The organism is Larsenimonas salina (assembly GCF_023736155.1).
Lineage (GTDB): Bacteria > Pseudomonadota > Gammaproteobacteria > Pseudomonadales > Halomonadaceae > Larsenimonas > Larsenimonas salina.
Genome location: NZ_JAMLJJ010000001.1, coordinates 57,672 through 115,342, shown reverse-complemented (window position 1 = coordinate 115,342; position 57,671 = coordinate 57,672). Strand labels below are relative to the sequence as shown.

Sequence of the window (57,671 nt, the reverse complement as noted above, 5' to 3'; positions counted from 1 at the left end):
ACCGAATTCGTCAAGCACTACCCGAACGTTGACCTGCAAAAGCTTCGCCAGCTGGTACGCAACGCGCAACGCGAGCGGGACAACGGCAAGCCACCCACCAGCGCCCGCAAGCTGTTTGCACTGCTTCGCGACGCCTGAACCGGTTAAGACTTCGTGCCACCCACGGTGATCTCATCGAGCTTCAGCGTGGGTTGGCCGACGCCAACCGGCACCGATTGACCTTCCTTGCCACACACACCGATGCCCTTGTCGAGCGCCATGTCGTTGCCGATCATCGAGATGCGCTGCATGCTCTCGGGGCCGTTGCCGATCAGGGTCGCGCCCTTGATCGGGTAGCTCACACGGCCGTCTTCGATCATGTACGCCTCGCTTGCCGCAAACACGAACTTGCCGGACGTAATGTCGACCTGACCACCGCTAAAGCTTACGGCGTAAACCCCATGCTTGACGCTTTCGATGATCTCCTCCGGCGCATGACCGCCGTCGAGCATGTAGGTGTTGGTCATCCGGGGCATCGGCAGGTGCGCGTAGGATTCGCGCCGCCCGTTACCGGTCGGGGTCATCCCCATCAGGCGCGCATTGAGCTTGTCCTGCATATAGCCGGTGAGGATGCCATCCTCGATCAAGGGCGTGTACGCGCCGGGCGTCCCCTCATCGTCGACAGACAGCGACCCTCTGAGATTGGAAAGCGTGGCGTCATCCACCACGGTCACGCCAGGCGCCGCCACTCGCTCACCGATCTTGCCCGAAAAGGCGGAGCTGCCCTTGCGATTGAAATCACCCTCAAGGCCATGCCCTACCGCCTCATGCAGCAGCACGCCCGGCCACCCGGGCCCCAGCACGACCGGAAGCTGGCCGGCCGGTGCATCTTCTGCATCAAGATTGACCAGCACCTGACGCACTGCGTCACGGGCGTAGCGCTCGGCCACGTCGTCGCGTACGAATTCCGACAGGCTGAAACGGCCGCCGCCGCCGGCACTGCCACGTTCGCGCCGGCCGCCTCGGCTGGCAATCACGGACACATTGAAGCGCACCAACGGACGAAGATCGGCGGCGAGTGTGCCATCGCTTGCCCGCACCATGACCACGTCATACACCGCCGAAAGCGATACCGTCACCTGCTTGACGGCAGGATCGCAGGCTCGTGCGATTTTATCGGCGCGCTGAAGCATGGCCACTTTCTCATCGGGGCCCATCCCCTCAAGCGGGTTGGCCGGGCCATAAAAGGCCGTGGCCTGTACCGGTCGAGAAGTCGCCACTTGCGCTGACTGACCGCTGCGTGAGATTCGGCTGGCCGTACGCCCGGTATCCATGAAGGCGTCTTTACTGATCTGGTCGGAGTAGGCAAAACCGGTCTTTTCACCACTTTGGGCACGAATCCCCATGCCGCCGTCAATGTTGAAACCGGCCTCCTTGACCTCGCCGTCCTCGAGCGTCCATGACTCTCGCCAGCTGCGCTGCAGAAAGACGTCGGCGAAATCGACGCCGGCGCCCATCGCATGGCCGAGCCCCTCGTCAAGCGTCTCACGCGACAGGCCATAGGGCGTCAGCAAGATATCGGTGGCCTGACTGAGTGAATCCTGCGTCATCGCATTCATTCGGCACTTTCCAAACTAAGGTGCGGCGCGCCGAACGGCCCGCGCACACGGTAATGAATTTGAGAGACGTCATTGAGCCATCCCTCGAAGAGTTCATGAAATAACCATAGCACGCCACCCACCTGAGGCGCGCCGATGGCAAACGCCGCCAGCGGCAGGTTCTGCGTGACCGGCACGGTCACGCCAAGCCGGGCATCGATGGTCTGCTGGATAAAGCTGAGTTGGCCATCGACGGTAAACGACGTCGCTGTACCATCTATAACCACCGGGGAATCGGTCACAAGCCGGCCGTTCAAGAGACTGGCGGCACCATGAATGCGCTTGAATGCCACCCCCTTTTGCGTCAGATCCGAGAAATTGAGCGCCAGACGGCGCATCAGATTGTCGAGATTAACGGCACCCAGCACCTTCGCAAACGTCGAGTTGACCGCCGTCAAGCGGCCAGGCCCGGTGTCCAGACGCAGGTGACCACTCATCTGGCCGAGCTCGACCTGCCAGGGCGCGCCAGGCCACGCCACGCGCGCGTTGAACGTGGCTGAATCGGTATGAAGCGCCGGCTTTTGAGTAAAAAGGGCCACCGTATCGGCAAGATCCTTGCTGGTAATGCGCCCCTCCATTCGCGTAAGGCTGCGTTCACCGACATCGGCCCAGGTCAGCGCGCCATTGAATGTCGAGCCCGGCAGAACCACCTCGAGTGGGTCGAGCCGCAACTCCGAGGCGTCACTTTGCCACCGTGTGGTCAACGGTCCGGCCTTGTGCCCGTTGTAGATCAGGGTATCGACAAAAAGCTGGCCGGCCGGAACGCTCGCCATCGCCTTGGAATACGGCAGCGCCTCGGTAGTTGAACCGGTATCCGCGCTGCCATCGGGGTCCAAAAGCGAGTACACGCGCTGCGGCGAATGCGGTGCAAAGTCGTTGTCGGCGGCGTCGGTGCCAATATCGAGCACTCGGTCCACGTTCAGTACGTCAAGGCGGGCATCCACCGGCGTTGGAAACCCGCTGGGCGACCAGCGCACGGTACCGGTGGCAAGCTCGGAGCGCAGCTTGGTGACCCAGGTTGCCCCCTCCGGTACCGCCATCAAGGCCAGAGGCCCACGGCACTCACCCTTGATTTCAAGGCACCCGGCGTTGAGGCGCACAGCGCCCAGAAGCTCGTTGAACGGGCGCACGCTGCTGCCGAACGCATCGTCGCCGGCCTCGGAAGACGCTGCGGCGCGGGGTGTCAGTGAAATCTGGGACAGCGGCTCCACCCAGGCACCCGGCGACAGCGCATCGGCGTCCCAGCTCACGTACCAGTGATCCGACGATGGCCACTGCGGGTCACTCGGCCAATGCTCGAGCCACACCTGGCCCTGGGCATCGCTGTGACGCCAGCGCGCATGCACACGGTCTTCGAACGTCAGTTCGCCACTGCCGTTGCCGAAATCCATCTGCATATCAAGTGGCGCCGGGCGGTCGACCAGCTTGGCAAAGGGCGGCGGCAGGTCGACGACAAGCCCGGTCATCGGCGAGCTCAATGTCAGCACCGGGCCACTGTCTTTCAGGTGCAACGCGGCGCGGTAGTTGAAGGCACCATCGATGCTCTTGGTCAACCCATCGAGCCCAAGCCAGCCTGCCACCCCATTGGCATGAGCGCGCCCGTCAAACGTGACCAGGTTATGAGCCAGGTCCACCTTTACCTTGACCTGATCCTCGAACACCTGCCCCGTGAATGTGCCGAGCAGTTCGTCAACGTTATCGTGGTGGTGATACTTGAACGACCCGGCGATGTCGGTGGTGGTGATGTCCGCGGGCAGAAACAGAGACCGCCCTCGTGCGATGGCGCCCTTGACCTGAATGTCGGCGGTGCCCTCCTCGCTCATCGGCACGCGTACCGTGATGTCGCCCTGAATGGGGCCGGAGGTGCGCCACTGCGCAAGGCTCTGGGACAGTGACGCCTCGAGCGGCGCCTGCTGCAGAAACGAAAGCGCGTTCGAGGCGTTGCCGGAAACGCGAGCGCTGGCCGTCAACACGTTGTCGCGGTAGTGGGCCTCACCGCTCGTCGTTTCAAGCCCATTTTGATTGGCGTGCGCAATCGTTGCGTCGAACTGATCGTTGTCGAGCACAACGTGGCCATCCACCTCGGTCAACGCCGGCCAGCCCTTGACGTAGGCAAACCGCGCATTCCTGATGTCCATATCCAGATGGATCTGATCACGGTCCTTTTTATCGTCGTTAAACGTCAGCGCCATCGAGAGCGCGGCCCGTGGGATCTCACCATACTTGAGATTCTCCCTGAACCAGGTCGAAACGCCTGGGTCCAGCGCGTTGAGCGGCAGCCACTGTGTTGGCGTTTTGGCCACGATGTCTCGGGCATTGAGCGACAGCGCAAGCGTTTGCGGCCCGCGCTCCGGAACGGTTGCCGTGAGCGTGCCGGTCACGTCCGCGCCCTGTCGACGCGCCTTGAAGCGCGTGCTTTGAAAGCGCCAGCGATGATCGGCGTTCGTCCAGTCGATCGCCCCGCGCACCTCATTGAGCGTCATCGCCTGCTCGAATACGCTCGGGAGCATCATTTGCCCCTTGTCCATCGCAAACTCGACGGTCCCGGCGTCCAGACGCCCCGCCACCCACAGATCGAGCGGACCGCCACCCGGCCCGCCCTGCCAGGGGTCCAGGTGCACATCGCGTGCGCCGGCCTTGATGTGCCAGGTGTTATCGTAATGAAGCTCGAGTCCGGTGACCTGCCCCCGCGGCGCCATGGTGGTCAGTGCCTGACGAAGCGTTCCTTCCGGCAGAATCGGCCAGAGCGTGTTCAGGCCATCCAGCGCAAACCCGGGCAGCCGGAGCGTGAGATCGTCGAAGCCCTCGGAGGCGCTCAGCGCGACCCGCGACGGCAGCACAGCCGCCTCCTTGCCGGCCAGGTGGCCGGAAAGATCGAACAGCGCCCCCTGCCAGTGGTTCGCCTCGCGCGTGAAGGCCCACTTGGCTTCAAGGGCGTTTACATCGAACACACCCTGATCGTTATCGAGTGAGAGCCGCGGCACATCGAGTACGCCCTGAACGCCGACCAGCTCGCCCTTGGCCCACTGCGCCCAAAGCGTCATGTTGCCCCGGCCGTCGGTCGGCGTGACCGGGCTTGCGGGAAAGAGGGTATTCAATAACGGGAGGGCCTGCTCGGCCTGAACCGTCAGTTGAAGCTTGCCGTCGAGCTGACGCCCGGTGTCCGGCAGGCGGGCCACAAGCCGTACGCCGTCACTCGTCGCATCGCCCACATGACCAAGCGCTTCGAGCTGATAGTCATTACCGGCGCGATGCAGCGCCACGGTCGGCAGCGTCAGCTCCGTGGTTGCGGTCGGGGCATGAAAATGCACATGGGCGTTATCGATATTGAAACGCTGACGGGACAAGAGCGTGGCCCAGGCATTGAGGCGCTCGATCGAAAACCCGCTGGTCGAGGATGTCGCGCTGGAGCGCTGCCAGGGCCAACGGCCCTGACTATCCTGGTAGAAATGCACCGAGGGTGAGGCAATATCGAGCCGCCCGAGTACCGGCGCGCCTTCATGCAAGGAGGCCATCGAATCGATGCGCGCGGTGAAGCTGTCGATCGTCAACAGCGGGCGGGCCGGATGCGTCTTGGTGGCAGGCTGTGCAAGCTTCAGATCATCGAACACCAGCCGAGGGTCAAAGCCCACGAACCGAAAGGAGATGTCCTTCGCGCTTAAATAGGTGTCGTCGGGTACGCCAAGGGTCTTGAGCACCATCGGCTGAATCACCGGCAGGCCCAGGACACCGAGGCGAAGCGCGGAGATACCGATCGCACAGATCACCAGCACCGCCGCCGTCAACCCGCCGAGAATCCGAACCAGGGTCTGAATCGCTCCCATAAACTACATCAGCACGATGTCGTACTGCTCCTGGCTGTAATGATGCTCGACCTGAAACCGAATGGGTTTATTGATAAACGCCTCAAGATCCGCGACGGCGGTGGATTCCTCGTCAAGCAGGCGATCCACCACGCCCTGGGAGGCCAGCACCATGTAGGTGTCCGGCCCATAGGCGCGTTCTTCGCGAAGAATTTCACGAAAGATTTCATAGCACACGGTTTCCGGCGTCTTGAGCGAGCCACGGCCCTGACAGATCGGGCAGGGTTCGCACAGCACCTGCTCGAGGCTTTCGCGCGTGCGTTTTCGCGTGAGCTGTATAAGCCCGAGTTCGGTCACGCCCGTGAGCTTGGTCTTGGCCCGGTCACGCTCAAGGGCTTTTTCAAGCACCCGCTGCACCTGACGCCGATGCTCGACGTCTTCCATGTCGATGAAATCGATGATGATGATGCCACCAAGATTTCGAAGACGCAGCTGTCGGGCAATGGCCGTCGCTGCCTCGAGGTTGGTCTTGAACAGGGTTTCTTCGAGGTTGCGGTGGCCGACAAACGCACCGGTATTGACGTCGACCGTGGTCATTGCCTCGGTTTGATCGATGATCAGATAGCCGCCGGACTTGAGCTGAACCTTGCGCTCAAGCGCCTTTTGCAGCTCGTCCTCGACCGAAAACAGATCGAAGATCGGCCGTTCACCGGGGTAATACTCGATCTTTTGAACCAGATCCGGCATGAACTCCTCGGCGAATTCCATCAGGCGCAGATGGTTTTCACGGGAGTCGATGCGAACACGCTCGATGTCATCGCGCATCACGTCACGAAGGGTGCGCATGAACAGCGGCAGATCGCCATAGATCACACCGCCGCCGTCTTTCGAGCCACGGTGACGACGTTCATCGAGCTTGGCCCAGAGGCGTTTCAAAAAGAGGATGTCGTTTCGAAGCTCATCGGCACTGGCCCCCTCGGCGGCGGTTCGAATAATGAACCCGCCAAAAGCCGAGGCATCGTCTTCACGGTGAACCTGATCGACGATCGCCTTCAGCCGGTCCCGCTCCTCGGTATCCTCGATGCGCTGAGACACGCCAACGTGAGGCGAATCCGGCATGTAGACCAGGTACCGCGATGGAATCGACAGGTGGGTAGTCAGCCGTGCGCCCTTGGTGCCAATCGGGTCCTTGTTGACTTGAACAACCAGCGGCTGGCCCTCGTGGAGCAGTTGGCTGATCGATTGCTGCTTATCGCTTGGCGTATTGGGCGGCATGACATCGTGGGCGTGAATGAACGCCGCGCGCTCAAGACCAATGTCGATGAACGCCGCCTGCATGCCTGGAAGCACCCGCACCACGGTGCCCTTGTAGATATTGCCCACGATTCCGAGGCGGCGACTGCGTTCGACAAACGCCTCCTGGAGCACGCCGTTTTCAACCACGGCAACCCGTGTTTCCATCGGGGTCAGGTTGATCAGGACTTCACCGCTCATACCAAACTCCGTTGGCTCACTCATCGACGCCCTGCCAGACAGGCACACCCTGCTGGGCCAGAAGCGCTGCCGTTTCACAAAGCGGTAGCCCGACCACCGAGGAATAGCTGCCTTCGATGCGCGAGACGAACACGGCGCCAAACCCCTGAATTGCATAGCCGCCAGCCTTGTCGACCGGCTCGCCGGTGTCCCAGTAGGCCTGGCACTCCTCGTCGGTCAGGCTGCGAAAAAAGACCTCGGTACTGACCACGTCGCATAAAAGTCCTGCGGGCCCGATGACAGCAACCCCGGTCATCACCGTATGACGACGCCCGGACAGACGGTTGAGCATGGCAAGCCCATCGGCGCGGTCGCAAGGCTTGCCGAGAATCTCGCCATCAAGTGTGATCGCGGTGTCCGACCCTAAAACGATCCGGTCGGGGTGGCGATCATAGGCCACTGACGCCTTCTGCGCGGCCAATCGGCTCACGTAGGCGCAGCCGCCTTCGGCCTCAAGCGGAGTTTCGTCGATGTCGACGCCCTCCCCCTCACATTGCACGCCGATATCGGCAAGCAACGCCTTGCGGCGCGGCGACCCTGAAGCCAGCCAGAGTGGCATCGTTGTCATGACGGTTACCCCACGGTAAATCGGCGTTGAATCAGATGAATCAGCGTATACCACCACGGCCAGAGTACGCCGCCGATGATGGCCGAGTAAACGAATTCGATATGAAGAACCTGCGCCCCGAACACCAGCCGCAGCCACTGATCAAGCAGTTGAATAAGCCCGAGTACGACCACGAGCATGCCAGCGCGCTGCCAGACGGAATAGATACGAAGCCGCTGATACAGAAGCAGCACCAGATAAGCCAAAAGCGACAGCAGAAAGGCGTTATGACCAAAGGTGGTGCCTTCAAGCAGATCAAGCAAAAGCCCGAATACAAAGCCGTGGAAGACCCCCACCCGAGAAGGCTTGGTCAAACACCAGTAGGCCAGCATCAGCCCAAGCCAACTCGGCCGCCAGATAAGCCAGGGATCGGGCAGCGGCATGACCTGAAGCCCAAGGGCCAGCAGCATGGAAATCCAGATAAAGAGATTAAGGCGCATCGATGTCCTCGGCCTCGTTTCCAAGCACCTCTAGCCCGCTGATCCGCCGCGCAGTATCGATCAACGCATCCGGAATGACGGTCTGGGCTTTAAGCGCTTCGCGAGCGAACAGCATCAAGAAATGCCGACTGCGATTGAGCTGCGCGACCGGTGCGGCCTCGACCGTTGCAAACGGCCCGCCGTCGTTGAGCTCGACTCGGCTCACCCGTGCAACCGGATACCCTTCGGGAAACCTTGACGCCAGCCCGGACGTTACCAGCAGGTCGCCGACCTTGATGTCTGCGTTATTGGGTACGTGCTGGAGGTTGAGCCACTCATCCTGGCCATTGCCCTGGATGATGAAGCGAAGCCCGTTGCGGTTGTCCTGCACGGGCACGGCGCTGTTGGCATCGGTCACCAGCAACACCCGGCTGGTAAAGCGGGACACCGAAATAACCTGACCGGCAAGACCGGAGGCGTCCACCACGGGCTGGCCGGCATAGATGCCATCATCCTGACCGCGGTCAACGATCATCTGCTGCACGAACGGGTCGTTGTCGAGCATCATGAGCTCGGCCGTCACGTAGCTTATGTTGCTGCGGGGCGTTGCGTTGAGCAGCGCGCGCAGGCGCGTATTTTCCTCGACCAGGCTGTTGGTTCGCTGATTGCGTTGGGAAAGGATCAACAGCTTGTTGCGAAGCGCCTGATTTTCATTGATCAGGGCATCCTTGCTGCTGAGCACCGTCGAAAGCCATGTAAGCCCCTGTGCGGGCTGGCTGACCACCCACTGAATGGGAGACACAAGCGTGGCCGTTTCCTGGCGAACCTGGCTCATCCACTCGAATCGATGATCTGCAAACATAAGCGCCAGTGAGAGCACCGCACACAACAGCATGCGATACCCAGGCACTGGCCCTTCCAGAAACAGCGGCTTAATAGCCCCATCCTCCCGTTATCAGGCAGCCTCGGCTGCCGGTCATGCTCAGTCGGAGGCCAGTAGCTCGAAGGCGTGCTGATCGATCATTTCAAGCGCCTTGCCACCACCGCGCGCCACACAGGTCAGGGGGTCTTCGGCGATGATGACCGGCAGGCCGCTCTCTTCAGCCAGTAGCTTGTCGATGTCACGCAAGAGCGCGCCACCACCAGTCAAGACAAGGCCGCGGTCGGCAATGTCGGAGGCAAGCTCGGGCGGCGACTGCTCGAGTGCGCTCTTGACGGCGGCAACAATCGAGGTCAGAGGCTCTTGAAGCGCATCGAGAATCTCGTGAGAGTTCAGCGTGAAGCTTCTCGGTACGCCCTCGGCCAGATTGCGGCCGCGCACGTCGATCTCGAGCACTTCACTGCCAGGATAGGCCGTACCGATCTCTTCCTTGATCCGCTCGGCGGTTGCCTCACCGATCAGGCTGCCGTAGTGGCGTCGCACGTAGGACGTGATGGCCTCGTCGAAGCGGTCGCCGCCGACGCGCACCGACTCGGAATAGACCACCCCGGACAGTGATATGATCGCGATCTCGGTAGTCCCGCCGCCGATATCGACCACCATCGAGCCCTGGGCTTCCTCGACCGGAAGTCCGGCACCGATCGCAGCGGCCATGGGCTCCTCGATCAGAAAGACTTCGCGGGCGCCCGCGCCTTCGGCGGATTCCTTGATCGCACGGCGTTCAACCTGAGTCGACATGCACGGCACACATACTAAAACCCGAGGGCTAGGTGTTAGAAACGTGCTTTGGTGCACCTTTCGTATGAAATACTGAAGCATTTGTTCGGTCACGGTGAAATCCGCGATCACACCATCTTTCATGGGTCGAATGGCTGTGATGTTTCCCGGGGTACGCCCCAGCATGCGCTTGGCGTCGAGCCCGACGGCCGCCACGCTTCGCATGTTGCCGGACTGGCGGATCGCAACGACAGAGGGCTCGTCCAGCACGATACCGCGACCGCGCACGTAAATCAGTGTGTTGGCTGTTCCCAAGTCGATGGAAAGATCGCTCGAAAACATTCCCCGTAAACGTTTAAACATGTAAGTCTTTCACCTAGTCCAGACCGTAACCTATGCAGATGCGAACGGTATCATCGCCACCCCGATGCGGCAAGCAAGCACGCCTGCCATCTCTCGCCAGTTATGGTACCTTTTTCAACCGTTCACGTTTATCGACTTAGACTATTTCAGAGTTTTCATCCTTGCTAGAACCATTCAGGAGTCCTCATGGCGATCGAACATGCTGATGTTTTGCGCGCGGCGCATCTGGCCCGGCTCGGCATCGACGATGCGGATGCCACGCGCTACGTTGGCGACCTGTCCCGCATTCTCGAGATGGTCGACGCACTGCAAGGCGTCGACACCGAGGGCGTTGCCCCGCTCGCTCACCCGCTGGATGCCACTCAGCCGCTTCGCGCCGACGAGGCGATCGAGCCTGATCGCCGCGAGGCGTTCCAGGCGTGCGCCCCGAGCGTGTCACAGGGCTATTACCTCGTGCCGCGTGTGGTCGAGTAATCACGGCCTCACTCGTACAACTTTCATTTCACTGCCGTTTTGCCAAGGAGTTCGCTCCCCTCATGCACGACCTGACGCTTGCCAAGATCGCCCAAGGGCTTGCCAAGGGTGAGTTTTCAAGCCGCGAATTGACGCAGCACTTTCTCGAGCGCATCGAGAAATATGACTCACGCTTCAACAGTTTCATAACCGTCACCGGCGAACGCGCGCTCACCCGGGCCGATGCCGCCGACACCCAGCGCGCCGCCGGCCAGGCCGGTATCCTCTCGGGGGTGCCGCTGGCCTACAAGGACATCTTCTGCACCGAAGACATCCGCACCAGCTGCGGCTCGAAGATGCTCGACAATTTCAAGGCGCCCTACAACGCAACTGTCGTTGAAAAGCTCGAACTTGCCGGCACCGTCAACCTCGGCAAGACCAACATGGATGAGTTCGCGATGGGCTCCTCCAATGAAACCAGCTTCTATGGCCCGGTCAGAAACCCCTGGAACACCGATCTGGTGCCCGGTGGTTCTTCCGGCGGCTCGGCAGCCGCTGTCGCGGCTGGCCTTGCTCCAGCGGCGCTCGGCACCGATACCGGCGGCTCCATCCGCCAGCCCGCGGCGTTTTGTGGCATTACTGGCCTCAAACCGACGTACGGGCGCGTTTCGCGCTACGGCATGATCGCCTACGCCTCAAGCCTCGATCAGGGCGGGCCGATGGCTCGAAGCGCAGAAGACTGCGCGCTCCTCTTGAACGCCATGGCCGGCCACGATCCCCGAGACTCCACCAGCGTTTCACGGGCGGTTCCCGACTACACCCAATCGCTTGACGCACCGCTCAAGGGCTTGAAGATCGGCCTTCCCCGTGAGTATTTCGGTGACGGGCTTGATGCAGGCGTCGAGCGCGCCGTGCGCGAGGCGATCAAGGTCTATGAATCTCTCGGCGCCAGTGTGATCGATGTAAGCCTTCCGCACACGCAACACGCGGTACCTGCCTACTACGTCATCGCGCCGGCCGAGGCCTCCTCGAACCTGTCTCGCTATGACGGTGTCCGCTTCGGTCACCGCTGTGACGACCCCCAGGATCTGATGGATCTTTACAAACGCTCCCGCAATGAAGCGTTCGGTGAAGAGGTCAAGCGCCGCATCCTGATCGGCACGCACACGTTGTCCGAAGGCTTTTTCGATGCCTACTACAAAAAGGCCCAGCAGGTCCGCCGTCTGATTCGACAGGACTTCCTGGACGCGTTCGAGAAGGTCGATGTGCTGATGGGCCCGGCCGCGCCCACTACCGCGTTCACGCTCGGCAACACGGTCGACCCGGTACAGATGTATTTGCAGGACATCTACACCATCGCCATCAACCTGGCCGGTATTCCAGGCATCAGCGTGCCGGCAGGCTTTCATGAAGGAAGCCCAGTCGGGCTTCAGATTCTCGGCCCTCACTTCGGCGAGGCGCACCTTTTGAACGTGGCGCACCAATACCAGCAAGCGACCGACTGGCACATCCGCCAGCCCGACCTGCCCTGAGCGAAGGAGAGCATCATCAATGCAATGGGAAACCGTAATCGGGCTTGAAGTCCACGTACAGCTGGCCACTCAGTCCAAGATCTTTTCAGGTGCCTCGACCGCCTATGGCGCCGAGCCAAACACTCAGGCCTGCGCCGTCGACCTGGGCCTGCCGGGCGTGCTGCCGGTACTCAACGAAAATGCCGTTGCCATGGCCGTGCGTTTCGGGCTTGCCATCGACGCCGAGATTCCTGAAATTTCGGTGTTTGATCGCAAGAACTACTTCTACCCGGATCTGCCGAAAGGCTATCAGACAAGCCAGATGGGCCAGCCCATCGTTGGCGCCGGCGAAGTCGAGATCACCCTCGAGGACAGCAGCACGCACACCGTGCGTATTCACCACGCCCACCTCGAGGAAGACGCCGGCAAATCGGTGCATGAAAACTTTCATAGCCAGACCGGCATCGACCTGAACCGGGCCGGCACACCGCTTCTGGAAATCGTTTCCGAGCCCGACATGCGCTCGCCCAAGGAAGCTTCTGCCTATGTGCGCGCCCTGCACACGCTGGTGACCTACCTGGGCATTTCCGACGGCAACATGAACGAAGGCTCGATGCGCTGCGACGTCAACGTCTCGGTTCGCCCGAAGGGTCAGGAAAGTTTCGGCACCCGCGCCGAGGTCAAGAACGTCAACTCGTTCCGCTTTATCGAGCGCGCGATCGAGGTCGAGGTCGAGCGCCAGATCGATCTGCTCGAAGACGGCGGCACCGTGGTTCAGGAAACCCGTCTTTTCGACCCCGACCGTGACGAAACCCGCAGCATGCGCACCAAGGAAGAAGCCAACGACTATCGCTACTTCCCCTGCCCGGATCTGCTGCCGCTGATGCTCGATCAGGCCTACGTCGATCATCAGCGAACGCTTTTGCCGGAGCTGCCAGCGGAAAAGCGCCAGCGTTTCATAGACGTCCTCGGGCTTTCAAGCTATGACGCAGCGGTACTGACCGCGACCCGCGCCATGGCGGAATACTTCGAGCAGGTTCACACGCGCTGTAGCGATGCCAAACTTGCCGCCAACTGGGTTCAGGGCGAGCTGTCGGGCCGGCTCAACAAGGAAAACCTCGACATCACCCAAAGCCCGGTGTCGGCCGAACAGCTGGGCGATCTGCTTTTGCGGCTCAAGGACGACACCATCAACGGCAAGGCCGCCAAACAGGTCTTTGCCGAACTGTGGTCGCGCACCTTTGAGACCGCCGATGAAGTGATCGAGGCCAAGGGACTCAAGCAGGTCACCGACACTGCAGCCATCGAGGCCGTGGTTGATCAGGTCATCGCCGACAACCCGATTCAGGTCACCCAGTACAAGGACGCCGAACCGGACAAGCGCGGCAAGATGATCGGCTTTTTCGTCGGTCAGGCCATGAAAGCCTCCAAGGGCACCGCCAACCCCCAGCAGGTCAACCAACTTCTCAAACAGAAGCTGGACGCACTGCTCTAGGCACCGCCCCCTGGAAACTGGCCCTGCCGGCCCCTCGGTCCGGCAGGGCCATCGTTTGGTGTCTATACTGCTGCGTCGACAATAACACTACCGCAGGATGGGACCGTTTCGTTCATGATTTCTCCGCCGCATCATGCGTCGATGTCCGCCGAGCCATCACCGTCGAGTGACTTGCTGTCTCGCGCCATGCGTGAGCAACTGCTGGGCGAGCGCGCACGCGACTCCGTGGTCGACCGCGCCTGCACGCATCACCTGAGCGCTCTCGGCGGCATGATGCGCGCCCGGCTCGGGTTCGAAAGTGCACGCCAGCTCGGCTTTTCACAGGAACAGGCCACCACGCTTGCGCTGGTTCCGGAGCTATTGCACAACGCCTCGCTGATCCATGACGACGTGCAGGACCGCGACCGCGAGCGTCGCGGCCAATCAAGCCTTTGGTACGCCTTCTCACCGGACGTCGCTTTGTGTGTGGGAGACCTGCACATTTCAGCCGCCTATGGCTGCCTCGAGCGGCTGGCCGACCACGCCCCTCGCCTGCCTCGGTTGATCGCGATGATCCATCAATGCGTGCGCGCCACCATTCGCGGGCAGGCCGCAGAATTCAGTGCGCCGAGCGACGACGACTTTGAAAGCTATCGCGCCATTGCCATCGGAAAGACTGCGCCGTTGATCGAACTCGCCCTTACGGCCCCGCTGCTGTTGAGCGGTCACGACCGAGCCCTCGCAGCTGCCCGACAGGCCGCCGACCATTTCGCCCTGGCCTATCAGATCGCCGACGACCTGGAAGACGATCAGAGCGACCTTGAACACGGCTACAGCGATAATCTGGTGCATCGTCTGCGCCGAGCAAACGATCAGAGTCCCCACCACTCGACCCTCATGTTCGCGCTCGACGCTCTTGAGACCGCTCGGACCACCACCGACACATTGCCCTTTGGCGCCGAACACCCCTTGCACCGTGAAATTGAGCGCCTTCACACCCGCCTGACCGTCTGGGAGAACGTCACGTCATGACACACACGCTGGTTATCGGCGGCGGCTTCGGCGGCATGGCCGCTGCGCTCAGAGCCCGAAAGCTCGGCCACGACGTCACGCTTCTAGAGCGTGGCAATGCTCTTGGCGGGCGTGCTCAGGTGTTTGAAGACAAGGGCTACCGGTTCGACGCCGGCCCGACCGTGATCACGGCCGCCTTCATGTTCGAGGAACTGTTTGAGCTCTTCGGCAAGCGCTTGAGCGACTACGTCGAGATGATCGACCTGGACACCTGGTACGAGTTCTACTTCCAGGACGGTCGTCGCTTTCGATACGGGGCGGATCTCGACGACACGCTCGAGCAGATCGCCCACTTCAATCCGCGTGATGTCGACGGCTACACGCGCCTGCTCGAGCACTCGAAGGCCATTTTCGACGTCGGCTTCACCGAGCTTGCCGACAAGCCCTTCCACCGATTCAGCACCATGGTGCGCCAGATTCCGGCGCTGGTGCGGCTCAAGAGCCACCGCTCCGTATGGGGCATGGTGAGCCATTACCTCGAAGACCCCTCACTTCGAAAGGCCTTTTCAATTCCGCCGCTGCTGGTGGGCGGTAACCCGTTCAAGACCACCAGCATCTATGCGCTGATTCCGTACCTTGAACGCAAATGGGGCGTTCAGTTTCCCCGGGGCGGCACCGGCGCACTCGTCGGCGCGCTCGAACAGCTCATGCGCGAGGAAGGCATCCACATCGAAACCGGAGTAAGCGTAGGTCGGCTTCAAGCGCAAGGACGACGGGTCACCGGGGTCGTACTCGAGGACGGCAGCACTCGTCCGGCCGATCGGGTCATCGCCAACGCAGACGCGGCGTATCTGTACAAGCACATGACGCCGAACCTGCCGGCGCTGCCCAAACTGAAGCTCAAGGCAGCCAAGTATTCCATGGGCCTGTTCGTATTGTATCTGGGGGTCGATGCACGCTATTCGGACGTGGCTCACCACACCATCTGGTTCGGGGAGCAGTACAAGACGCTGCTGGCTGACATCTTCGATCATCATGTATTGAACGAGGACGTCTCGCTTTACGTTCATCGCCCGACCGCCACCGATGAAAGTTTCGCCCCCCCTGGCTGCGACTCGTTCTACATTCTCGCGCCGGTGCCGAACCTGCAGGGCGACATCGACTGGGCCGAGGAAGGCCCCCGATTGGCCGAGCGGATCATCGCCTCACTTTCCAAAACGCTGCTGCCGGGCCTTGAACACCACATTGCCACCCAGTTTCACATGACCCCTGCCGATTTCGGCACTCGCTATCTGAGCGAGCACGGCAGCGGTTTCTCGATCGCACCGCTTTTCAGGCAATCGGCCTGGTTTCGCTTTCACAACAAGAGCGAGGCCCTCGACAGGCTCTATCTGGTTGGCGCCGGCACCCACCCGGGTGCGGGCCTGCCCGGCGTGGTGTCCAGCGCCAAGGTCGTCGAGCGTCTGATGGTCGAGGAGTCCCCCGATGGATGACGCGAAGGCGCTTCTGGCCAAGCACGGCAAGTCGTTCTGGTTTGCAAGCCATCTGCTTCGAAAGGAAGACGCACGCGACGCCGCCAGCCTCTATGCGGCCTGTCGCATCCTTGATGATCTGGCCGATGAAGACATGCCGACGGCCAGGGAAAACGAGCAGGCCCGCGACCGGTTGCGCCACATTCAAAGCCGGCTACTGCACGACTCCCTGAAAGAGGACCCGGACCCGGTGGTACGCATTTTCAAGGACCTTGCCCACCGCCGGGGGCTCAACCTGAATGCAGCCAGTGCCCTGATCGACACGCTCACCCAGGACGCCGACCTGACGCTTCGCTTGCAGGATGAGGCCGAGCTTCTGCGCTACTGCTATGGCGCAGCCGGCACGGTCGGGGTGATGATGGCGCCGCTGATCGGCGCGCCAAGTTCGGCCTGGCCTCACGCGATCGATCTGGGCATCGCGATGCAGCTGACCAACATCGCTCGCGACATTTCGGAAGACGGCACGCTCAAGCGGCGCTACGTACCGGGCGCCTGGGTGGCCGACGCAACGCCAAAGGCGCTGATCAGCCCCGATGAGGCCCTTGCACCCACGGCCGCCCGCGCCGATCTGGCGCTTCTGGATCTGGCCGAGCGCTACTATCAAAGCGGCGCCGATGGGTTTACCGAGATTCCGAAACGCAACCGCCGCGCGATTCAGGTCGCCGCCGAAGTCTATCGCGGCATCGGCACTCGGCTTCGCGCGCGTGACGGCCAGTACTGGCATGCCCGGGCGTACGTGCCACTGCGCGGCAAATTCGCTCTGGCGTTCAAGAGCCTGACCGGCAGCGGCGGCGTCACGCCGGCTCACCGCCCGGTGCATGACCGCGAGCTGCATCGCCACCTGACGGGGCTTCCCGGCACCAATCCGCCATGCTAGAGCTTATCATCCTGGGCGGCGGCTGCGCCGGGCTGAGCCTTGCCTATCAGTTGGCCACCCGCGCTGCCGACCCGCCCTCGACGCTGATCATCGAGGCGCGACCGACCTACCAGGAGGACCGTACCTGGTGCGGCTGGCCGCTGGAGCCCCACGCCTTCGATGACTGTGTGATCGCCCGCTGGTCAAGGTGGGGGCTTGAAAACGGCGAGCATCGCGCGAACGTGCGCTCATCCATAGCCTACGAAATGATCGATGCCGGACGGTTCTACGACACCTGCCTCGGGGCCATCGCCACCCATGAACGCCTAACGCTCAGAACCGGCACCCGGGTTGATGCCCTTGTCGAATACGATGACCACGTCGCGATCACACTCGATAGCGGCGAGACGCTCTCGGCGCGTCAGGTCATTACCACCCTGCCCACGCCCAAGCGGCTGAATGCCCCCTGGCGGTGGCAGGATTTTGCCGGCTGGGTGATCGACACCCCAAAGATAGGCGCCCTCGCGCAGGCGGAGCTGATGAATTTCAGCGTCACGCCCGCACCGACCAGTGACACTCTGGCGTTCGTCTATACCCTGCCCATCGATGAGCGTCATGCGCTGGTCGAATGGACCTCGTTTGCACGCGCGCCCGTGCCGCTCGACCAGCTGGAACAGGCGCTCGCCCAGCACGTTGCCGAACGGTTCGGCGAGGTTGACGTACTCCGACGCGAATGCGGGAGCCTTCCGATGGCCCCGGCCTGGCAGCGCGGCAGCGCACGCATTCACCCGGCCGGCACCGCCGGCGGCGCCATGCGCCCGGCCACTGGCTACGCCTTTCACGCCATCCAGCGCTGGGCCCGCGAGTGCCGAGAAGCACTGGAGGCCGGACAGCCGCCGAGCCCTCCTGCGCGCTCGAAAGGCCTTGAGTGGCTCGACCGCACCTTCATGACGGCGCTCTCGCGTCACGCAGCGCTCGGGCCGGACTGCTACGTCCGCCTTTTTGATCGCCTGCCCGCAGAACGGGTGATCCGCTTTTTGGCAGGCCAGCCGACGGCGCTCGACGTCGCCCGCGTGATGACCGCTCTCCCGCTCGCGCCGTTTCTTGAAAGCGCGGCGCGGACGCTCACGGCCCCCCCTCAGCCCTGAGCGTCAACGGGACGTTGACTCAGCGCGCGCGAAGCTCGGTCCAGAGCTGCTGTACGAACTGAAGGGTGTCGGCGTCAAGCGAGGCCGTGTACTTGAGCCGCTCACGCACGGCCGCGTCCGGCATCACCGGCGCCGAGCGAAGAATCGGCTTGAGGGCGTCGAGCGCGTCCTTGTTGGGCGAGGAATAAAACGTCCAGTTGGAGATCTGGGCGGCCACGCCCGGTTCACTTAAAAAATTGATGAACTGATGGGCCAGTTCCGGGTTGGGTGCGTGTTTCGGGATGACCATCGTATCCACCCAGCGCTGGCTGCCCTCACTGGGTACAAAAAACGCGATGTTCTTGAACGCCTCGGGGGATTCGGCCTTCTTGCGGGCATAATCGCCGTTATAGACCACGCCCACGTCGATCACACCGCGGCTCAACTGATCGAGCGCGGCAAGCGCATCGACAAACCCGACGTAGTTGGGCCGTTTCATGGTGGGCTGCACCACCTTAGCCGCATCGATCCACGCCTGCCGCGTCGGGCAATCGAACCCGTTACCCAGATAGGCGCATGCCGATGACAGGGTGAACTGGCCGTCGCCCTTTAAAAGGCCAAACGGTCGGTCCGGGTTGGCATCGGCATCAAAGAGCGCTCCCCAACTGTGCGGCAATTCAGGCAGCGCACTGGCGTCGTAGGCAATGCCGGTCACGCCCCATTGATACGGCATGCTGTAGCGTCCGCTCGGGTCGTAGCTTGGGTCCTTGAACTCCTCGAGCAGGTGCGTGCGGTTCTGTAGTTTCGAAGCGTCGAGAGGCTGAACCAGGTCGGCCTGCTTCAGCCGGTCCACGAAATAGCCGGATGGAAACACCACGTCGTACTGACGGTCGCCGCCAGCCTGCAGCTTTGCAAACATTTCGGCGTTGGAGTTGTAGTAGTTCTGGACGACACGCACATCGAAGCGCTGTTCGAATTCATCGAGCACCGTCGGCGGCAGGTAATCTGTCCAGTTGAACAGGGTCAATGTCTTGGACGCCGCCATTGACGGCAGAGACATCGTAAGTGCTGCGCACATAAGTACGCCCTTGAATCGAACTGACGCCATGACTCGTTCCTCATTGTTGTCGTTATCGTCGGTTAAGGTTCAGACCCGAAGCAGCAAATGCTCGCGCTCCCAGGAACTAATCACTCGGTAGTAGGCCTGATGCTCGGCCCGCTTCACCGCAAGATAATTTTTCATGAAGCGCTCACCCAGCACCTCGGTCAGCTCACTGCTGCGCTCCAGACGCTCAAGCGCCGGACCTACATCGTTGGGCAGCACCGAGCTTTCGCTGTCGAGCGCCGACCCGCTCAAGGGCGCACGCGGCTCGAGCTTCTCGACCATGCCCAGATACCCGCAGGCCAGAGATACCGCCATCGCCAGATACGGATTGGCGTCGGCGCCGGGCAAGCGGTTTTCGACCCGCATGCTCTGAGCCGAGCCGACCGGCACCCGAAGGCCCGCGGTACGGTTGTCAAACCCCCACTCGACGTTGGTCGGCGCCGAGCCACTGAAGCCGCTGGGCATGAACCGGCGGTAGGAGTTGATATTGGGGGCAAGAAGCGGCAGCGCATCGGGCAGATAGCGCTGAAGCCCCGCCACATGATTCAAGAACAGCGCACTCGGCTCACCCTTGTCATCGGCAAACAGGTTGCGCGTGCCACTCAAGTCCCAAAGGCTTTGGTGCAGATGCAGCGCACTGCCCGGCTCGTTGGCCATGGGCTTGGCCATGAAGGTTGCGTACATGCCGTGGCGCAGCGCGGTCTCTCGCAGGGTGCGCTTGAAGATCACCACCTGATCGGCAAGCATCAACGGGTCGCCGTGCTGGAAGTTGACTTCCATCTGCCCGGCGCCCTCCTCATGAATCAGCGTGTCGATGTCGAGTCCTTCGGCCTCACAGAAGTCGTACATGTCCTCGAACAGCGGGTCGAACTCATTGACTGCATCGATGCTGTAGGACTGACGCCCGCTTTCCTGGCGTCCGGAGCGCCCGATCGGCGGCTCCAGCGGATAATCGGCGTCGGTATTACTCTTGACCAGATAGAACTCGACCTCGGGCGCCACAACAGGCTTCCAGCCCTTGGCCGCATAAAGCTCAAGCACGCGCTTTAATACATAGCGCGGCGCGATCTCCACCGGCGAGCCATCGAGGTAGTAACAGTCGTGAATGATCTGGGCGACGGGGTCGGCTGCCCACGGCACCAGATAGACCGCAGACGGGTCTGCAACCAGTTGCATGTCGAGCTCGGCCGGGTTCCAGAACCTGAGTGCGTCGTCGTCCGGGTAGCCGCCGGTCACGGTCTGGATGAAAATCGAATCCGGAAGCCTAGGGCGCCCGGCATTCAGGTATTTGCCTGCAGGCATGATCTTGCCCTTGAGTACACCGGTCATGTCACTGACCAGGCATTCCACTTCGGTAATGCCGTGCTGCTCGAACCAGGCCTTCAAATCAGTGGTGTGTTTTAACGTCATAACCCCGCCCATCCGACCAAAAAAACGGGGCCAAAACGGCCCCTTCGACGACTCAACGCGACTGCACTTCGCTCCAGATCTGCTGGAAGGTTTGAAGCGCCTCGCCGTCCAGGCTCGGTGTGAAATAGAGCTTCGCCATCTGCTCGTCGGTCGGCATCGCCGGCGGCACCTGAAGCTCGGGGTCCAGGTGTGGCACAGCGGCCTTGTTCGGCGTCGAATAGTAGTTGTAGTTCGAGAGCTGCGCGCCGACCTTCGCGTCCAGAATGAAATTGATGAACGCGTTGGCAAGCTCCGGGTGCGGCGCGCGCTTGGGAATCATCATGACATCGACCCAAAGCTCACTGCCTTCTTCAGGCAGTACGTACTCGAGGTGCTTGAACCCCTTGGGGTTTTCGGCCTTGTCGAGCAGATAATCGCCGTTGAAGGTAAGCGCGGCCTGAGTCACGCCGCGGGCCATCTGCGGAAGCGCCGGCGTGCCATCGACAAAGCCTGTGAAGTTATCGCGATGCTTGGTCTTTAAAAGCAGCTTGGCGGCCTCGGTCCAGCTCTTGCGATCGGTGCACTCATAGCCCTTGCCGAGATAGGCGCACGCCGCGCCGAACATGACCTGACCATCGGTCATCATCGAAAACGGCTGACCGCTCGTCTGCTCGGGATCAAAGATCAACGACCAGCTTGCCGGTGCATCGGGGTAGGTCTTGGTGTTGTAGACGATGCCGGTCGTGCCCCACTGATACGGCGCGGAATACGCCTGCCCCGGGTCATAGCTTGGGTGCTGGAACTTGTCCATCACGTTGGCCATGTTCGGAACCTTGTCGAGCTCGAGCGGTTGCACGAGCCCGGCCTTGATCAGGCGCGGCACGAAGTAGTTCGAGGGCACGATAACGTCGTACTGAGCGTAGCCCCCGGCCTGAAGCTTGGCGTACATTTCGGCAAGCGAGCCAAAATGACTTTCGACCACATCAACGTCGTACTTCGACTCGAACGCCTTGATGATGTCCGGGTCCATGTACTCGGTCCAGTTGAACAGATAAAGCTTCTGCGTCGCCCCGAAGGCGGAGCCGCAAAACAAGAGCCCGCCGGCGAGGAATGCGGGCCAGGACATGCGTCGGTTCATCGAAATGCTCCCTGTATCGAATACTTTGATTGTTATGTTAAGTGCCTCACCGGGAGGCGTCTGAGCCTTTTGAGCGCGTGAAGGCAAGGCTGATGACCGCCGCGACCGCGACCGCTGCGATCATTAATGATGCAATGGCGTTGATCTCAGGCGTCACCCCTTTTCGAATCGCGCCCCAAATGTAGATCGGAAGCGTCGAGCTTTCAGGACCTGCCGTAAAGAAGCTGATCACAAAATCGTCGATTGAAAGCGTGAACGACAGGAAAAAGGCCGACACCAGCGCCGGCTTGATCGAGGGCACGATAAAATGGCGCGCCCGATCAAACGGCGAGGCGTAAAGGTCTTTGGCGGCATCGAACAGCGTGGCATCAAGCCCCAAAAAGCGTGAGTAGGCGATCAGCGCCACGAAGGGAATCTGAAACGTTACATGCGACAGCACCATGGTACCAAGCCCCGGCGACAGCCAGCCGGTAAGACTGCTCAGGCGCACGAAAAAGGTCATGTTCGAAATACCGAACACTATGTCCGGCATCACGATCGGCAGATAGATCAAAACGATCAGCCAACCCAACCGGCGCGCCCGATAGCGATAGAGCCCGTAGCCCATCAGCGTGCCGATAACGACCGCGATGACCGACGAGATGATCGCAAGCACCAGGCTATGGCCGAGCGAGGCCATGATCTGCTCGTTGCCCCAGAGCCGCTCGTACCAGCGCAGCGAAAACGACTCGAACAGCGCCGAGCTATTGATCGAGTTGAAGGAAAACAGCACCACCACCGCAAGCGGCAGGTACAAAAACGCCATCAACACCCACCAGAGACAGGCCAGACTGCGCTTCAGTGAGGGCGACGTCATATGACCACCTCCTCACCGCCACCTGCGCGCCGGCCAAGCCGCCTCAGCAGAAATATTCCCAAAAGCGTTGCCACCAGCATCAGGAGCGAGGCCGCCGCCCCGTAGGGCCAGTTGGAGCCCCCGGCGAACTGCGAGGCCACCAGGTTGCCGATCATCAGTGAGCGCCCGCCGCCCAAAAGCTCAGGCACCACGTACATGCCAAACGCCGGCACCGCCACCAGCACGATGCCGGCCAGAAGGCCGGGCAGCGTCTGGGGGAAGACCGCCACCCAGAACGCCTTGAGCGGTGAGGCGTAGAGGTCGCGGGCGGCCTCGACCAGGGTGGTGTCGAGCTTCTCGAACGCGGCGTACAGCGGCAGCACCATGAACGGCAGGAAGTTATAGATCAGACCGAGGGTGACGGCAAAGCTCGACGGAAAGAGCCCCATGTGCGGGGCAATCAGACCAAGCGACTGCGCAAGGTTTGAAAGCGGCGTATCCGGTGCCAACAGGTTCATCCATCCAAAGGCCCGGATGACCTGATTGGTCCAGGACGGCACGACAACCAGAAGCAGCATGATCGGCCGAAGAGATTGCCGACACAGGGTGATGTAATAGGCGATCGGATAGGCGATCACGACCACAAGCGCGGTCGCGACCACTGTCTGCCAGAGAGAGCGCAGCAGCGTGTAAAGATTGCCCGGGCTCCAGCCCAGAAACCCGAAGCCTGCCAGCTGGCGAAAGGCATCGAAGGTCAACGGCAGGCTCGGCTGGCCGTAGGTGCCGTTGGTCAGAAACGCCATGCTCACCAGATAAAGGCTCGGCAGCACCAGAAAGAGCACGATCCAGAACGCGCCCGGCAGCGTGGTCAGTAAAAGATGGCGCGTTTCACGAAAGCGCAGCTGGCGAACCGAGCGCTCAAAGGGCCGTTTGCTCATCGTCAGCCGCCCTCACCGCGTACGGTCATCAGATCCGAAGGCGAGATGCTGATCGGCACGCGATCATCGGCTGCAAAGAGCTTCTGGCCCTGATTGCTGCTGAACGCCGTCAGCGCCACATCCTCGACCTGAAGCCGGTATTCGAAGTGGCTGCCGCGGTAAAAACTCTCGACCACAGTGGCGTCGAATCGATTGGGCTGGCCGAGCGCATCGTCACCGAGTTCGATGGTTTCCGGGCGAATCAGAACCAGATCGCCGTCGTTCATGTGCTCGCCCTCGGCCGGAAGCGTAAGCGGCCCGATCGCGGTATCGAGCCGGTCGGCGCCGCGGCGCTTGATCTCGAGCAGGTTCGAATGCCCCATGAAACGAGCAACGAACGCATTGGCCGGGCGCTCGAACACGGCTCTGGGCGTATCGAGCTGCTGAATCTTGCCGTCGTTGAGTACCGCGATGCGATCGGACATCACCATCGCTTCCTGCTGATCGTGGGTCACGAACACGAACGTCATGCCAAGACGTCGTTGAATGCGTTGAAGCTCGACCTGAAGCTCACCGCGAAGCCCGGCGTCCAGCGCCGACAGCGGCTCGTCAAGCAAGAGCACATCCGGCTCGCACACCAGTGCACGGGCAAGCGCAATGCGCTGACGCTGGCCGCCGGAAAGCTGGTGAATGCGCCGAGAGAGCAGCGGGCTCAGCTTGATGAATTCGGCCATTTCCCGCACCCGGCGGGTGCGCTCGGCCTTGTCGACGCCCTGCATCTTGAGTCCGAAGCCGATGTTGTCCTCGACGCTCAAGTGGGGGAAGAGCGCGTAGGACTGAAAGACCGTATTGACGCTTCGCTTGTGCGGCGGCACCGCGGTCACATCGACCCCACCGATCGACACCACCCCGGCGTTGGGCGTATCGAGCCCGGCCAGAATGCGTAGCAGCGTGGTCTTGCCGCAGCCGGAGGGGCCGAGCAGCGTAAAGAACTCGCCGGCCTTGATGGTCAGGTCGACCCCGTCGAGCGCGATCGCATCCCGACTGAAGGATTTTTCGACCCCTTCAAGCGTGATGGACGACGCTTTTCGGGCGGTTGATTCGTTGGCCAATGTCTCAGTTATACCTCGTTTCAAAACAGATCGTCCGGCATCGTCGTACCGAATCGCTACAGTCGATCCTTCAGCTTGTAAAACGACGTTGCCAGCACCAGTAGCGGCGTACGCAGACGGCGCCCCCCGGGGAAATCGCGATGGGTCAGGCGCGCAAACGCCTCGAACCGCTCGGGGTGGCCCTCGATGGCCTCGGCCAGAAGCTTGCCGGCAAGCCCTGCAAGCGCCATGCCATGCCCGGAATAGCCGTGGGCAAAATAAAGCGTCTGGTCGATCACACCGAAATGCGGTGCCCGGTTTCGGGTGATCGCCACATCGCCGCCCCACCGATAATCGATGGCAACGCCCTTGAGCACCGGAAAAAGCTCAGCCATCTTGGCCTGCATCCGGGGCAGCAACTGCCTCGGTTCACGTCCGTCGTAGCTGACCTGCCCGCCATAAAGAAGACGCCGGTCGCCCGAGAGCCGGTAGTAATCCAGCACGAAATTGGCATCGGACACCGCATCGTTTTGCGGCAGAACGTTTGCCACCTGCGCCTCGCTCAAGGGTTCGGTCGCGATGATGTAGTTGGCAACCGGCATGATCTTTGATGCCACTTCCGGCACCAGCCCCACATGATAGGCGTTCACGGTCAGTACCATACGCTGGGCGCGGATAGTGCCTGAAGGGGTATGCACACGGCAAGGCTCACCGCGCTCGATTCGCTCGGCCGGAGCGTATTCGAACACCTGAACCCCGGCCGCCTTCGCCGCCCGCGCAAGGCCAAGCGTATAGTTGAGCGGATGCAGGTGCCCCGCCTCCGGCTCGAACAGCCCCCCGGTATACGCCTCGGTCACGACCCGCTCTTGAAGCGCCGCCTTATCGAGCCACTCAAGCCCCTCGTAGCCATACCGCTCGGCAAGCGTTGCCTGCCACTGCTTGAGCGCACGCTCGTGACGCGGTTTCAACGCAGTGTGCACGTAGCCGCGGCGATAATCACAGTCGATGCCGTGGGTGTCGATCAAGGACTCGGTCAGCGCAAGTGCCTCACGGCTGAGCGCCCAGAGCCTGCGCGCGTCGTCAAGACCGACCTGCGCCTCGATCACACTCATGTCCGTACCAAAGCCTGGAAGGATCTGGCCGCCGCTGCGTCCGGAGGCGCCATGGCCGATTCGAAAGGCCTCGATCAACGCCACGCGGAAGCCGGCACGCGCCAGATGAAGCGCCGCCGAACAGCCACTGACGCCGCCGCCCACCACACAGACATCGACCTCGAGCTCGCCCGAAAACGCAGGCGTTGGTTCGAACGGCACACGCACGCTATCTGCGTAGTAGGAATCGAGTGCAACAGACATGATGGCAGACCACTCCTGCAGCGGGCGCGATGAGCGCAAGCGCGAAAATGTCGTTTACATCAGGGCCGTCAGCGCCCCGATCAGGCAGGTCGGTGCGCGGCGCACACCGGGCATTCAGGGTCACGCTGGACGTCGAACTGACGCCACTCGCCGGTCAGGCCATCGAAACTTGAAAGCCCTTTTGCCGATGTGCCAGCGCCGGCAAGAAGCTTCACCGCCTCGAGGGCCTGAAAGGTGCCGATCACGCCGACCAGTGGCGAGATCACCCCGCTTTCCGCGCAACTAAGCGCCTCATCGCTGCCATCGTCCCCGTAAAGGCAGGCGTAACAGTGCGTCTCGCGGGTGCGAAAATCAAACACCGCAAGCTGGCCCGAAAAGCGAATGGCCGCACCAGACACCAACGGCGTGTCAGTCTCGAGGCAGGCACGATTGATGGCGTAGCGGCTTGAAAACCGGTCGGTGCAATCAAGCACCACGTCCGCTGCACGAACAAGCTCGGAAAGACGCGCCGCATCGGGGCGCGCCTGCACCGTCTCGATGACGCACTGGCCGTTCAGCGCCTTGGCGCGCGCGCAGGCAGAGGCCACCTTGGTCTCACCCAGCGCAGCCTCGGTATGGGCGATCTGGCGCTGAAGGTTGGTCAGCTCGACGACGTCGTCATCGACAAGCGTCAGCCGCCCCACCCCGCTTGCCGCCAGATAAAGTGCTGCCGGCGAACCCAGCCCGCCGACGCCGATGATAAGCGCGTGCGCGCCAAGCAGCCGACCCTGACCGTCGATATCGACCTGGGGCAGCATGATGTGGCGGCTGTAGCGCAAAAGCTCCTGGTCGTTCATTCACTTGTTTCCTTGCGTGCCGGCCAGAGCGCGCGCGTGACCCGCGGCTGACCAGCAAGATCCTTGAGCGTTTCAATGGCCGAGTAGCCCATGCGTTTGAGTGCCCCTCGAACGCGCTCGCCCTGCGCGAACCCATGCTCGAGCATCAGAAAGCCTTGAGGGTTCAAATGCGCCCGGGCGTGCTCGATCAGATACTCGAGATCCCGATACCCTCCGCTCGACGCGATCAGGGCCGAATGCGGCTCGAAGCGCACATCACCGCGCTCGAGATGGGCATCGTTTGCATCGATGTAGGGGGGGTTGGAGACGATCAGGTCAAAGCGCTCGCCTGCAAGCGCCTCGAACCAATCACTTTGCGTGACCGCAATCTCAAGCCCCAGGCGCCGGGCATTTTCGTGGGCAAGCGCCACTGCGCCATCGACGCGGTCCACCGCGCTCACCTGCCAGCCGGGGCGCTCGCTCTTGAGCGCCAGTGCAACGGCACCGGTGCCGGTGCCCAGATCAAGCGCACGGCCCACTGGGATGCTCATCGCATCCAGGGCGCACTGAACCAGCGTTTCGGTATCGGGTCTTGGAATCAGGGTACTGGCGTTGGTGCCGAGCATCAGGCCCCAGAATTCGCGCTGGCCGGTAAGATAGGCCACCGGCTCGCCGTTAGACCGCGCCTGAATCAACGCCTCGAACGTCTCAAACTCGACCTGGGTCAGCACATGGTCGTTCCAGGTGTAGAGCCAGGTACGCGTTTTACCCAGCACATGGGCAAGCAGCACTTCCACGTCAAGACGGGCGCTCTCGGAACGGTCGCGCAGGCGGGTCGCGGCGCACTCGAGCGCCTCATCGACTCTTGGCAACGCCACCTCAGGACGCCTGCTGCATGGCCAGAAGCTGGTCGGCCTGATGCTCCTGAACCAGTGCATCGATGACCTCACCGAGCTCGGTTCCGGCCACGATGTCATTGAGCTTGTAGAGCGTCAGGTTGATGCGGTGATCGGTCACGCGCCCCTGCGGGAAATTGTAGGTGCGAATGCGCTCGCTGCGATCGCCCGAGCCCACCAGCGAGCGTCGCTCATCGGCCTTTTGTTGGCGCTGGGCGCTCTCGGCCGACTGCTTCAGTCGCGCCGCCAGCAGTGACATCGCTTTTGCGCGGTTCTTGTGCTGGGAGCGCTCGTCCTGGCACTCAACCACCGTGTTGGTCGGCAGGTGCGTAATTCGGATAGCCGAGTCGGTAGTATTGACGTGCTGGCCGCCTGCGCCACTCGAGCGAAAGGTATCGACGCGAAGGTCGGATGCGTTGAGCTCCACATCATCGACGGTGTCGGCTTCGGGCATGACGGCAACCGTACAGGCCGAGGTATGGATGCGGCCCTGGGACTCGGTGGCAGGCACCCGCTGCACTCGGTGGGCGCCGGACTCGAACTTCAGCCGGCCGTAGACTCCCTGACCGGAGAGCCGCGCGATGACTTCCTTATAGCCCCCGTGCTCGCCAAGGCTCTGGCTGATGATTTCCACCCGCCAGCCCTGAAGCTCACCGTAGCGCGAATACATTCGAAACAGATCGCCTGCGAAGAGCGCCGCTTCGTCACCGCCGGTGCCGGCGCGAACCTCGAGGAACACGCTCCGCTCATCGTTTGGGTCTTTCGGCACCAGCAGCTTCTTGAGCGTGGCTTCCTGAGCATCAAGCGCTGCATCCAGTTCGTGAAGCTCGTCTTCGGCCATGGCACGCATGTCGGCGTCATCGTCGTGGCGCATGGCTTCGGCCGCCGACCGATCACTTTCAAGGCCGCGATAGCGGCTCCAGGCCTCGACCAGAGACTCGAGGTCTGCGTACTCGCGGGAATAGGCTCGAAACGATTTTTGATCACCGATCACATCGGGGTCGGAGAGAAGAGCCGACAGCTCCTCGAAGCGCTCATCGAACGAATCGAGACGCTGGCGCAGCGATGCTTTCATGACGGGTCCTGTTCTGCCTCTAGCGGGTCCAGCAGCAGCTCTTCGGCAGCCAGCAGGAGGTCGTGTCGCTCGGCCCCCGAGGCGTCGCGCAGCCGTTTGGTGGTGCCGTGCAAGAGCTTGTTGCTGAGTTGATGCGATAAACGTCGGATGACTTCTTCGGCAGGCTGGCCCTGAGCCAGCTGCTGAAGCGCCTGCTCCTCGGAGGTGCGGCGCAGGCTCTCGGCCTGAAGTCGGTACTGCTTGATCATCTGGCCGGCGCTTCGAACGCGGCGCTCGTGCTGCCAGGTATCCACACCGTCCGCGATGATCGCCTCGGCCTGATCGGCGGCGGCCTGGCGCTGACGTCGGTTTTCCTCGATGACGTCGTGAAGGTCATCGACGCTATAGAGAAAGACGTCGTCAAGGTCACCGACCTGAGACTCGATGTCTCGTGGCACGGCAATGTCGACCATGAACATGGGCCGATACCTGCGCGCCTTGAGCGCCCCCTCGACCATGCCCTTGCCGAGAATCGGCAGTGGGCTTGCCGTGGAGGAAATCACGATGTCGGCGCAGGTCAGCGCAGACGGAATCTCTTCCAGGCTGATCGCAACCCCACCGACTTCGTCCGCAAGCGTCTGTGCCCGCTCCTGGGTGCGGTTGGCAACGATCACGCCCTGGATGCCCGCCTCGCGCAGATGGCGCGCAACCAGCTCAATGGTCTCACCGGCACCGATCAACAGCGCCCGCGAGCGCGTGAAGTCGTCGAAAATGCGACTGGCCAGATTGACCGCGGCAAAGGCAATGGACACCGGATGTTCACCGATATCGGTCTCGGTGCGCACCTGCTTCGCAATCGAAAAGGTATGCTGAAAGAGCCTGTCGAGCTCCCCATGAACGGCTTCGTGGTAGCGCGCCTTTTGATAGGCGTCCTTGATTTGACCGAGAATCTGGGGTTCGCCAAGCACCATCGAGTCGAGCCCGCACGCCACCCGCATCAGGTGGCGGACGGCCTCGCTTCCAATGTAGCTGTAGCTGCACTCTAAAATGTCGCTTGCCGGGACACCGTGGTAGGCGCTCAGCCAGTCGATGATCGCGCCCTCACCGTCAGGGTGCGCGAGCATGCAGTAGATTTCGGTACGGTTGCAGGTCGACAGAACCACGGCGCTCTTGATGCCCTCGAGCGCGGCCAGCTCGACGAATGCATCCTGCAGCTCGACCGGTGAAAATGCGATCTTTTCACGCACATCCACCGCTGCCGTTCTGTGATTGATCCCCAGTGCGAGAAGCGTCATAGTAGCCTGTCGTTCAAAGCGCCGAGTCGTGGGAGACGATCCAGCCTCACCCCGGTCAGACCGTTCACTGCGAGAAATCTCCTCACCGGTCTCGGGAATTGCGGCCCTCGAAAAGATGTTCATCATCGGCTCATCGGGAGCAACGTCAAGCCCCCGCTCTTGAAAAATAGCGGACATTCTACCATAGCGTGCGTGTCCTTGGGATGCCGTAATATTGACGCGATGACGCACCACCGCCAAAGCATTCTGATCTTTCAATATACGAGGCGAAAATGCGGGCTCGCACATTGTTCTTTCCTATAATCGCTATTGGCCTTGGAGCCACGCTGAGTGCCTGCACCCCGCTTTCGACCTCACGCGACTCGACGGAAAGCCCCCGTACCTCACCTCGAGCCGACGCCCTCGCAGCCCTTATTTCCGGCGAACTCTCCGCAAGGCGCGGGGACTTCACCGGCGGGTCGAGAGCCTATCTGGCCCAAAACCGTCACACGCCCTCGACCGCACTTCTCGAGCGCGCCACGGAGCTTGCAAGCCAAAGCGGCGACGAAACGCTTCTTTTGCAAAGCGCAGAGTTATGGTCCGAGGCCGCACCCGCGACCAGCACGCCCTGGCAGATTCTCGCTGACCTTTACAGCACGCAGGAAAACTGGCCGGCAGCGCTCGACGCGCTGATTCATTTGAGGGAAAGCCCGACGCCGCCACCGGAATACGCACTGGTCGACTTCATCGACTATCTGATTCAACGCGGTGCGCCGCCACAGGCGCTTATTCCAAAGCTTTCCCATCACCTCGACACGCACTCTGACGATCATGATGCACGCCTTGCACTCATTCTTGCCAACGTCCGTGCAGCGCGTCTTGACGCCGCCGCGACTGAGCTCAAGCGGGCACACGGGCTGGGGCCGGTTCCCGAGTTCTGGCTGATCAGCGCGCTGTACCATCAGGCGCGGGGCAACACCGAACAGGCTGAGCAGGCTGCGCGCGAGGGGGTCGAACGCGATGCCAGCGACGCTCGCCTGTGGCTTGCGCTGACGCAAAGCGCCCTGGCCCAGCACGATGTCACAACGGCCTCCACCGCGGCCCAGAGGCTGGTGGCACTTCGCCCCGACGACACCGAGCTTCACACCGCCCTGGTCGATGACGCCATTCGCCATCGCGCCGTCGAGACCGGCTTCAAGGTGACCGAGGCCCGCACTGCTCGAAACGAGCGCGACCAGGGGATCACCGCCCTTCTGACCGCCCGACTCCACATCGCAAATGACGCGCCCGAACGCGCGTTGACTGCACTTTTAACGGTACCGGAAGGCCCGCTCTTTCTCGCCTCGCGCCGGCAAGGCATCAACGTGTTGCTTCAGCAGCACCAGTCCGACCGGGCGATTCTTCTGATCCAGCAACAGCAACAGGCCCATCCCGACTATTGGCTCAACCTTGTCGACATCGAACTGGACCTGCTCGATCGGCTATCCCCCTTTTCGGCCGCCGATCGTCGGCTCGATGAACTGATCGAGCAGATGCCCGAGCATCGAGACGAACTGGCCTACACAAAAGCCATGCACGCACTCGATCATGGTCGGGTTCAAAAAGCGCTTGCCGAACTTGAGGCGCTGCATGAGCGAACGCCCGAAAGCCCTCGGGTGCTCAATGCCTACGGCTACACGCTCATCACCCGAACACCTCACCTCGCCAAGGGCACGGCCCTGCTCGAACAGGCCCACCGACTGGCGCCGAACCACTTTGCGATCCAGGACAGTCTCGGATGGGCCTACATCAAGGCCGCCCGGTACCGGGATGGCATTCTGCTTTTGAAGCGCGCCTACATGGACGCGCCAGACGATGAGATCGCTGCCCACCTCATCGAGGCGCTGTGGCTTGACCAGCACCGCCCTCAGGCACGACGTTTGCTCGACGATGCCCTGCAACGCTTTGATGACACACCGGCGTTAAACGACTTGCTGTCACGCTATCCCGACCTTACCCTCTAGACCACCTTGACTCATGAGAAGCGATTTCCCCATGCGACGACTGATGGTTATTGCCGCCTTTGCCCTGATCGCGGGCTGCGCAACCCAGGCCCCGGGCCCCAATGGCACCCGACACATGGGCGACTGGAAGAGTCAGCAGACCCAGATCGAGACGCTCGATGCCTGGACACTGATGGGCAAGGTCGCGCTGAGTGCGCCCGACACTCATCAAAGTGCCAACCTGGACTGGACACAGTCGGGTACGCACTACCGCATGCTGCTGACAGGCCCCTTCGGCGCAGGCCGCACGACCCTTGACGGTGACCCCGGAAACGTCAGTCTGAGCAACAGCGAAGGCACCTTCAGCGCGCCCTCGCCCGAGGCGCTGATGCAGTCACGCCTTGGCTGGTCACTGCCGGTCTCGGCCCTCGATCACTGGATCAAGGCCGAACCGGCGCCGCACTCGGACAGCAGCATCGAGCGCGATGAACTCGGCTTTCCCAAAGTGCTTGAACAGGATGGCTGGACAATCTCCTATAGCAAGTGGACCAACGTCGACGGCCTCTGGCTGCCCGGGCGCATCAGCATGGTTCAGGGGGAGCTCCGCGTAGTCATGATAGTGACGCAGTGGCAGCCCGAGGACGGGAAATGAGCCTCACGCTGCCTGCCCCGGCCAAGCTCAACCTGATGCTTCACATTACGGGTCGCCGCGATGACGGTTACCACCTGCTCCAGACCGTGTTTCAACTGCTCGACCACGGCGACACGCTCACCTTCGAGGCCGCCTCCGGCTCCGAGCTCACGCTCACGCCGGACCTCGAAGGCGTTGCAGAGCACGACAATTTAATCATTCGGGCTGCAAAGCTTCTGCGTAGACACACCGGCTGCACCCAGGGCGCCCACATCTCGCTTGAAAAGCGCCTGCCGATGGGCGGTGGCATCGGTGGCGGCAGTTCGAACGCGGCCACGACCTTGGTCGGGCTGAACGCACTGTGGGAGCTGAACCTGTCGCTTGATGAACTGGCCGAACTCGGTGCAACGCTTGGGGCCGATGTGCCCGTGTTCGTTCGTGGCCGAAGCGCCTTTGCCGAGGGCGTCGGCGAGCGGCTGACCGCGATCGCTCTGCCCGAAATTCCCTTCATCGTGCTTCACCCCGGGCCTCAAATATCGACCAAGACCGTGTTCGGCGCCCCGGACCTGCCACGTGCAACCCCGATTCTTTCAAAGGATGAGGCGCTCTCACGCCGTGACAACGACTGCGAGGCCATCGTCTGTGCGCACTATCCTGCCATCGATGACGCTCTTGCCTGGCTCTCGGCTTTCGGCCCCGCCCGACTGACCGGTACCGGCGGATGCGTGTTCTGCCCCTTGACGTCGCATGAGGAGGCCGATAACATTCTGCGCCGTATTCAGCAGGAGCGTGACGCCCGCAGTGACCGTCAGCAGTGGCAGGCGTTTATTGCTAACGGCTTGAATACTTCTCCCCTTCACATTGCCTTAAACAAGGTTGGGTAATGTGACTGGCAGACGACGTGTTGGGGTATAGCCAAGTGGTAAGGCACCGGTTTCTGGTACCGGCATTCCCAGGTTCGAGTCCTGGTACCCCAGCCATTTCAATGGCGTCTGACTCAGTCGTTCTTGCTCTGATTTCTCTACGATTTCCACTAGCGTCCAAAGGTGGCCACGCGTGTCTAAACTGATGGTTTTCGCGGGGAATGCCAACCCCGAACTCGCCCGCAAAGTTGCAGAATGCCTCGACAACCGATTGGGCCATGCAACAGTCGGCCAGTTCAGCGATGGAGAAATCGCCGTCGAGATCAATGAAAACGTTCGCGGCAAGGACGTCTTCATCCTGCAGTCGACCTGCTCCCCGACCAACGACAACATCATGGAACTGATCCTGATGGTCGATGCCCTGCGCCGTGCCTCGGCCACGCGCATCACCGCGGTCATTCCCTACTTCGGTTATGCTCGTCAGGACCGCCGCGTTCGCTCGGCGCGCGTACCGATCTCGGCCAAGGTCGTGGCCGACATGATGGTCAAGGCAGGCGTCGACCGCGTCATGACCATGGACCTTCACGCCGACCAGATTCAGGGCTTTTTCGACGTTCCGGTAGATAACGTCTACGGCTCGCCGATTCTCCTCGACGACATCGAACGCCAGAACTACGACGACATCGTCGTGGTCTCGCCCGATGTCGGCGGCGTTGTGCGCGCTCGCGCCATCGCCAAGCAGTTAAACACCGATCTCGCCATCATCGACAAGCGTCGCCCGCAGGCCAACCAGGCCCAGGTCATGCACATCATCGGTGAGATCAAGGACCGGACCTGCATTCTGGTCGATGACATGGTCGATACCGCAGGCACGCTCTGCAAGGCCGCCGAGGCGCTCAAGGAGCACCAGGCGCGCCGGGTCGTCGCCTATGCGACTCACCCGATCCTGTCCGGCCCCGCGGTCGATAACATCACCCAGTCCAAGCTCGATGAGCTGGTCGTGGGCGACACTATCCCGCTGTCCGAAGCCGCCCGCCGAAGCGGCAAGATTCGCCAGCTCAGCATGGCTGGGTTGATTGCCGAGGCGATCCGTCGCGTCAGCAACGAAGAATCCGTCAGTGCCATGTTTCATTGATCACTGACCGATAGGCGCATTCGCGCCGAAGCGACGAATACGGATGACCTGGTCGCGGGCATCCGTATTCGTGTTCATTACCTCTCAAAGAGTAACTACATCATGTCCAATCAGTTCACATTGCAAGCTCAAGATCGCAGCGACCTGGGGAAAGGTGCGAGCCGCCGCCTGCGTCGCCAGGGCGATGTCGTACCGGCCATCATCTACGGCGGTGAAGCTGCCCCGAAACCGGTCGCCATCGACAAGCCGTCGTTCTACAAGGCCATCGAGAGCGAGTCGTTCTTCTCATCCGTCGTTGTCCTCGACATCGCCGGTCAGAAAGAAAGCGTGGTCATCCGTGACCTGCAGCGTCACCCGTACAAGCCGCTGATCACTCACGCTGACTTCATGCGCGTCGACAACACGCATGAGCTCACAACGACTGTTCCGCTGCACTTCGCCAACGACGAAGCCTGCAAGGGCGTCAAGGACGAAGGCGGCGTACTTCACGTTCTGAATAACGACGTCGAAATCAGCTGCCTGCCGAAGAACCTGCCGGAATACCTGGAAGTCGATGTTGCCGGCCTTGGCCTTGGCGAGACGCTGCACCTGTCCGACATCCCGCTGCCGGAAGGCGTGACACTGGTCGCCCTGTCCCACGGCGAAGAGTCCGATTACGGCATCGTCAGCATCACCCATGCCGACAAGGGCACGGAAGGTGAAGGCGAAGGCGACGACGCCGAAAGCACCACCACCGAAGACTGATAAACCAACAGGACACCTGCATGACGGCTATTCGAGCCCTGATCGGCCTGGGCAACCCAGGCCAACAGTACGAGCATACCCGCCACAATGCAGGTGCCTGGTTTATCGAAGCACTCGCAAGGGCGTGCAACACGCCCTTGCGACCCGAGAAAAAGTTTTTCGGGCAGTACGCCAAGATCACCTATCAAGGGCATGAGCTGCACCTGTTGGTGCCCACGACGTTCATGAACCGCAGCGGCCAAGCGGTTTCCTCCCTGGCCAAGTTCTTCAAGCTTCCAACGTCTGCGTTTCTTGTCGCCCATGATGAGCTCGATATTCCTGCAGGCCAGGCACGCCTGAAACAGGGCGGCGGCCACGGCGGACACAACGGACTTCGAGACATCATCAGCGCTCAAGGCAACGACCGCGAGTTCATGCGCCTGCGACTCGGCATCGATCACCCGGGCAACGCCAAACTGGTCACCAATCATGTCCTCAGCGCCCCCGGAAAAGCCGAGCGACAATCGATCGATGGCGCCATCGATGCGTCGATCGATGTCCTGCCCCTGCTGCTTCAGGGCGATTCGGCTCGCGCCATGAGCCAGCTGCACAGCATCAAATAATCCAGCACATCGCATCAGGCGATTCGAACGACAGGATGACACCATGGGTTTCAACTGCGGCATTGTCGGACTACCGAACGTCGGCAAGTCGACGCTTTTCAACGCGCTGACCAAATCCGGCATCGACGCCGAAAACTTCCCCTTCTGCACCATCGAACCCAATACGGGCATCGTCCCGGTACCGGACCCGCGCCAAGAGGCCCTGGCCGCCATCGTCAAGCCGGAAAAAGTGGTTCCGACGACCATGGAGTTCGTCGATATCGCCGGGCTGGTCGCCGGTGCCTCCAAGGGGGAAGGGCTTGGTAACCAGTTCCTCGCCAACATTCGCGAAACCGACGCCATCGCCCATGTCGTCCGCTGCTTTGACAATGACAACGTGATTCACGTGGCCAACCAGGTCGACCCGAAAGCCGACATCGAAACGATCAACATCGAGTTGGCACTGGCGGATCTGGACAGCGCCGAGCGCAGCATTACGCGCCTTGCACGCACCGCCAAGGGCGGCGACAAGGACGCCATCGCCACCAAGGCCGTGCTTGAAAAGATTCAGCCGCATCTGGCCGAGGGCCAGCCGCTTCGAAGCTTCTCACTGACCGCCGATGAACTTCAGCTCATCAAGAGCTACGGCTTTATGACCCTGAAGCCGACCATGTACATCGCCAACGTCAATGAAGACGGGTTCGACGACAACCCCTACCTCGACATCGTGCGCGGCATTGCCGAAGAAGAAGGCGCCATCGTGGTGCCGGTCTGCAACAAGCTCGAGTCCGAAATCGCCGAACTCGAAGACGATGAGCGCGCCATGTTCCTGGACGAACTCGGCATGAGCGAGCCGGGCCTTGATCGCGTCATTCGGGCAGGCTATGACCTGCTTGGGCTCGAGACCTACTTCACCGCAGGCGTCAAGGAAGTGCGCGCCTGGACGGTCCCGAAAGGCTCTACCGCGCCCCAGGGCGCTGGCGTGATTCACACCGATTTCCAGAAAGGCTTCATTCGCGCCGAGGTCGTCTCCTACGCCGATTTCATCGCCTACAACGGCGAAGCCGGCGCCAAGGAAGCGGGCAAATGGCGCCTGGAAGGCAAGGACTACATCATCAAGGACGGCGACGTGATTCACTTCCGGTTCAACGTTTAAGTACTTGACTTGAAACGGGGGCGTCCGTATAGTCTGCACCCGTTACGGCTACGTAGCTCAGCTGGTTAGAGCACATCACTCATAATGATGGGGTCCCCTGTTCGAATCAGGGCGTAGCCACCAAGCTTTAAAAAACCCGCCTCCTGGCGGGTTTTTTATTGCCTACTAATTGGCTCATCATTCATTCGGTGTACAGAACGCACCCAGGGCAGCAATCAGGTGCGCCGGATCTCTTGCGCCGGTAGTCTCACGCACCGAGTGCATCGCCCACTGAGATAGCCCGACGTCCAGTGTTGGAATACCAAGCTCTGTTGCCGTAATCGGCCCAATGGTACTGCCACACCCCATATCCGCGCGCGTTACGAACGACTGCACCGGCACATCAGCACGTTCGCAGGCATCACGGAACAGCGCCTCGGTCGCGCTGTTAGTCGCATAACGTTGACTGGCATTGATCTTGATCACCGGTCCACCGTTAATCGCCGGCCCATGGTTACGGTCGTGCTTGTCCGGGTAGTTCGGGTGCAGCGCATGCGCGTTATCGCAGGAAACCATGCACGAGCTCTGAATCATTCGAACAAACCCTTCACTGCCGCCGCGCCCGACGCTCGACTCATTGAGTCGTGAAAGCACATCACGCAGAAATGACCCTTGGGCGCCGCTGGCACTGGCACTGCCCACCTCTTCATGATCGTTGGCCACCATGAGCACCGCCTGATCGCCCTCCAAAGCCGCCATCGCCGACGTCGTACAAAAGCATGAGAGAAGATTGTCGAGGCGCGCACTTGCGATCAGCCCATCCTCGCCTCCGATCCGACCGGCCGGCTGGGTGTCATAGAGACAAAGCTCATGCCCGAGAATGGCGTCGATATCCGTGCCAGCTTGCGTCTTTATCAGGCTCAGCAAGGGGTTATCATCGGTGAAAGCGCCCTGCCAGACCACGGGAGCCATCTGCGTCTGAGCATTGAAGGAGCGGTTCTGATTGGCCTCTCGGTCCATATGGATGGCCAGCGAAGGTATGATGGCAATTGGCTTATTGGTATTAATTAGGATACCTTCAACTTTTCCATTGCTGCGCCGCACATGCACGCGTCCGGCAAGTCCCAGATCACGATCGAACCATGGCGCCAGCAAGGCACCCCCATAGACTTCGACTCCGAACTGCAGCCAGTCGCGCGAACGCTGAACGGGGTCTGATTTGAGCCGCAGACAAGGACTGTCCGTATGCGCCCCCATCATACGAAACCCGTCAAGCTCGCCGGTCGGAACCTGGAAGGCAATCACTGCGCTGTCGTTTCGCGTCACGTAATAGCGGCCACCCGGTGTTAGTGTCCAGGCTGACCGCTCGTCCAATGCCTGATACCCTGAGCGCGCAAGCATGTCCGTCATGTTGCGAGTGGCGTGCCAAGCGGTCGGCGATGCGTCCAAGAACTCACACAGCTGATCTTGTACCTGGGAAACTGAAACCATAAAAAACGCCTCTATCTTTTGCATAACGTTGCATGAATTAGCCGATGCCCGACATTGAGCAAGAGGAACCGTCTGAGGAATGAGTGTACATGAAACCAGGAGAGCATCATTGATGACCCCACGTGCAGTCGCCCACTACATGGCTATTGCCCTACTCTGGCTGGCCGTTGCGATTCCAAGCATGGCCGCTTCGCAGGCACTGACGCCTGACGAGGATCAAAGACAGGCCGCCCGCGACGTCAGCGAAGCGCTCCGCTACGGTCACTACGATGACGTCACGCTCGACCAGGCCTGGTCGGAAAAGGCCTTCGAGCGTCTTCTAACCCTTCTTGACCCGCAACACGTCTATCTGCTTCAGCGCGACATCGACCGTTTCAGCGGCCTACGCCAAAGCTTTGGCGACGACATCGATTCGGGCGACCTCGATGAGCTCTACGCGCTTTACAACCTCTTCCAGACGCGGCTTGAAGCGCGCCTTGACTACATTATCAAGGCACTTGACGACAAACCCTCATTTGATTTCTCGACCGCTGAGCGCATGGCGATCGACCGCGAAGACAGTGACTGGGCCCATGATACCGAATCCCTTGATCACCTCTGGGACAAGCGGCTCAAGAACTCTGCCCTGACCATGTCGCTTTCGAAAACCGCCGATGATGACATCGTCAAACAGCTCAAATCGCGCTACACCAATCAGCTCAAGCGGGTTCAGCAGACCAATTCAGAGGATGTATTGAGCGTCATCATGAGCGCCGCGACTGGCTCGGTCGACCCGCATACCGAGTACCTTTCGCCAAGCCAGGGCGAATCGTTCGATATCCAGATGAAACTCTCGCTGGAAGGCATTGGCGCCCTGCTTCAAAACGAAGGCGAGTACGTCAAGGTGGCAAGCCTGGTGCCGGGCGGCCCTGCCGACAAGGCGGGCGACCTCAAGCCAGCCGATCGTATCGTTGCGGTCGGCCAGGGCAAGACCGGCGACATGACCAACGTGATCGGCATGCGCCTCGACGACGTGGTTGATCTGATTCGCGGTGCCAAGGGCTCGACCGTTCGCCTTGAGATCATCCCGGCCAAGGCCGTGGACGTTACACAAACCCATGTGATCGAAATCAAGCGCGACACGGTCAAGCTTGAAGACCAGGCCGCCCAGAGTCAGGTCATCACACTCGAGCGTGACGGTCAGCCGGTCAAGATCGGCGTAATCAAGGTGCCCGCCTTTTACGTCGATTTCGAAGCCTGGCAGGCCGGCAAGAAGGACTATCGCAGCACCACGCGCGACGTACACAAGCTCATCGACAAACTGAAGGCCCAGAACGTTCAGGGCATCGTGCTCGACCTTCGAAACGACGGCGGCGGCGCCCTGCAGGAAGCCAACTCGATGATCGGCCTGTTCATCGACCGCGGCCCTACCGTGCAGGTGCGTGACGCGCGCGGGCGCATCAGTCTCTACGGCGATACCGACCCGGGCGTGGCCTATAGCGGACCGCTTGCGGTGCTGGTCAATCGACTGTCGGCCTCGGCGTCTGAAATCTTTGCAGGCGCCATCCAGGATTACGGCCGTGGCCTGGTCATCGGCACCCAGACGTTCGGCAAGGGCACCGTTCAAACTCTGTCGGATCTGAGCCATGGCGAGCTCAAGATGACCCGCGCCAAGTTCTACCGCATCACCGGCAAGAGCACGCAGCTCAAGGGCGTGGTGCCGGACATCAGCTTCCCGAGCCTGGTGGACAAAAACGACATCGGTGAAAGCGCACTCGACTATGCCCTGCCTTGGGATACGGTCCGCTCGGTCAACTACCGTGGTTACGGCAATCCGAGCCGCTATTTGAGCGCACTCAAAAAAGCCCATCAGGAACGGGTCAGCACCAACCCCAACTTCCGCTACCTGGAACAGGAAGCCAAGCTTGCCACGAAGCTGCGCGAACAGACCAACTCCGTCAGCCTCAACAAGGAACAGCGGCAGAAGGAAATGAATGCACGCGAAGCCGAGCAGCTCTCACTTGAGAATCAGCGTCGCCGGGCGCTTGGCCTTGAAGAAATTGCCGACTGGACCGACAGCCGCGATCAGGAAGAGGACGACACGCCGATCGATCAGGCCGAGCTTAATGAAAGCGCCGCGATCCTGCTTGACTACAGCACCCTGCTCAAGCACTAGCGCCTACAGAAGGCTCACAAAAAAGCCGCTGACGTGTCAGCGGCTTTTTTCGTTGATCGGCGCCCAATCAATGGCACTCGATCCACTTCACGATACCAAGCACATCGTCCCGGCTCAGCTCATAGTGCGCCATCAGCGCCTCAAGGCGCTGCTGAAACCCATGCCTTGACGTCTCCTGCGTGCGCTCCATTCCTCGAAGCAGTTCACCCAACTGGGCATCCAGCGCCCACTTTTCCTTGGCTGACAAGGTATGTTCTCGAGACATACGCCCCTGGACCACCTTCTTTAAAAACAACATTGAAATAACCACACACCCTCAATACCCCGGTGCGCAGCACCCCCTTCAAGCCAAGCGCCAAGATCAAAGTAATAACGCTTACCCGTCCAGGATGAAACGAAAAGACCGACGAGAGGATCATCCAAGTATAGCCACAATGGCGAATCAAACGATGCCGATCCATTCAACGTGCAGGACGCGGTATGACGGAATACGCCTCGCCTTGAGGCGCACGGGGCACGGGGCACAATGGAGGCGTTATACGCTGAAACAGCACAGGCCGCCAGAGCGATGTGACTGCTTCAGCGTAAAGCCGATAGGATCATGAGCCGCGCCCAACGTTTGCGCGTCGACTCACTCTAATGCCGACGACCGATCAGAGACAGGGACACCGCCAGCACCGACATCAACACCAGCGCCAGTGACGGCACCAGAACCGCCCACGGCGCGCGCTCCAGATACGGCATGCTTTCTGATAATAAAAGCCCCCACTCAGGCTCCGGCGGGCGAGGCCCAAGCCCAAGAAACCCGAGCGCCGCCAGCGCAAGCGCCGTACCGGGCAGTCTCAGCATCGCGTGGCGAAACACCGGCGTAATGACGGCTGGCAACAGATAGCGGCTGACGAGCCGGCACCGGCCAACCCCAAGCATGGGCGTGATTCGAACGTGCGCCTGCCCCATCACCTCCGTCACCAGCGCAGACGTATGCGCCGCCAGCGGCGCCCAAGTCACGGCGGTCACGGCAAGCACCGCCCCGCTCGCGCTGGGTCCCATGATGCCGGCCACGATCAGCCCGGCGATCACCGGGGGCGTTGCGTTGGTAACCTCGATCGGCCCGGCCGCAACGCGCGGCATGAGCCCGACCAACACCCCGATTACAAACGTGATCAAAAGCGTGACCAGTGCCATGCCGATGGTCGACACCGCTCCGTGACTGATGCGCGCTAAAATATCGCGCCCGGTACCGTCAGCCCCGAGCGGCAGCGCAAGACTTGGTGGCTGAAGGCGCAGGTAACTTGAGAGCATCGGGTCTCGTCCGAGCCCGGCAACTACCACGATAACCAAAAGCGTGGCGGCAAGCGCCGGCACGACCCAGCGCCTACGGCCAGCGTGGTCAACCTCCAGAGCCACCGGCATCGATCCGGCCTGAAGCGCCCGCCCCATCAAAAGCGTCCGGCCAAGATTGGCCGCCCCACCGAGCACCACCGCAAGCCCCAGCAGAATCAAGATGCCCATTTGCAACGCCGGAAGATCCTGCGCCGAGGCAGCCCCGAGCGTTGCCCGGCCAAGCCCTGGAATGGAAAACACCTGCTCGACTGCAATGGCCCCACCGGTCAGCCCAACAATCACCAGCCCAACCTGCGGCATGAGACTTGGAAGTGTCCGCATGAGCGCGGCCCGACCGATATGTCGCCGAGTGAAACCAGCCATGTGCCAGGTCGCGACCCAGGCCTCTGAAAAGGCCGCGGTCAGCGCGTCACTGAAGAGCCGCCCCAATAATCCGCCGGCCGGCAGCCCGAGCGCGAACGCCGGCAGGATCACGTGGCGAATCTCCCCCCACCCGTAAGGCGGCAACCACTGAAGCCATGCCGCGAACACCACGAGCAGCAAGGAGGCCAGCAGAAACTCCGGCAAGGCGGTGATCGCCGCGCCGACCGCACCAGAGGTCGGTGACGGACGCCCCTCGAGTCCACGCTTCATCGCCGGTAAACAAATCAGCACGGTCGTTACCAGCGCGACCGTAAGCGCGGAAGCCATCAGCACCAGGGACACCTGCGCGGCACTCAGCATGCCAGGCAGCACCGGCCCGCCCGAAATCCAGGAGGTGCCGGCATCCCCGTGCATCAAGCCAACCAGCCAGCTCTGAAGCTTTTCAAACGGCCCCATGTCGAGGCCAAGCTGAGCCCGAATCGAGGCCAGTGCTTCCTCGGTGGGGTTCTGATCCCCGGCCCGCGCCCGCAAAATACTAAGCGCAGGGTCCCGGCCGGACAGCCACGGCAGCAGCCCGACCAGCACCACAACGGCGCCTAGCGTCACGAGCCTGGACAGCGCCGGAATCAGCGCGCGTCCATCAAACCGCCACCTCACCTTGGGCGACGTGCGCGCCGTCGGCTCGATACCAAGTGCCGGTTGCTCAGTCGGAGCCATTATCGACAAACCGAGTGTGCTCGTTGATCAGCTCGCGCTCACGCGGGTCACGTACCGCGCCGCGGACACGCCTTGCCTCGCCCTGAATCACCCGCTCATGCAGCATCGGTACGGCCGCATCGGTTGCAAGAATGGCCGCCTCAGCCTCGATGATGGCCTGGCGCCGCTCCGGACCTGGCGTCAGGTCGGCGGCGCGCTCGAGCGCGGCATCAACGCGCGGATCGCACAGCTGCGCAATGTTGAACGAGCCGTCACAGGCAAAATCACTGTACATGTACGCCACCGGGTCGCCTGAATCGAGCATGGTGGCGCGCGAGAGAATGAACGCATCGAACTTGCCGGCCAGCATGTCCGATTCGATATGAGCGTACTGCCGCACTTCCTGTTGAACCTCGAACCCGGCCGCCTCGAGCTGCTGCTCCAGAAGAACCGCCACTTCCGGCAGCTCCGCCCGGTCGGTAAAGGTGCCCAGCGTGATCTGCGCGCCGTCTGGAGCCGCCGCCTGTGGCCGCTCGATGGGCGTGCGCAAGCCATCCGCCCAGTCAAGCGCCGGGCCAAGCAGTCCCTTGGCCTCATCGGCGCGACCTTCATAGACAGTACGAACGATCGCCGCCCGGTCGAGCGCTTCCCGCGCCGCGGCGCGCATTTCCGGCGACGTGAACGGACCGGATTCGGTATTGAGGTAAAGCGTGTTGGTGCGCGGCATCGGCACCTCATGCACCAGTTCCTGATCGATCAGCGCCACTTGCGAGACCGGCACCGCCTCGACCACATCGGCTTCCCCGGTGCGAAGCGCCGCCCCGCGCGCCGTGCCATCCGGCACGTAATCGGCATCGATGCCAGAAAGCTTCGCCGTATCGCCCCAGTAGCCGTCAAACCGATCAAGCCGCGCGCTTTGAGTGCCATTGATTTCCTTTAAAACGAACGGTCCCGTACCCGCCTCGATCGGGTTGACACGACCGTCATCGCCATAGGCCTTGGCCGCAAGAATCGCGAGCTGCGGACTGGACAACCGATTGGGCACAAGCGGGTCTGCGTCTTCGGTATGAACGATCACGGCGTTGTCGCCGTCAGCCTCGACCTGCATCGACACACCGTCGAGAATGCGCGGCTTGGGCGAGGCATTGATGGCCTTTCTCAAGGCAACGACCGCCTGCTTGGCGGTCAGCGGCGTACCGTCATGGAAGCGCGCATTGTCTCGAAGCTCGAACCGCCAGGTGTTCGGGTCGACCTGCGTCCAGTTCGTCGACAGAAACGGCTGCGGCTCGCCCTGCTTGTTAAGACGCACCAAGGTTTCCGCTGTGCTCCAGCGCGAGAGCTTGAAGGCGTCGTCGGTCAAGGGGTTGAGTCCGGAGCGCGGCGGTTGAAGCATGGCCACCCGAATGCGCTGATCCGCCTGGGCCTCGGTTTTAGCCTCATCGGCCTCGTCCTGCTGGCAGCCGGCAAGCATCGCCACTGACAGCGCCATGACCGGTAACGTCAACGCGTTGCGAAAAAGTGAATGGGCACGGAACATCTTGGTTCGCTCTCCTGTAACTACATCACGTAAAGGGAAAAGATTGGGCATTCATTGCGCGCTTGATCGATACCCCGCCGCGGCATCGATCAGCGCAATCGTTCGCTTGTGGCCCGGCGCATCAAAAAGCTCAGGCGTCGAGCGGTCTTCGATGATGGCGCCGCCATCAAGAATGATCGTTCTCTGGCACAGGCGGCATACCACCGATAGATCGTGGGAAATGAGCAACAGCCCGATGCCGGCCTCGTGATTGAGGCGTTTCAGCACGTCGGTGATGTGGGCCTGCATCGGCAGGTCGAGCCCGCTCAACGGCTCATCGGCCAATAAAAGTTTCGGACGCACGACGATGGCGCGGGCGATCGCCACGCGCTGGGCCTGGCCTCCCGACAGCTCATCGGGCCGACGATCCAGAAACTCCGGCGACAGCCCGACGTGTTCGAGCGCCTCATCGACGCGGGCGGTGTGATCGGCCTCGATCTTGAGCCGCTTGAGCGGCTCGCGAATCAGCGCCCTGACCGTCATGCGCGGATCAAGCGATGACGCAGGATCTTGTGGAATGTATTGAACGGCCCGTCGATACCAGCGCAGCGCCCGCACGGAACCCGGCGTAATGACTTGACCCTCGCAGACGATGCGCCCGGCATCGGCGCGATCAAGGCCCAGCATCATGTTCAAAAGCGTGGTCTTGCCGGCGCCAGAGACCCCGGCAAGCCCGATCAGTTCGCCTGGAAAGATGCTGAAACTGACCGAATCGAGCGTGCGTCGCCGCGTTTTTTTTGTCCAGAACGGCCCCGGGAGCGTCACGGATTTCTCAAGAGCCTCGATTTTGAGCAGTGAGCCGTCATCGTTGAGCTCATTTAGGCCTGACATGCACACCTCGAGCGCGCATCGTCTTTCAAGACCGTGCCTTGAGAAATGGGTAACGCGTGCTCCTTGATTGCCGCGACCAGTGACTTCGAGAACCGGTGCGCGGGCCTGGCCATGATGGCATCAAGCGCGCCCTCCTCGACCAGATGCCCTTCATCGAGAATGACCGCACGCTCACAAAGCTGTGCGGCGGCGCTCATGTCGTGGGAAATGAACAGCAATGAAGGCGTGATCTCAGTACCGGTGCACTCTCTCAAAAGCGTCAGAACCTCCGCCTGGGCGAGTACATCGAGTGCGGTAGTCGGCTCATCGGCAACCAGAAGCGAGGGCCGGCAGGCCAGCGCCAGTGCAAGGCAAACACGCTGACGCTGCCCGCCGGAAAGCTCCCCGGAGCTTCGTTGCACGACCTGCTCAGGCGCCTCGATCCTCATCCGCCCCAACAGTTCAACCGCCGCTTGATGGGCGTCACGCTGGCTCATGCCGTGAAAACGGATAAACGGCGCGCGCAGCTGAGCGCCCACCGTTACCAGCGGGTTCAGGGCCGCCTGGGTGTTTTGAAACACCATGCCGACCCGAGCCGTTTCAGGGCGCTGCATTGCCTTGCGCGCACTGACATCGATGCCGTTGATTCGGATCGCTCCCGAGACCGACGCCCGGGGCGAGGAAAGGCCAAGCAGCGCACGTGCGGTAAGGGATTTTCCCGACCCGGATGGGCCAAGCAGGCACATGCGCTCCCCCACCCCGAGCCGAAAGGTCAGATGATCTACCACCATACGACCGCCCAGATGGATACAAAGATCCTCGACCTCGAGGACCGAGTCGTATGCTGATGATGTCAAAGAAGACTCCCGATGAACCCTGAAAAACGCGAAAACGTTATATCATAACTAAATCGAAAAACGCTACGTGAGCCGACTTAGTCAAAGGTCGTAGCTATCTCGCGACAAAAAGAATCAGGAAAGCGTCATGAGCCATGAAAATGGCGAGAGAACACGCGCCCGGCGTCATTGAAAATGACCCGCACGTTATAGAAAAGGAAAGTACCAAACGTAAAAAAACCGAGACGCAACAATCGTTGGCTCAGTGAAAACAAAAAAGATCATGCGATCTAGAAGATGGCTCCCCGAACAGGACTCGAACCTGTGACCCAATGATTAACAGTCATTTGCTCTACCAACTGAGCTATCGGGGAACAACTTGGTGCAGTGTACGTTAAATGGCTCCCCGAACAGGACTCGAACCTGTGACCCAATGATTAACAGTCATTTGCTCTACCAACTGAGCTATCGGGGAACAACCTTTAAGTACGCGGCGTAGTATAAGGATTTCGAGGAAGAGGTCAACCCTCTTATGTTCCTGAAACGCCATCTCTACGTTGGCGTGGTGGCTACGCCCTGATTCGAACAGGGGACCCCATCATTATGAGTGATGTGCTCTAACCAGCTGAGCTACGTAGCCAACAACGGCGCGCATTTTACACGTTTGATACGATAGTGCAAGCCCTCTTCTACAAGAAAGCTCAAAAATCATGGTATACTAGAGCATCGTCGGCCTGTTTCATCTACGCAACAAGACAACGCCCCAAAAGCCATCTCCTTTTTAAATTGAATGTTCAATAAAAATTGATAGACTCAAGGCGATAAGTGATGAAGTATTTTTTTGACAAGGCTAAGGAGAGCTAACATGCCCAAAGTGGGAATGGAACCTATCCGACGTCATCAACTTATCAATGCCACGATGCAAGCCATCGATGAAGCGGGGCTTGCTGATACGACCATCGCGCGCGTTGCACGAACAGCTGGCGTCTCGACCGGCATCATAAGCCACTACTTTGGCGGAAAGGATGGCCTTCTTGAAGCCACAATGCGCTACGTCCTGTCTGAATTGGGCATTACTATCAGCAAGCGGCGCGCTGCTATCGGCACTCAAGACGCGAGGGCACACCTTAAAGCCATTGTAGAAGCCAATTTTGATTCGACACAGATTAGCCGTTGCGTCATGAAAACCTGGCTGGCCTTCTGGGCGACCAGCATGCATCGGGAAGATCTGATGCGACTACAGCGCGTCAATGATCGACGACTTTATTCAAACTTGTGTTTTCAGTTTCAAAAGCATCTTTCGCGAGACAGCGCCCAAGAGGCGGCTCGCGGCTTGGCAGCACTGATCGATGGGCTTTGGCTCCGAGGTGCCCTGGCGCCTGAGGGGCTGAACACTGCCCGAGCGATTCATATCGCTTTCGACTACATCGATGAAAGGCTGCTAGGTTCTACGACACGCACCGTCGCTTCCAGTTCCCTTAAACACGTAGCAAACAGACATTTATAAATGTGGAGAGCATTCATGAGCGTTTTTGAGACTCAAAAGCTTTACATCGGTGGCAAACAAGTCGATGCCACCTCTGGTGAAACCTTTGAAACGATCAATCCGGCCACCGGCGAAGTACTGGCAACCGTTCAACAGGCCTCACAGGATGACATCGACCGTGCAGTAGAAGCTGCACGTGTGGGTCAAAAAGTATGGGGCGCGATGACCGGCATGGAGCGCTCACGCATTCTGCGACGCGCGGTTGCGATCCTTCGCGAGCGTAACGATGAACTTGCCAAGCTTGAATCCCTCGATACCGGCAAAGCCATGAGCGAAACCACCGCGGTGGACATCGTCACCGGTGCCGATGCACTCGAGTACTACGCAGGCCTTGCCACTGCGGTTGAAGGCGAGCAGATACCCCTTCGCGAAGACTCCTTCGCGTATACCCGCCGTGAGCCGCTCGGCGTTTGCGCGGGCATCGGTGCGTGGAACTACCCGATCCAAATTGCCTGCTGGAAATCGGCACCGGCGCTCGCCACCGGCAACTCCATGGTGTTCAAACCGAGCGAAGTCACACCGCTGACTGCAATGAAGCTTGCCGAGATCTTCGAAGAAGCCGGTCTGCCTGCCGGTGTGTTCAACGTGGTTCAAGGCGATGGCCGCGTAGGCGCGATGCTCACTGAACATAAAGGCATCGACAAGATTTCCTTTACCGGCGAGGTCGGCACGGGCAAAAAGGTCATGGCAGCTTCAGCGTCCTCGTCGCTTAAAGAAGTCACCATGGAACTCGGTGGCAAATCGCCGCTGATCGTTTTCGCCGACTCAGATCTCGACCGCGCGGTCGATGGTGCAATGATGGCCAACTTCTATTCCACGGGTCAGGTCTGCACCAACGGCACTCGCGTGTTCGTCGAACGCAGCATCAAGGACACGTTTGAGGAAAAACTGCTCGAGCGCGTCAAGAACATCAAGGCCGGCGACCCGCTCGACGCCGCGACCAATTTCGGCCCGCTGGTCAGCTTCGAGCACATGGAAAAAGTGCTGTCCTACATGGAGCTCGGCAAGCAGGAAGGCGCGCGCCTTCTGACCGGTGGCAACCGCATGACCGACGGCGACTTCACCAAGGGTGCCTATGTTGAAGCCACGATCTTTACCGATTGCACCGATGACATGCGCATCGTGCGCGAAGAAATTTTCGGACCGGTCATGTCGGTACTGGCGTTCGACGATGAAGAAGAAGTGATTCGTCGAGCAAACGATACCGAGTATGGCCTTGCTGCGGGCGTGTTCACCGAAAGCTTGAACCGTGCCCACCGCGTCATCCATCAGATAGAAGCCGGTATCTGCTGGGTCAATACCTGGGGCGATTCTCCGTCCGAAATGCCGGTCGGCGGCTACAAGCAGTCCGGCGTGGGACGTGAGAACGGACTGGTTACTCTCGGCCACTACACCCGCATCAAATCGGTTCAGATCGAGATGGGCCCGTTCGAATCCGCGTTCTAAGCCCGCCATCGTGAGGCCGGCGCGGCGATGCTGCTCCGGCCACACTTGTCTGAACGAACCGACGACCTGATAAAGATAAAGAGGAATCCCTTTATGGCAGATCGCCAGGAATTCGATTACATCATCATTGGGGCCGGCTCGGCCGGCAACGTGCTTGCCACCCGGCTGACCGAAGACAAGAATGTGACCGTTCTACTACTCGAAGCCGGCGGCCCGGACTACCGGTTCGATTTTCGCACCCAGATGCCGGCAGCACTCGCCTACCCGCTGCAGGGCAAGCGCTACAACTGGGCGTTCGAGACCGACCCGGAACCCCATATGGACAATCGCCGGATGGAGTGTGGTCGCGGCAAAGGCCTTGGTGGCTCATCGCTGATCAACGGCATGTGCTATATCCGCGGCAACGCTATGGACCTCGACAACTGGGCCACCAAACCTGGCCTTTCGGACTGGACCTACGCCGACTGCCTGCCCTACTACCGCAAGGCAGAAAGCCGCGATATTGGTCCGAACGATTATCACGGCGGTGACGGCCCGGTCAGCGTGGCAACGCCCAAGAAAGGCAACAACCCTCTGTTCCACGCCTTCGTTCAAGCGGGTGTGGATGCAGGCTATCCGGAAACCGACGACCTCAACGGCCAGCAGCAGGAAGGCTTTGGTCCGATGGACCGAACCACCACACCGAATGGGCGGCGCGCCTCGACCGCGCGCGGTTACCTCGATCAGGCCAAGGGCCGCGATAACCTGACCATTGAGGTGCACGCAACGACCGATCGCATTTTGTTCGAAGGCAAGCGTGCGGTGGGTGTAGCCTTTGAACAGAAAGGAACGAAGAAAGAAGTCCGAGCACGCAAGGAAGTACTGCTGTGCGCTGGCGCCATTGCGTCACCTCAGATCCTTCAACGCTCGGGTGTGGGCGATCCGCAGTGGCTCAAGGAGCTGGACATCGATGTGGTTCATGAGCTGCCAGGCGTTGGCAAGAACCTTCAAGACCACCTAGAAATGTACATCCAGTACGAATGCAAGAAACCGATTTCGCTCTACCCTGCGCTCAAGTGGTACAACCAGCCCAAGATCGGGCTAGAGTGGATGGTAAAAGGCCAGGGCATCGGCGCCAGCAACCAGTTCGAAGCCGGCGCGTTCATTCGAAGCGACGACAGTGAGCAGTGGCCGAACCTGCAATATCACTTCCTGCCGATCGCCATCAGCTACAACGGCAAGAGCGCGGTCGAGGCCCACGGATTCCAGGCCCACGTCGGCTCGATGCGCTCTAACAGCCGTGGCCGCGTCAAACTGCGCTCAAGGGACCTGCACGCCGCGCCGAGCATCCTGTTCAACTACATGGCCGAAGAACGCGACTGGGAAGAGTTTCGCGCCGCAATCCGTCTGACTCGAGACATCATCAATCAGCCGGCAATGGATGAACTCCGCGGTCCTGAAATTTCGCCGGGCGCCGACGTCACAAGTGATGAAGCCCTCGATGCGTTCGTACGCGAACACGCCGAAACCGCCTATCACCCCTGCGGCACCTGTAAAATGGGCGATGACGAGATGGCGGTGGTCAACAGCGACGGCCAGGTACACGGCATGGAGGGACTGCGCGTTATCGATGCCTCGCTGATGCCCGTGATCGTGACCGGCAACCTGAACGCCACCACGATCATGATGGCGGAAAAACTCGCCGACAAGGTTCGTGGCCGCCAGCCGCTGCCGAAATCCGACGCGCCCTACTTCAAGGCCGACGGCCGCCCGGCACGCAGTACGCCCAAGCGCCAGAGCTGATGCCGTCAGCATACCGACCAAGCCCGCCACGTGCGGGCTTTTTTACGCCTCGTGGTTGCGCGTATTAGAAACTTTATACATCTTTAGCAGGGCTGGTTTCGCGGTCTATCCTCGACTACAGTGCATTCAAACGATCGTTTGATTCGATCCAAGGAGTGCTCTATGACAACCGCCCTCATTTTCGTGGCAACGCTTGGCTTAAGTCTATGGATGATGGCCCGCGAGCTCGGCGTCAAACCCCAAATAGCGCTTTTCTTTGGTGCAGGTGCCCTTGCCCTGGTCCTTCAGTGCTGGGTCATCGGTGTGCTCTGGCTGATCATCGGTTTGGTGCTTGCCTTATGCGGGCTCAAGAACGTACGCCGCCACTGGTTGACCCCTCGCCTGTTTCGGCTGTTCAAGCAGGTTGCTCCGCGGGTATCGCCCACCGAGCGTATTGCGCTCGAAGCCGGCACCGTGCTCTGGGACGGTGAGCTGTTCAGCGGTCAGCCGAACTGGGGGCGGCTTCGCGACCAGCGCCTGCCCGACTTCACCGACGACGAACAGGCCTTTCTGGACAATCAGTGCTCGGTGGCCGCCAGCATGTGCAACGCCTGGGAAATATCCCGCGAGCGTGCCGACCTCCCGCCCGAACTCTGGGAGTACCTGAAGAAAGAACGCTTTTTCGGCATGATCATTCCCAAGGAATACGGCGGTCTCGGCTTTTCGGCGCGAGCGCAGTCGGCGGTGCTTCAAAAGCTCTCGATCGATGAAACCCTGATGGTGACCGTGGGCGTGCCCAACTCGCTCGGCCCGGGCGAGCTCTTGATGAAGTACGGCACCGACGAGCAGAAAAACCACTATTTGCCCCGCCTGGCCGATGGTCGGGAAATCCCCTGCTTTGGCCTGACCGGACCGCGCGCGGGCAGTGACGCGACCTCCATTCCAGACGTCGGCGTTGTCTGCCGACAACTGTTCGACGGCGAAGAACGCCTGGGCATTCGCCTCACCTTCGACAAGCGCTGGATCACGCTCGCCCCGATCGCGACGGTTGTCGGGCTCGCCTTTCGCATGTTCGACCCCGACCACCTGCTCGGCGAGCAGGAAGACATCGGCATCACCTGCGCCCTGATTCCTCGTGAAACCGAGGGCATGGCGATCGGCCGGCGCCACCACCCCATTGGCAGCCCGTTCATGAACGGCCCGATTCGCGGCAAGGACGTGTTTATCCCGCTCGACTGGATCATCGGCGGCCCGGACATGGCCGGCCAGGGCTGGCGCATGCTGGTCGAATGCCTCTCGATCGGGCGCTGCATCACCCTGCCCTCAGGCTCCAGCGGCGAAGGCCGTTACATGGTCGGCCTCGCCGGCGGCTACACCCGCATTCGCCGCCAGTTCAATCAGCCGGTTGCGGAAATGGAGGGCGTTCAGGAAGCGCTGGCACGCATCGCCAGCCGCGCCTACATCGCCCAGGCCGCGGTGATGCACACCGCCAACATGATCGATCACGGCGTAAAGCCAGCGGTGCCCTCGGTCATTCTCAAGACCCACCTGACCGAGATGGCCCGCGAGATCATGATCGATGCCATGGACGTGCACGGCGGCCGCGCCGTCACGCTCGGCCCGCGCAACTACATCGGCCTTGCCTTTGCCGCAACGCCGGTCTTGATCACGGTTGAAGGCGCCAACATCATGGGCCGAAGCCTGATGATCTTTGGCCAGGGCGCCATCCGCTGCCACCCCTACGTTCTGAAAGAACTGGCCGCCAAGGATGAGGACGACCTGATCGGTTTCGATGGCGCCGTGTTCAGCCACCTCGGGTTCGTCGCCGGCAACGCCGCTCGCAGCCTGATCCAGGGCCTTGGGATTTCACGGAAGCATCGGGAATTCGACGCTGTACTTGCCCCGCACGTCAGCGCCATCGACCGTCTGAGCTCGGCCTTCGCCCTGTGCGCCGATGCAGCCATGGGTTCGCTCGGAAGTCAGCTCAAGCGCCGCGAGATGCTCTCGGCCCGGCTTGGCGATGTGCTGTCGAATCTCTATCTGGCATCGATGGTCATCAAACAGGCCGACGAACGAACGCTGGTCGACGGCGAGCGAACGCTTCTGGACTTCAGCCTCATGCGCCTGTTTTATCTGGCCGAAAAGGCGCTGATCGAATTTCTCGGCAACCTGCCGAACCGAACCATGGCCCGCACGCTCAAGGTCATTATCTTCCCGCGTGGCCGCCGCCATCGCCCGCCACAGGACGACGACGCCCGAAGCATCGCACAGGCCATTTCAAGTGATACCCCACTGCGCAGCCGGTTGACCGAGCTGACCTGGGACACATGGGAAGACGGCAACCGGGATAACCCGCTGCAGCGCTACAACAAGCTGCTCGAAGAGATGCCGCGCGCCGAGCCGATCTACCGCAAGCTTCAAAAGGCCTACGCCAAGGGCGAGCTGCCGATGAACAAGCTGCATCCCGAGGAGCGCATCGAAGCAGGCATCGCAAGTGGCCTTTTGACCGACGAGGAAGGCAGCTTCATGCACGCGTTCGAAGCGGAAGTGCTCGACATGCTGACCGTGGACGATTTCGCCTTTGACGGCTTCGCCCTCAACAAGAGCGCCGCCTCGCCCCACTCAACCACGACCCGCACCTGAGATTCGCGACGGCCTCGTGATCGAGGCCGTCGGTTTATCACATTTACGCAGAACTTGCTCAGTTCCCGTTTCCTTCTTGCCTTACGATTCATTACCCTTGATCTTTGCCTGCGCACGCGCTGCTTGTCACTGTCGTGTGTGACCCCGTGCCTTTCGTTTCATAGAGATCGCCATGCCCCATCCCTCATCGCCGTCCACCCTGCGCTCATCTGTCATCTGGCTTGCGCTCCTCACACTCGCAGCACTATTGATCGCTCTTGGCATCTGGCTCTGGCCCGACGGCGCTGATTCGGACTCCGACCAACCGTCCATGCGCCCGACCACCTCGGTCGCCGCCCAGGACGCCACCCAGGGCACCTTCCCGGTGACCGTGGACGCGCTCGGCACGGTCACCTCGCTCAACACGGTCGAGGTTCGCCCGCGCGTTGAAGGCGAGCTGCTGTCAATCGAAGCCAAGGAAGGTCAAAAGGTGGCCAAGGGCGACGTGATCGCACGCATCGACCCCAGAAGCTATCAGGCACAGCTTGAGGAGGCGAAAGGCCAGCTCGCTCAGGACCAGTCCCAGCTAGACACCGCCCGCAAGGACCTTGCCCGCTTTCAGAAACTGGCCGGTGGCAGCTACGTCTCCCAGCAGGATCTCGACACCCAGCGCCAGACCGTAAAGCGCTATGAGGGCGCGGTCCGCGCCGACCGGGCAAGCATCGAGAATGCAGAGGTTCAGCTCGGTTACACCACCATCACAGCGCCTGTCAGCGGCCGGCTCGGCATCCGAAACGTCGACCCCGGCAACATCGTGCAGCTGGGGGACGAAAACCCTATTGCCACCATCACGCAAAGCGCCCCCATCTCGGTGGTGTTTGCCCTGCCATCGAAGTACCGAACCAAACTGACCACCGCCTTCGATCAAGCGCGGCCGCTCATGGCGACCTTGAGCGAGGATGGCGAGGTGATCGCCAAAGGCCAGGTCACAAGCCTCGACAGCGCCATCGACACCGATACCGGCACCCTTCGTCTGCGGGCCCTTTTCCAAAATGAGGACGGGGCGCTGTTTCCCAATCAGTTCGTTGACGTCACGCTGACGCTCGAACGCCTTGATAACGCGGTTATCGTCCCGGCAACAGCGATCCAGACCAAGGACGGCCAGAACTTCGTGTACCGGGTCAAGGAGGATGCGACGGTCGAGCGCCGCCCCGTCACCCTCAGTGCAAGCAATGACCATCAGGCGGCCATCGCACGCGGCATCAAGGCCGGCGATACGGTGGTGGTCGATGGCGTCGACCGTTTGAGCGACGGCGCCGCCGTCAAGGTCGTGAGCCAGGCGCTGCCCGGTGACGACAGCGACGATGGTAACGCGCACGGCACCACCCTGTCCGACAGCCAGTAACGAGCCGACGCATGAACCCTTCCCGACTGTTTATTCAGCGCCCCATCGCCACGTCGCTGGTGATGGCTGCCATCCTGATCGCAGGGCTTCTGGCCTATCGGCTCTTGAGCGTTTCCTCGCTGCCGCAGGTGGATTACCCAACCATTCAGGTCAAGACGCTTTATCCCGGCGCCGGCCCGGATGTCATGCTCTCGAACGTGACCGGGCCGCTTGAAGATGAGCTTGGAGAAATTTCCGGGCTCGACAACATGACCTCGACCAGCACCGGCGGCGCCTCGATCATCACGCTGCGTTTCGGGCTCGACAGCGATATCGGTGTGGCGGAACAGGACGTTCAGGCCGCCCTCAATCAAGCCAACAGCCTGCTGCCGACGGACCTGCCCCGGCCGCCGGCCTACAGCAAGGTCAACCCCGCCGACACGCCGGTGATAACCCTTGCGATCACCTCAAGCGCTCTGCCGCTGACCCGCGTCTACGATCTGGTCGATACCCGAATGGCGCAGAAGCTGTCACAGATCAGCGGCGTGGGTGAAGTGTCCGTGGTCGGCGGCCATCAGCCTGCCGTGCGTGTTCGGGTCGACACTCGAAAACTCGCAGCCCACGGCCTTGATATGGAAGACGTTCGTACCACCATCAATGCCGCCAACGTCAACCAGGCCAAGGGCAGCCTCTACGGCCCCTACCGCACGCTGACCCTCGATGCCAACGATCAGTTGACTTCACCCGAGCAATACGCCGATTTGATCCTCAAGTACGACAATGGCGCCGCGCTCAGGCTCTCAGACGTCGCCCGGATCGGGGAAGGCAGTGAAAACGCCTATCTCGGCGCCTCGGCCAACGGCGAGCCCGCGATCATCATGAACGTCCGCCGCCAGCCCGGTGCCAACGTGATCGAGGTGGTCGACAGCATCAAGCGTCTATTGCCCCAACTCGAGAACACGCTGCCTTCGAACATCACGGTTCAGGTCATGACCGACCGCACCCAGACCATCCGCGCCTCGATCAGCGACGTACAGTTCGAGCTGATGCTGGCGGTGGCGCTGGTGGTGATGGTGACGTTTCTGTTTCTGCGCAATATTCCTGCCACCCTCATTCCAAGCTTTGCCGTTCCGCTGTCGCTGATCGGCACCTTCGGCGTGATGTATCTGCTGGGCTTTAGCCTGAACAACCTGTCTCTGATGGCACTGACGATCGCTACCGGGTTCGTCATCGATGATGCCATCGTGGTGCTTGAAAACATCATGCGCCACATCGAGCAGGGCAAGCGCCCCCGAGAAGCGGCGCTGATCGGCTCGAAGGAAATCGGCTTCACCATTGTCTCGCTGACGGTGTCGCTCCTGGCGGTGCTGATTCCTCTGCTGTTCATGGGGGATGTGGTCGGACGGCTCTTTCAGGAATTCGCACTCACGCTTGCCATCTCGATCGTCATTTCGGCGTTCATCTCGCTCACGCTGACGCCGATGCTCTGCTCGAAGATGCTCAAGCAGGCCCCTGAAAAGACCACAAGCGATACGTCTGACGCCCGACACCGGACCACCCTGTTCGAGCGTCTGAGCCAGGCCTATCAGCGCGCGCTTTTGGTGGTGCTCCGTCATCAGCGTCTGACGCTTGTGGTCGCGGTAGCCACCTTCGGCGTCACGGCACTTTTGTATCTGGCCATTGCCAAGGGACTTTTTCCGACGCAGGACACCGGTGTGATTCGAGGCATTGCGGTGGCCAGCCAAAACACGTCATTCCAGGCCATGCAGGCGCGCCAGCATCAGCTCGCCACGCGGCTTGCCCGCGACCCCGCCGTCAAGAACATCACGGCCTTTTCAGGCATCGACGGCACCAACACCACCCTGAACACCGGGCGGCTTCAGATTCAATTGACCCCGATTCATGACCGCGACGCCTCGATCGGCGACATCATCGCGCGGCTTGAGCAGTCGGTGCGTGACGTACCGGGCGTCACGCTCTACCTGCAACCCGTGCAGGATCTGACACTTGAAGACAGCGTCAGCCGCAATCAATACCAGTTCACACTGAGCAACAGCGACCGCAGCGTACTGGCAGGTGACGTCGACCGGCTGATGGGCACACTCGAAAAAAGCCCCGCCTTCTCAAGTGTCTCGACTGACATGCAAAACCAGGGGCGCAAGCTGATGCTCACCATCGACCGCGACCGGGCGAGCCGCCTCGGCATCAGCGTGGCAGACATCGACAACGCGCTTTACAGCGCCTTCGGCCAGCGTCTGATTTCCACCATTTTCACTCAGGCCAATCAGTATCGGGTCGTTTTAAGCGCCACCCAGCCCCATCAACAGGGGCCCTCGGCCCTGTCGCGCATCTACATCAACAACGACGATGGCGACCGAATTCCGCTGACCACCGTGGTATCGGCCCATGAGACGACAACGCCCCTGTCCATTCAGCGCACCAACCAGTTCCCATCGGCGCTGATGTCATTCGATGTGGCCCCAGGGCACTCGCTGTCCGAGGCGTTTGAGGCCATCGACACCGCCCAGACCTCTGCCGGGCTCGATAGCGGCACGACCCTTGAGTACCGGGGCGCGGCGCTGTCGTTTTCAAGTTCGACGGCCAACACCCTGTGGCTGATTTTGGCCGCGGTGGTCACGATGTACATCGTGCTGGGCGTACTGTATGAAAGTTACATCCATCCGCTGACGATTCTGTCCACCCTGCCTTCTGCCGCCA

At 61.1% G+C, this 57,671-nt stretch carries 46 protein-coding genes and 5 tRNA genes (2 of these 51 cut by a window edge); 24 read left to right on the top strand and 27 right to left on the bottom strand.

The window, feature by feature from the left end; genetic code table 11:
- Nucleotides 1–138: the final stretch of a ribosome biogenesis factor YjgA gene (yjgA, locus tag NAT23_RS00520; protein ID WP_251924620.1), read on the top strand. The gene continues 360 nt to the left of window position 1, outside the view; 138 of the gene's 498 nt are visible here — the last part of the coding sequence; its start codon lies off the left edge, out of view; it ends in the stop codon at nt 136–138.
- Nucleotides 139–143: 5 nt separating this feature from the next.
- On the opposite strand, the gene tldD is transcribed toward yjgA, so the two are convergent.
- Genes tldD through NAT23_RS00485 form a run of 7 tightly spaced genes read right to left on the bottom strand, consistent with a single transcriptional unit; the run spans nt 144 to nt 10,019 of the window.
- On the bottom strand, nt 144–1,598 hold the full coding sequence (gene tldD / locus NAT23_RS00515) for a metalloprotease TldD (RefSeq protein WP_251924619.1): 1,455 nt from the start codon (nt 1,596–1,598) through the stop codon (nt 144–146).
- On the bottom strand, nt 1,595–5,461 hold the full coding sequence (locus NAT23_RS00510; protein ID WP_251924618.1) for a YhdP family phospholipid transporter: 3,867 nt from the start codon (nt 5,459–5,461) through the stop codon (nt 1,595–1,597). Before NAT23_RS00510 ends, tldD begins: the two co-directional genes overlap by 4 nt.
- A 3-nt stretch (nt 5,462–5,464) precedes the next feature.
- Nucleotides 5,465–6,934: a ribonuclease G gene (rng, locus tag NAT23_RS00505; RefSeq protein WP_251924617.1), complete on the bottom strand. Its 1,470-nt coding sequence runs from the start codon at nt 6,932–6,934 to the stop codon at nt 5,465–5,467.
- A gap of 16 nt (nt 6,935–6,950) precedes the next feature.
- Entirely contained in the window at nt 6,951–7,541 is a 591-nt protein-coding gene (locus NAT23_RS00500; protein ID WP_251924616.1) for a Maf family protein, read from the bottom strand.
- A gap of 5 nt (nt 7,542–7,546) precedes the next feature.
- On the bottom strand, nt 7,547–8,020 hold the full coding sequence (gene mreD, locus NAT23_RS00495; RefSeq protein WP_251924615.1) for a rod shape-determining protein MreD: 474 nt from the start codon (nt 8,018–8,020) through the stop codon (nt 7,547–7,549).
- The gene (gene mreC, locus NAT23_RS00490) at nt 8,010–8,921 is read right to left on the bottom strand and encodes a rod shape-determining protein MreC (protein ID WP_286009909.1); all 912 of its coding nucleotides are present in this window, start codon (nt 8,919–8,921) and stop codon (nt 8,010–8,012) included. The genes mreD and mreC overlap by 11 nt, the downstream gene beginning before the upstream one ends.
- 60 nt (nt 8,922–8,981) lie before the next feature.
- A complete protein-coding gene (locus NAT23_RS00485; RefSeq protein ID WP_251589514.1) occupies nt 8,982–10,019 on the bottom strand; it encodes a rod shape-determining protein in 1,038 nt (345 codons plus the stop codon).
- 186 nt (nt 10,020–10,205) lie between these two features.
- On the opposite strand from NAT23_RS00485, the gene gatC reads away from it, so the two are divergent.
- The 7 genes from gatC to NAT23_RS00450 all read left to right on the top strand — a co-directional run bounded on the left by gatC (nt 10,206) and on the right by NAT23_RS00450 (nt 18,004).
- On the top strand, nt 10,206–10,493 hold the full coding sequence (gatC, locus tag NAT23_RS00480) for an Asp-tRNA(Asn)/Glu-tRNA(Gln) amidotransferase subunit GatC (protein ID WP_251589512.1): 288 nt from the start codon (nt 10,206–10,208) through the stop codon (nt 10,491–10,493).
- Nucleotides 10,494–10,555: 62 nt separating this feature from the next.
- The gene (gene gatA, locus NAT23_RS00475; protein WP_251924613.1) at nt 10,556–12,004 is read left to right on the top strand and encodes an Asp-tRNA(Asn)/Glu-tRNA(Gln) amidotransferase subunit GatA; all 1,449 of its coding nucleotides are present in this window, start codon (nt 10,556–10,558) and stop codon (nt 12,002–12,004) included.
- Nucleotides 12,005–12,023: 19 nt separating this feature from the next.
- Entirely contained in the window at nt 12,024–13,478 is a 1,455-nt protein-coding gene (gene gatB, locus NAT23_RS00470; protein ID WP_251924612.1) for an Asp-tRNA(Asn)/Glu-tRNA(Gln) amidotransferase subunit GatB, read from the top strand.
- 114 nt (nt 13,479–13,592) lie between these two features.
- Nucleotides 13,593–14,489 (top strand): polyprenyl synthetase family protein, encoded by an 897-nt coding sequence (locus tag NAT23_RS00465; RefSeq protein ID WP_251924611.1) that lies wholly within the window; start codon nt 13,593–13,595, stop codon nt 14,487–14,489.
- Nucleotides 14,486–15,961, top strand: a complete 1,476-nt coding sequence (gene crtI, locus NAT23_RS00460; protein WP_251924610.1) for a phytoene desaturase family protein — start codon at nt 14,486–14,488, stop codon at nt 15,959–15,961. Before NAT23_RS00465 ends, crtI begins: the two co-directional genes overlap by 4 nt.
- Complete coding sequence (locus NAT23_RS00455; RefSeq protein ID WP_251924609.1) at nt 15,954–16,877, top strand: phytoene/squalene synthase family protein; 924 nt, start codon at nt 15,954–15,956, stop codon at nt 16,875–16,877. Before crtI ends, NAT23_RS00455 begins: the two co-directional genes overlap by 8 nt.
- Nucleotides 16,871–18,004: a lycopene cyclase family protein gene (locus NAT23_RS00450; protein ID WP_251924608.1), complete on the top strand. Its 1,134-nt coding sequence runs from the start codon at nt 16,871–16,873 to the stop codon at nt 18,002–18,004. Before NAT23_RS00455 ends, NAT23_RS00450 begins: the two co-directional genes overlap by 7 nt.
- 19 nt (nt 18,005–18,023) lie before the next feature.
- On the opposite strand, the gene NAT23_RS00445 is transcribed toward NAT23_RS00450, so the two are convergent.
- The 11 genes from NAT23_RS00445 to hemA all read right to left on the bottom strand — a co-directional run bounded on the left by NAT23_RS00445 (nt 18,024) and on the right by hemA (nt 29,873).
- Nucleotides 18,024–19,091 (bottom strand): ABC transporter substrate-binding protein, encoded by a 1,068-nt coding sequence (locus NAT23_RS00445; protein ID WP_251924607.1) that lies wholly within the window; start codon nt 19,089–19,091, stop codon nt 18,024–18,026.
- A 39-nt stretch (nt 19,092–19,130) separates the two neighbouring features.
- A complete protein-coding gene (locus NAT23_RS00440) occupies nt 19,131–20,498 on the bottom strand; it encodes a glutamine synthetase family protein (protein ID WP_251924606.1) in 1,368 nt (455 codons plus the stop codon).
- 52 nt (nt 20,499–20,550) lie between these two features.
- A complete protein-coding gene (locus NAT23_RS00435; protein ID WP_251924605.1) occupies nt 20,551–21,615 on the bottom strand; it encodes an ABC transporter substrate-binding protein in 1,065 nt (354 codons plus the stop codon).
- A 46-nt stretch (nt 21,616–21,661) separates the two neighbouring features.
- The gene (locus tag NAT23_RS00430) at nt 21,662–22,471 is read right to left on the bottom strand and encodes an ABC transporter permease (protein WP_251924604.1); all 810 of its coding nucleotides are present in this window, start codon (nt 22,469–22,471) and stop codon (nt 21,662–21,664) included.
- Nucleotides 22,468–23,388, bottom strand: a complete 921-nt coding sequence (locus tag NAT23_RS00425; protein WP_251589498.1) for an ABC transporter permease — start codon at nt 23,386–23,388, stop codon at nt 22,468–22,470. Before NAT23_RS00425 ends, NAT23_RS00430 begins: the two co-directional genes overlap by 4 nt.
- 2 nt (nt 23,389–23,390) lie before the next feature.
- Nucleotides 23,391–24,479, bottom strand: a complete 1,089-nt coding sequence (locus tag NAT23_RS00420; protein ID WP_251924603.1) for an ABC transporter ATP-binding protein — start codon at nt 24,477–24,479, stop codon at nt 23,391–23,393.
- A 56-nt stretch (nt 24,480–24,535) separates the two neighbouring features.
- Nucleotides 24,536–25,813 carry an NAD(P)/FAD-dependent oxidoreductase gene (locus NAT23_RS00415; protein ID WP_251924602.1) on the bottom strand — a complete coding sequence of 426 codons (1,278 nt, stop codon included), beginning with the start codon at nt 25,811–25,813 and terminating at the stop codon, nt 24,536–24,538.
- A gap of 80 nt (nt 25,814–25,893) precedes the next feature.
- The gene (locus NAT23_RS00410; protein WP_251924601.1) at nt 25,894–26,649 is read right to left on the bottom strand and encodes a HesA/MoeB/ThiF family protein; all 756 of its coding nucleotides are present in this window, start codon (nt 26,647–26,649) and stop codon (nt 25,894–25,896) included.
- A complete protein-coding gene (gene prmC, locus NAT23_RS00405; RefSeq protein WP_350028294.1) occupies nt 26,646–27,506 on the bottom strand; it encodes a peptide chain release factor N(5)-glutamine methyltransferase in 861 nt (286 codons plus the stop codon). Before prmC ends, NAT23_RS00410 begins: the two co-directional genes overlap by 4 nt.
- Before the next feature lies 1 nt (nt 27,507).
- Nucleotides 27,508–28,599, bottom strand: coding sequence for a peptide chain release factor 1 (gene prfA, locus NAT23_RS00400; protein ID WP_251924600.1), 1,092 nt, complete (start codon nt 28,597–28,599; stop codon nt 27,508–27,510).
- On the bottom strand, nt 28,596–29,873 hold the full coding sequence (gene hemA, locus NAT23_RS00395; RefSeq protein ID WP_251924599.1) for a glutamyl-tRNA reductase: 1,278 nt from the start codon (nt 29,871–29,873) through the stop codon (nt 28,596–28,598). Before hemA ends, prfA begins: the two co-directional genes overlap by 4 nt.
- Nucleotides 29,874–30,145: 272 nt before the next feature.
- On the opposite strand from hemA, the gene NAT23_RS00390 reads away from it, so the two are divergent.
- The 9 genes from NAT23_RS00390 (at nt 30,146) to NAT23_RS00350 (ending at nt 37,067) form a co-directional block, all read left to right on the top strand.
- Nucleotides 30,146–31,855 carry a tetratricopeptide repeat protein gene (locus NAT23_RS00390; protein WP_251924598.1) on the top strand — a complete coding sequence of 570 codons (1,710 nt, stop codon included), beginning with the start codon at nt 30,146–30,148 and terminating at the stop codon, nt 31,853–31,855.
- A gap of 31 nt (nt 31,856–31,886) precedes the next feature.
- Nucleotides 31,887–32,486: a lipoprotein insertase outer membrane protein LolB gene (lolB, locus tag NAT23_RS00385; RefSeq protein ID WP_251924597.1), complete on the top strand. Its 600-nt coding sequence runs from the start codon at nt 31,887–31,889 to the stop codon at nt 32,484–32,486.
- Nucleotides 32,483–33,349: a 4-(cytidine 5'-diphospho)-2-C-methyl-D-erythritol kinase gene (gene ispE, locus NAT23_RS00380; protein WP_251924596.1), complete on the top strand. Its 867-nt coding sequence runs from the start codon at nt 32,483–32,485 to the stop codon at nt 33,347–33,349. The genes lolB and ispE overlap by 4 nt, the downstream gene beginning before the upstream one ends.
- Before the next feature lie 21 nt (nt 33,350–33,370).
- Nucleotides 33,371–33,445, top strand: a tRNA-Gln gene (locus NAT23_RS00375).
- Between the two features lie 76 nt (nt 33,446–33,521).
- Nucleotides 33,522–34,463 carry a ribose-phosphate pyrophosphokinase gene (locus NAT23_RS00370; RefSeq protein ID WP_251589486.1) on the top strand — a complete coding sequence of 314 codons (942 nt, stop codon included), beginning with the start codon at nt 33,522–33,524 and terminating at the stop codon, nt 34,461–34,463.
- A gap of 102 nt (nt 34,464–34,565) precedes the next feature.
- Entirely contained in the window at nt 34,566–35,207 is a 642-nt protein-coding gene (locus tag NAT23_RS00365; RefSeq protein WP_251924595.1) for a 50S ribosomal protein L25/general stress protein Ctc, read from the top strand.
- A 20-nt stretch (nt 35,208–35,227) separates the two neighbouring features.
- Nucleotides 35,228–35,809: an aminoacyl-tRNA hydrolase gene (pth, locus tag NAT23_RS00360; protein WP_251924594.1), complete on the top strand. Its 582-nt coding sequence runs from the start codon at nt 35,228–35,230 to the stop codon at nt 35,807–35,809.
- Nucleotides 35,810–35,852: 43 nt separating this feature from the next.
- Nucleotides 35,853–36,944, top strand: coding sequence for a redox-regulated ATPase YchF (ychF, locus tag NAT23_RS00355; protein WP_251924593.1), 1,092 nt, complete (start codon nt 35,853–35,855; stop codon nt 36,942–36,944).
- A 46-nt stretch (nt 36,945–36,990) separates the two neighbouring features.
- Nucleotides 36,991–37,067, top strand: a tRNA-Met gene (locus NAT23_RS00350).
- Nucleotides 37,068–37,121: 54 nt separating this feature from the next.
- Here the strand turns inward: NAT23_RS00350 and NAT23_RS00345 are convergent.
- Complete coding sequence (locus NAT23_RS00345; RefSeq protein ID WP_251924592.1) at nt 37,122–38,414, bottom strand: M18 family aminopeptidase; 1,293 nt, start codon at nt 38,412–38,414, stop codon at nt 37,122–37,124.
- Nucleotides 38,415–38,526: 112 nt separating this feature from the next.
- Here NAT23_RS00345 and NAT23_RS00340 point away from each other — a divergent pair, with 112 nt between their 5' ends.
- Nucleotides 38,527–40,569 (top strand): carboxy terminal-processing peptidase, encoded by a 2,043-nt coding sequence (locus NAT23_RS00340; protein WP_251924591.1) that lies wholly within the window; start codon nt 38,527–38,529, stop codon nt 40,567–40,569.
- Between the two features lie 67 nt (nt 40,570–40,636).
- Here the strand turns inward: NAT23_RS00340 and NAT23_RS00335 are convergent, their stop codons facing one another.
- The 8 genes from NAT23_RS00335 to NAT23_RS00300 form a co-directional block, all read right to left on the bottom strand.
- On the bottom strand, nt 40,637–40,834 hold the full coding sequence (locus NAT23_RS00335) for a hypothetical protein (RefSeq protein ID WP_251924590.1): 198 nt from the start codon (nt 40,832–40,834) through the stop codon (nt 40,637–40,639).
- 371 nt (nt 40,835–41,205) lie between these two features.
- Nucleotides 41,206–42,993: an ABC transporter permease subunit gene (locus NAT23_RS00330; RefSeq protein WP_251924589.1), complete on the bottom strand. Its 1,788-nt coding sequence runs from the start codon at nt 42,991–42,993 to the stop codon at nt 41,206–41,208.
- Complete coding sequence (locus NAT23_RS00325) at nt 42,980–44,509, bottom strand: ABC transporter substrate-binding protein (protein ID WP_251924588.1); 1,530 nt, start codon at nt 44,507–44,509, stop codon at nt 42,980–42,982. Before NAT23_RS00325 ends, NAT23_RS00330 begins: the two co-directional genes overlap by 14 nt.
- A 51-nt stretch (nt 44,510–44,560) precedes the next feature.
- Nucleotides 44,561–45,379: an ABC transporter ATP-binding protein gene (locus NAT23_RS00320; protein WP_251924587.1), complete on the bottom strand. Its 819-nt coding sequence runs from the start codon at nt 45,377–45,379 to the stop codon at nt 44,561–44,563.
- Nucleotides 45,367–46,215 carry an ATP-binding cassette domain-containing protein gene (locus NAT23_RS00315; protein WP_251924586.1) on the bottom strand — a complete coding sequence of 283 codons (849 nt, stop codon included), beginning with the start codon at nt 46,213–46,215 and terminating at the stop codon, nt 45,367–45,369. The genes NAT23_RS00320 and NAT23_RS00315 overlap by 13 nt, the downstream gene beginning before the upstream one ends.
- A gap of 277 nt (nt 46,216–46,492) precedes the next feature.
- Nucleotides 46,493–46,568: transfer RNA gene (locus NAT23_RS00310), tRNA-Asn, on the bottom strand.
- 25 nt (nt 46,569–46,593) lie between these two features.
- Nucleotides 46,594–46,669: transfer RNA gene (locus NAT23_RS00305), tRNA-Asn, on the bottom strand.
- Between the two features lie 88 nt (nt 46,670–46,757).
- Nucleotides 46,758–46,834, bottom strand: a tRNA-Met gene (locus NAT23_RS00300).
- 225 nt (nt 46,835–47,059) lie between these two features.
- On the opposite strand from NAT23_RS00300, the gene betI reads away from it, so the two are divergent.
- The 6 genes from betI to NAT23_RS00270 all read left to right on the top strand — a co-directional run.
- Entirely contained in the window at nt 47,060–47,701 is a 642-nt protein-coding gene (gene betI / locus NAT23_RS00295) for a transcriptional regulator BetI (RefSeq protein WP_251924585.1), read from the top strand.
- 15 nt (nt 47,702–47,716) lie between these two features.
- Complete coding sequence (betB, locus tag NAT23_RS00290; protein ID WP_251924584.1) at nt 47,717–49,186, top strand: betaine-aldehyde dehydrogenase; 1,470 nt, start codon at nt 47,717–47,719, stop codon at nt 49,184–49,186.
- Nucleotides 49,187–49,279: 93 nt separating this feature from the next.
- Nucleotides 49,280–50,968: a choline dehydrogenase gene (gene betA, locus NAT23_RS00285; RefSeq protein ID WP_251924583.1), complete on the top strand. Its 1,689-nt coding sequence runs from the start codon at nt 49,280–49,282 to the stop codon at nt 50,966–50,968.
- A gap of 162 nt (nt 50,969–51,130) precedes the next feature.
- Nucleotides 51,131–53,590 carry an acyl-CoA dehydrogenase gene (locus NAT23_RS00280; protein WP_251924582.1) on the top strand — a complete coding sequence of 820 codons (2,460 nt, stop codon included), beginning with the start codon at nt 51,131–51,133 and terminating at the stop codon, nt 53,588–53,590.
- A gap of 172 nt (nt 53,591–53,762) precedes the next feature.
- Nucleotides 53,763–54,974, top strand: a complete 1,212-nt coding sequence (locus NAT23_RS00275) for an efflux RND transporter periplasmic adaptor subunit (RefSeq protein ID WP_251924581.1) — start codon at nt 53,763–53,765, stop codon at nt 54,972–54,974.
- 11 nt (nt 54,975–54,985) lie between these two features.
- Nucleotides 54,986–57,671, top strand: the 5' portion of a protein-coding gene (locus tag NAT23_RS00270) for a multidrug efflux RND transporter permease subunit (protein WP_251924580.1). Its footprint extends 431 nt past the window's final position; the window shows 2,686 of its 3,117 coding nt (coding positions 1–2,686); its start codon is at nt 54,986–54,988; its stop codon lies off the right edge, out of view.

Coding starts and splice junctions, on each gene's coding strand:
- ychF (WP_251924593.1), top strand. CDS start 35,853: ATGGGTTTCAACTGCGGCATTGTCGGACTACCGAACGTCGGCAAGTCG.
- NAT23_RS00435 (WP_251924605.1), bottom strand. CDS start 21,615: ATGAACCGACGCATGTCCTGGCCCGCATTCCTCGCCGGCGGGCTCTTG.
- NAT23_RS00415 (WP_251924602.1), bottom strand. CDS start 25,813: ATGTCTGTTGCACTCGATTCCTACTACGCAGATAGCGTGCGTGTGCCG.
- prfA (WP_251924600.1), bottom strand. CDS start 28,599: ATGAAAGCATCGCTGCGCCAGCGTCTCGATTCGTTCGATGAGCGCTTC.
- NAT23_RS00410 (WP_251924601.1), bottom strand. CDS start 26,649: ATGAACGACCAGGAGCTTTTGCGCTACAGCCGCCACATCATGCTGCCC.
- betA (WP_251924583.1), top strand. CDS start 49,280: ATGGCAGATCGCCAGGAATTCGATTACATCATCATTGGGGCCGGCTCG.
- NAT23_RS00510 (WP_251924618.1), bottom strand. CDS start 5,461: ATGGGAGCGATTCAGACCCTGGTTCGGATTCTCGGCGGGTTGACGGCG.
- NAT23_RS00390 (WP_251924598.1), top strand. CDS start 30,146: ATGCGGGCTCGCACATTGTTCTTTCCTATAATCGCTATTGGCCTTGGA.
- NAT23_RS00465 (WP_251924611.1), top strand. CDS start 13,593: ATGATTTCTCCGCCGCATCATGCGTCGATGTCCGCCGAGCCATCACCG.
- NAT23_RS00500 (WP_251924616.1), bottom strand. CDS start 7,541: ATGACAACGATGCCACTCTGGCTGGCTTCAGGGTCGCCGCGCCGCAAG.
- NAT23_RS00275 (WP_251924581.1), top strand. CDS start 53,763: ATGCCCCATCCCTCATCGCCGTCCACCCTGCGCTCATCTGTCATCTGG.
- NAT23_RS00425 (WP_251589498.1), bottom strand. CDS start 23,388: ATGAGCAAACGGCCCTTTGAGCGCTCGGTTCGCCAGCTGCGCTTTCGT.
- tldD (WP_251924619.1), bottom strand. CDS start 1,598: ATGAATGCGATGACGCAGGATTCACTCAGTCAGGCCACCGATATCTTG.
- gatA (WP_251924613.1), top strand. CDS start 10,556: ATGCACGACCTGACGCTTGCCAAGATCGCCCAAGGGCTTGCCAAGGGT.
- betB (WP_251924584.1), top strand. CDS start 47,717: ATGAGCGTTTTTGAGACTCAAAAGCTTTACATCGGTGGCAAACAAGTC.
- hemA (WP_251924599.1), bottom strand. CDS start 29,873: ATGACGCTTCTCGCACTGGGGATCAATCACAGAACGGCAGCGGTGGAT.
- NAT23_RS00345 (WP_251924592.1), bottom strand. CDS start 38,414: ATGGTTTCAGTTTCCCAGGTACAAGATCAGCTGTGTGAGTTCTTGGAC.
- ispE (WP_251924596.1), top strand. CDS start 32,483: ATGAGCCTCACGCTGCCTGCCCCGGCCAAGCTCAACCTGATGCTTCAC.
- NAT23_RS00455 (WP_251924609.1), top strand. CDS start 15,954: ATGGATGACGCGAAGGCGCTTCTGGCCAAGCACGGCAAGTCGTTCTGG.
- NAT23_RS00430 (WP_251924604.1), bottom strand. CDS start 22,471: ATGACGTCGCCCTCACTGAAGCGCAGTCTGGCCTGTCTCTGGTGGGTG.
- crtI (WP_251924610.1), top strand. CDS start 14,486: ATGACACACACGCTGGTTATCGGCGGCGGCTTCGGCGGCATGGCCGCT.
- NAT23_RS00445 (WP_251924607.1), bottom strand. CDS start 19,091: ATGGCGTCAGTTCGATTCAAGGGCGTACTTATGTGCGCAGCACTTACG.
- NAT23_RS00330 (WP_251924589.1), bottom strand. CDS start 42,993: ATGGCTCCGACTGAGCAACCGGCACTTGGTATCGAGCCGACGGCGCGC.
- NAT23_RS00340 (WP_251924591.1), top strand. CDS start 38,527: ATGACCCCACGTGCAGTCGCCCACTACATGGCTATTGCCCTACTCTGG.
- NAT23_RS00320 (WP_251924587.1), bottom strand. CDS start 45,379: ATGTCAGGCCTAAATGAGCTCAACGATGACGGCTCACTGCTCAAAATC.
- NAT23_RS00365 (WP_251924595.1), top strand. CDS start 34,566: ATGTCCAATCAGTTCACATTGCAAGCTCAAGATCGCAGCGACCTGGGG.
- betI (WP_251924585.1), top strand. CDS start 47,060: ATGCCCAAAGTGGGAATGGAACCTATCCGACGTCATCAACTTATCAAT.
- NAT23_RS00440 (WP_251924606.1), bottom strand. CDS start 20,498: ATGACGTTAAAACACACCACTGATTTGAAGGCCTGGTTCGAGCAGCAC.
- mreD (WP_251924615.1), bottom strand. CDS start 8,020: ATGCGCCTTAATCTCTTTATCTGGATTTCCATGCTGCTGGCCCTTGGG.
- NAT23_RS00450 (WP_251924608.1), top strand. CDS start 16,871: ATGCTAGAGCTTATCATCCTGGGCGGCGGCTGCGCCGGGCTGAGCCTT.
- NAT23_RS00325 (WP_251924588.1), bottom strand. CDS start 44,509: ATGTTCCGTGCCCATTCACTTTTTCGCAACGCGTTGACGTTACCGGTC.
- NAT23_RS00280 (WP_251924582.1), top strand. CDS start 51,131: ATGACAACCGCCCTCATTTTCGTGGCAACGCTTGGCTTAAGTCTATGG.
- NAT23_RS00335 (WP_251924590.1), bottom strand. CDS start 40,834: ATGTCTCGAGAACATACCTTGTCAGCCAAGGAAAAGTGGGCGCTGGAT.
- pth (WP_251924594.1), top strand. CDS start 35,228: ATGACGGCTATTCGAGCCCTGATCGGCCTGGGCAACCCAGGCCAACAG.
- gatC (WP_251589512.1), top strand. CDS start 10,206: ATGGCGATCGAACATGCTGATGTTTTGCGCGCGGCGCATCTGGCCCGG.
- NAT23_RS00485 (WP_251589514.1), bottom strand. CDS start 10,019: ATGTTTAAACGTTTACGGGGAATGTTTTCGAGCGATCTTTCCATCGAC.
- lolB (WP_251924597.1), top strand. CDS start 31,887: ATGCGACGACTGATGGTTATTGCCGCCTTTGCCCTGATCGCGGGCTGC.
- rng (WP_251924617.1), bottom strand. CDS start 6,934: ATGAGCGGTGAAGTCCTGATCAACCTGACCCCGATGGAAACACGGGTT.
- gatB (WP_251924612.1), top strand. CDS start 12,024: ATGCAATGGGAAACCGTAATCGGGCTTGAAGTCCACGTACAGCTGGCC.